This window comes from Pseudochrobactrum sp. Wa41.01b-1 (genome assembly GCF_019464455.1).
In the GTDB taxonomy this organism is placed as follows: Bacteria; Pseudomonadota; Alphaproteobacteria; order Rhizobiales; family Rhizobiaceae; genus Pseudochrobactrum; species Pseudochrobactrum saccharolyticum.
This window is the reverse complement of record NZ_CP080493.1, coordinates 1,518,186-1,575,856: the sequence shown is the minus strand read 5'-3', so window position 1 is coordinate 1,575,856 and position 57,671 is coordinate 1,518,186. Positions and strand designations below refer to the sequence as shown.

Annotated in this window: 56 protein-coding genes (2 of these 56 cut by a window edge); 38 read left to right on the top strand and 18 right to left on the bottom strand. The window is 51.6% G+C overall.

All coding sequences use genetic code 11. The features are described 5' to 3' along the window. A protein-coding gene (locus K1X45_RS07375; RefSeq protein ID WP_220160263.1) for a hypothetical protein crosses the window boundary here: on the bottom strand, positions 1-50 show its 5' portion. 1,066 nt of this gene lie to the left of the window's left edge; the window shows 50 of its 1,116 coding nt (coding positions 1-50); its start codon is at positions 48-50; its stop codon lies off the left edge, out of view. A gap of 327 nt (positions 51-377) precedes the next feature. Here K1X45_RS07375 and K1X45_RS07370 point away from each other — a divergent pair, with 327 nt between their 5' ends. The 4 genes from K1X45_RS07370 to K1X45_RS07355 all read left to right on the top strand — a co-directional run bounded on the left by K1X45_RS07370 (position 378) and on the right by K1X45_RS07355 (position 5,881). Then, entirely contained in the window at positions 378-2,585 is a 2,208-nt protein-coding gene (locus K1X45_RS07370; protein ID WP_220160262.1) for a TonB-dependent receptor domain-containing protein, read from the top strand. 247 nt (positions 2,586-2,832) lie between these two features. Beyond that, positions 2,833-4,461 (top strand): MFS transporter, encoded by a 1,629-nt coding sequence (locus tag K1X45_RS07365; protein WP_213599024.1) that lies wholly within the window; start codon positions 2,833-2,835, stop codon positions 4,459-4,461. Positions 4,462-4,650: 189 nt separating this feature from the next. Then, positions 4,651-5,046 carry a hypothetical protein gene (locus K1X45_RS07360; protein WP_220160261.1) on the top strand — a complete coding sequence of 132 codons (396 nt, stop codon included), beginning with the start codon at positions 4,651-4,653 and terminating at the stop codon, positions 5,044-5,046. A 10-nt stretch (positions 5,047-5,056) separates the two neighbouring features. Further along, positions 5,057-5,881, top strand: a complete 825-nt coding sequence (locus K1X45_RS07355; protein WP_220160260.1) for a helix-turn-helix domain-containing protein — start codon at positions 5,057-5,059, stop codon at positions 5,879-5,881. 103 nt (positions 5,882-5,984) lie between these two features. Here the strand turns inward: K1X45_RS07355 and K1X45_RS07350 are convergent, their stop codons facing one another. From K1X45_RS07350 to K1X45_RS07335, 4 genes are all read right to left on the bottom strand, one after another. Next, positions 5,985-6,917 (bottom strand): phosphatidate cytidylyltransferase, encoded by a 933-nt coding sequence (locus K1X45_RS07350; RefSeq protein WP_220160259.1) that lies wholly within the window; start codon positions 6,915-6,917, stop codon positions 5,985-5,987. Beyond that, positions 6,910-7,572, bottom strand: coding sequence for a 1-acyl-sn-glycerol-3-phosphate acyltransferase (locus K1X45_RS07345; protein ID WP_220160258.1), 663 nt, complete (start codon positions 7,570-7,572; stop codon positions 6,910-6,912). The genes K1X45_RS07350 and K1X45_RS07345 overlap by 8 nt, the downstream gene beginning before the upstream one ends. Before the next feature lie 100 nt (positions 7,573-7,672). Then, positions 7,673-8,965 carry a phosphatase PAP2/dual specificity phosphatase family protein gene (locus tag K1X45_RS07340; protein WP_220160257.1) on the bottom strand — a complete coding sequence of 431 codons (1,293 nt, stop codon included), beginning with the start codon at positions 8,963-8,965 and terminating at the stop codon, positions 7,673-7,675. Next, positions 8,965-10,740 (bottom strand): bifunctional alpha/beta hydrolase/class I SAM-dependent methyltransferase, encoded by a 1,776-nt coding sequence (locus K1X45_RS07335; RefSeq protein WP_255560864.1) that lies wholly within the window; start codon positions 10,738-10,740, stop codon positions 8,965-8,967. Before K1X45_RS07335 ends, K1X45_RS07340 begins: the two co-directional genes overlap by 1 nt. A 112-nt stretch (positions 10,741-10,852) precedes the next feature. Between K1X45_RS07335 and K1X45_RS07330 the strand changes: the two genes are divergently transcribed. After that, on the top strand, positions 10,853-11,458 hold the full coding sequence (locus K1X45_RS07330) for a CDP-alcohol phosphatidyltransferase family protein (protein ID WP_220160255.1): 606 nt from the start codon (positions 10,853-10,855) through the stop codon (positions 11,456-11,458). Between the two features lie 6 nt (positions 11,459-11,464). Here the strand turns inward: K1X45_RS07330 and K1X45_RS07325 are convergent, their stop codons facing one another. Then, positions 11,465-12,625: an aminotransferase gene (locus tag K1X45_RS07325; protein WP_220160254.1), complete on the bottom strand. Its 1,161-nt coding sequence runs from the start codon at positions 12,623-12,625 to the stop codon at positions 11,465-11,467. 68 nt (positions 12,626-12,693) lie between these two features. Continuing rightward, positions 12,694-13,617, bottom strand: a complete 924-nt coding sequence (locus K1X45_RS07320) for a LysR substrate-binding domain-containing protein (RefSeq protein WP_220160253.1) — start codon at positions 13,615-13,617, stop codon at positions 12,694-12,696. Between the two features lie 169 nt (positions 13,618-13,786). Here K1X45_RS07320 and lysA point away from each other — a divergent pair, with 169 nt between their 5' ends. From lysA to K1X45_RS07290, 6 genes are all read left to right on the top strand, one after another. After that, a complete protein-coding gene (gene lysA, locus K1X45_RS07315; protein WP_220160252.1) occupies positions 13,787-15,064 on the top strand; it encodes a diaminopimelate decarboxylase in 1,278 nt (425 codons plus the stop codon). Between the two features lie 80 nt (positions 15,065-15,144). Next, on the top strand, positions 15,145-16,032 hold the full coding sequence (gene dapF / locus K1X45_RS07310; RefSeq protein WP_220160251.1) for a diaminopimelate epimerase: 888 nt from the start codon (positions 15,145-15,147) through the stop codon (positions 16,030-16,032). Between the two features lie 62 nt (positions 16,033-16,094). Further along, a complete protein-coding gene (locus tag K1X45_RS07305; RefSeq protein ID WP_220160250.1) occupies positions 16,095-16,841 on the top strand; it encodes an amino acid ABC transporter ATP-binding protein in 747 nt (248 codons plus the stop codon). A 94-nt stretch (positions 16,842-16,935) separates the two neighbouring features. After that, entirely contained in the window at positions 16,936-17,745 is an 810-nt protein-coding gene (locus K1X45_RS07300; RefSeq protein ID WP_151160177.1) for an ABC transporter substrate-binding protein, read from the top strand. A gap of 107 nt (positions 17,746-17,852) precedes the next feature. Next, positions 17,853-18,551, top strand: a complete 699-nt coding sequence (locus K1X45_RS07295) for an amino acid ABC transporter permease (RefSeq protein WP_022710602.1) — start codon at positions 17,853-17,855, stop codon at positions 18,549-18,551. Positions 18,552-18,555: 4 nt separating this feature from the next. Then, positions 18,556-19,242 (top strand): amino acid ABC transporter permease, encoded by a 687-nt coding sequence (locus K1X45_RS07290; protein ID WP_022710601.1) that lies wholly within the window; start codon positions 18,556-18,558, stop codon positions 19,240-19,242. A 40-nt stretch (positions 19,243-19,282) separates the two neighbouring features. Here K1X45_RS07290 and K1X45_RS07285 read toward each other — a convergent pair whose 3' ends face one another. Then, positions 19,283-19,537 carry a YjhX family toxin gene (locus K1X45_RS07285; protein WP_220160249.1) on the bottom strand — a complete coding sequence of 85 codons (255 nt, stop codon included), beginning with the start codon at positions 19,535-19,537 and terminating at the stop codon, positions 19,283-19,285. 373 nt (positions 19,538-19,910) lie between these two features. Here K1X45_RS07285 and K1X45_RS07280 point away from each other — a divergent pair, with 373 nt between their 5' ends. Beyond that, the gene (locus K1X45_RS07280) at positions 19,911-20,669 is read left to right on the top strand and encodes a gamma-glutamyl-gamma-aminobutyrate hydrolase family protein (protein ID WP_220160248.1); all 759 of its coding nucleotides are present in this window, start codon (positions 19,911-19,913) and stop codon (positions 20,667-20,669) included. Positions 20,670-20,714: 45 nt separating this feature from the next. Here the strand turns inward: K1X45_RS07280 and K1X45_RS07275 are convergent, their stop codons facing one another. Then, positions 20,715-21,440, bottom strand: coding sequence for a FadR/GntR family transcriptional regulator (locus K1X45_RS07275; protein WP_220160247.1), 726 nt, complete (start codon positions 21,438-21,440; stop codon positions 20,715-20,717). Between the two features lie 274 nt (positions 21,441-21,714). Between K1X45_RS07275 and K1X45_RS07270 the strand changes: the two genes are divergently transcribed. The 9 genes from K1X45_RS07270 (at position 21,715) to K1X45_RS07230 (ending at position 30,788) form a co-directional block, all read left to right on the top strand. Continuing rightward, a complete protein-coding gene (locus K1X45_RS07270; RefSeq protein WP_220160246.1) occupies positions 21,715-22,716 on the top strand; it encodes an arabinose ABC transporter substrate-binding protein in 1,002 nt (333 codons plus the stop codon). Positions 22,717-22,810: 94 nt separating this feature from the next. Further along, positions 22,811-24,346, top strand: a complete 1,536-nt coding sequence (gene araG, locus K1X45_RS07265; RefSeq protein WP_213599002.1) for an L-arabinose ABC transporter ATP-binding protein AraG — start codon at positions 22,811-22,813, stop codon at positions 24,344-24,346. A gap of 3 nt (positions 24,347-24,349) precedes the next feature. Further along, positions 24,350-25,300, top strand: a complete 951-nt coding sequence (gene araH / locus K1X45_RS07260) for an L-arabinose ABC transporter permease AraH (RefSeq protein WP_075657115.1) — start codon at positions 24,350-24,352, stop codon at positions 25,298-25,300. 3 nt (positions 25,301-25,303) lie between these two features. Next, a complete protein-coding gene (locus K1X45_RS07255) occupies positions 25,304-26,227 on the top strand; it encodes a 2-dehydro-3-deoxygalactonokinase (RefSeq protein ID WP_370627104.1) in 924 nt (307 codons plus the stop codon). A gap of 16 nt (positions 26,228-26,243) precedes the next feature. After that, on the top strand, positions 26,244-26,885 hold the full coding sequence (locus K1X45_RS07250; protein WP_213598998.1) for a 2-dehydro-3-deoxy-6-phosphogalactonate aldolase: 642 nt from the start codon (positions 26,244-26,246) through the stop codon (positions 26,883-26,885). Further along, the gene (locus K1X45_RS07245) at positions 26,878-27,756 is read left to right on the top strand and encodes an SMP-30/gluconolactonase/LRE family protein (RefSeq protein ID WP_213598996.1); all 879 of its coding nucleotides are present in this window, start codon (positions 26,878-26,880) and stop codon (positions 27,754-27,756) included. The genes K1X45_RS07250 and K1X45_RS07245 overlap by 8 nt, the downstream gene beginning before the upstream one ends. A gap of 12 nt (positions 27,757-27,768) precedes the next feature. Further along, a complete protein-coding gene (locus K1X45_RS07240) occupies positions 27,769-28,680 on the top strand; it encodes an aldose 1-epimerase (protein ID WP_220160244.1) in 912 nt (303 codons plus the stop codon). A 152-nt stretch (positions 28,681-28,832) separates the two neighbouring features. Next, positions 28,833-29,981 (top strand): galactonate dehydratase, encoded by a 1,149-nt coding sequence (gene dgoD / locus K1X45_RS07235; protein ID WP_213598992.1) that lies wholly within the window; start codon positions 28,833-28,835, stop codon positions 29,979-29,981. A gap of 27 nt (positions 29,982-30,008) precedes the next feature. Continuing rightward, the gene (locus K1X45_RS07230) at positions 30,009-30,788 is read left to right on the top strand and encodes an SDR family oxidoreductase (RefSeq protein WP_220160243.1); all 780 of its coding nucleotides are present in this window, start codon (positions 30,009-30,011) and stop codon (positions 30,786-30,788) included. A gap of 20 nt (positions 30,789-30,808) precedes the next feature. Here K1X45_RS07230 and K1X45_RS07225 read toward each other — a convergent pair whose 3' ends face one another. The 6 genes from K1X45_RS07225 to K1X45_RS07200 all read right to left on the bottom strand — a co-directional run bounded on the left by K1X45_RS07225 (position 30,809) and on the right by K1X45_RS07200 (position 37,538). Beyond that, positions 30,809-31,723 (bottom strand): carbohydrate kinase family protein, encoded by a 915-nt coding sequence (locus K1X45_RS07225; protein WP_220160242.1) that lies wholly within the window; start codon positions 31,721-31,723, stop codon positions 30,809-30,811. Next, on the bottom strand, positions 31,720-32,766 hold the full coding sequence (locus K1X45_RS07220; protein WP_220160241.1) for an ABC transporter ATP-binding protein: 1,047 nt from the start codon (positions 32,764-32,766) through the stop codon (positions 31,720-31,722). Before K1X45_RS07220 ends, K1X45_RS07225 begins: the two co-directional genes overlap by 4 nt. Then, positions 32,766-34,280 (bottom strand): argininosuccinate lyase, encoded by a 1,515-nt coding sequence (argH, locus tag K1X45_RS07215; protein WP_220160240.1) that lies wholly within the window; start codon positions 34,278-34,280, stop codon positions 32,766-32,768. Before argH ends, K1X45_RS07220 begins: the two co-directional genes overlap by 1 nt. Before the next feature lie 10 nt (positions 34,281-34,290). Then, positions 34,291-35,142, bottom strand: a complete 852-nt coding sequence (locus K1X45_RS07210; RefSeq protein ID WP_220160239.1) for a carbohydrate ABC transporter permease — start codon at positions 35,140-35,142, stop codon at positions 34,291-34,293. Continuing rightward, positions 35,139-36,062 carry a carbohydrate ABC transporter permease gene (locus K1X45_RS07205; protein ID WP_022710584.1) on the bottom strand — a complete coding sequence of 308 codons (924 nt, stop codon included), beginning with the start codon at positions 36,060-36,062 and terminating at the stop codon, positions 35,139-35,141. Before K1X45_RS07205 ends, K1X45_RS07210 begins: the two co-directional genes overlap by 4 nt. A 228-nt stretch (positions 36,063-36,290) precedes the next feature. Next, positions 36,291-37,538: an extracellular solute-binding protein gene (locus K1X45_RS07200; protein WP_022710583.1), complete on the bottom strand. Its 1,248-nt coding sequence runs from the start codon at positions 37,536-37,538 to the stop codon at positions 36,291-36,293. Between the two features lie 307 nt (positions 37,539-37,845). On the opposite strand from K1X45_RS07200, the gene K1X45_RS07195 reads away from it, so the two are divergent. From K1X45_RS07195 to K1X45_RS07130, 14 genes are all read left to right on the top strand, one after another. Next, entirely contained in the window at positions 37,846-39,075 is a 1,230-nt protein-coding gene (locus tag K1X45_RS07195; protein ID WP_220160238.1) for an ROK family protein, read from the top strand. Positions 39,076-39,099: 24 nt separating this feature from the next. Next, positions 39,100-41,529, top strand: a complete 2,430-nt coding sequence (locus K1X45_RS07190; RefSeq protein ID WP_220160237.1) for a PIG-L family deacetylase — start codon at positions 39,100-39,102, stop codon at positions 41,527-41,529. Positions 41,530-41,643: 114 nt separating this feature from the next. After that, on the top strand, positions 41,644-42,771 hold the full coding sequence (locus K1X45_RS07185) for an LLM class flavin-dependent oxidoreductase (protein WP_220160236.1): 1,128 nt from the start codon (positions 41,644-41,646) through the stop codon (positions 42,769-42,771). A 63-nt stretch (positions 42,772-42,834) separates the two neighbouring features. Continuing rightward, a complete protein-coding gene (locus tag K1X45_RS07180) occupies positions 42,835-43,509 on the top strand; it encodes an FMN reductase (RefSeq protein WP_220160235.1) in 675 nt (224 codons plus the stop codon). 75 nt (positions 43,510-43,584) lie between these two features. Next, the gene (locus K1X45_RS07175; RefSeq protein ID WP_220160234.1) at positions 43,585-44,622 is read left to right on the top strand and encodes an LLM class flavin-dependent oxidoreductase; all 1,038 of its coding nucleotides are present in this window, start codon (positions 43,585-43,587) and stop codon (positions 44,620-44,622) included. A 120-nt stretch (positions 44,623-44,742) separates the two neighbouring features. After that, complete coding sequence (locus K1X45_RS07170; RefSeq protein ID WP_220160233.1) at positions 44,743-45,393, top strand: NADPH-dependent F420 reductase; 651 nt, start codon at positions 44,743-44,745, stop codon at positions 45,391-45,393. Between the two features lie 30 nt (positions 45,394-45,423). Further along, complete coding sequence (locus tag K1X45_RS07165; RefSeq protein WP_213598966.1) at positions 45,424-45,747, top strand: GNAT family N-acetyltransferase; 324 nt, start codon at positions 45,424-45,426, stop codon at positions 45,745-45,747. 503 nt (positions 45,748-46,250) lie between these two features. Next, entirely contained in the window at positions 46,251-49,007 is a 2,757-nt protein-coding gene (locus K1X45_RS07160; protein ID WP_220160232.1) for a xanthine dehydrogenase family protein molybdopterin-binding subunit, read from the top strand. After that, complete coding sequence (locus K1X45_RS07155) at positions 49,004-49,543, top strand: (2Fe-2S)-binding protein (protein WP_151160156.1); 540 nt, start codon at positions 49,004-49,006, stop codon at positions 49,541-49,543. Before K1X45_RS07160 ends, K1X45_RS07155 begins: the two co-directional genes overlap by 4 nt. Beyond that, positions 49,540-50,802, top strand: a complete 1,263-nt coding sequence (locus K1X45_RS07150; RefSeq protein WP_220160231.1) for a cytochrome c — start codon at positions 49,540-49,542, stop codon at positions 50,800-50,802. Before K1X45_RS07155 ends, K1X45_RS07150 begins: the two co-directional genes overlap by 4 nt. A gap of 76 nt (positions 50,803-50,878) precedes the next feature. After that, on the top strand, positions 50,879-51,802 hold the full coding sequence (locus K1X45_RS07145) for an XdhC family protein (RefSeq protein WP_220160230.1): 924 nt from the start codon (positions 50,879-50,881) through the stop codon (positions 51,800-51,802). Continuing rightward, the gene (locus K1X45_RS07140) at positions 51,795-52,385 is read left to right on the top strand and encodes an NTP transferase domain-containing protein (protein WP_220160229.1); all 591 of its coding nucleotides are present in this window, start codon (positions 51,795-51,797) and stop codon (positions 52,383-52,385) included. Before K1X45_RS07145 ends, K1X45_RS07140 begins: the two co-directional genes overlap by 8 nt. A gap of 352 nt (positions 52,386-52,737) precedes the next feature. Further along, the gene (locus K1X45_RS07135) at positions 52,738-53,304 is read left to right on the top strand and encodes a YceI family protein (protein ID WP_022710570.1); all 567 of its coding nucleotides are present in this window, start codon (positions 52,738-52,740) and stop codon (positions 53,302-53,304) included. A gap of 34 nt (positions 53,305-53,338) precedes the next feature. Further along, positions 53,339-54,547 carry a lactate oxidase gene (locus tag K1X45_RS07130; RefSeq protein WP_028233538.1) on the top strand — a complete coding sequence of 403 codons (1,209 nt, stop codon included), beginning with the start codon at positions 53,339-53,341 and terminating at the stop codon, positions 54,545-54,547. A 62-nt stretch (positions 54,548-54,609) separates the two neighbouring features. On the opposite strand, the gene arsC is transcribed toward K1X45_RS07130, so the two are convergent. Beyond that, the gene (gene arsC / locus K1X45_RS07125; protein WP_220160228.1) at positions 54,610-55,023 is read right to left on the bottom strand and encodes an arsenate reductase (glutaredoxin); all 414 of its coding nucleotides are present in this window, start codon (positions 55,021-55,023) and stop codon (positions 54,610-54,612) included. Positions 55,024-55,246: 223 nt separating this feature from the next. Here arsC and K1X45_RS07120 point away from each other — a divergent pair, with 223 nt between their 5' ends. Next, complete coding sequence (locus K1X45_RS07120) at positions 55,247-55,507, top strand: hypothetical protein (RefSeq protein ID WP_220160227.1); 261 nt, start codon at positions 55,247-55,249, stop codon at positions 55,505-55,507. 411 nt (positions 55,508-55,918) lie between these two features. Here K1X45_RS07120 and K1X45_RS07115 read toward each other — a convergent pair whose 3' ends face one another. Next, positions 55,919-56,329, bottom strand: coding sequence for a hypothetical protein (locus K1X45_RS07115; RefSeq protein ID WP_220160226.1), 411 nt, complete (start codon positions 56,327-56,329; stop codon positions 55,919-55,921). After that, a complete protein-coding gene (locus tag K1X45_RS07110) occupies positions 56,329-56,898 on the bottom strand; it encodes a site-specific integrase (protein WP_220160225.1) in 570 nt (189 codons plus the stop codon). Before K1X45_RS07110 ends, K1X45_RS07115 begins: the two co-directional genes overlap by 1 nt. A gap of 187 nt (positions 56,899-57,085) precedes the next feature. Here K1X45_RS07110 and K1X45_RS07105 point away from each other — a divergent pair, with 187 nt between their 5' ends. Next, positions 57,086-57,298 carry a helix-turn-helix transcriptional regulator gene (locus K1X45_RS07105; protein ID WP_370627089.1) on the top strand — a complete coding sequence of 71 codons (213 nt, stop codon included), beginning with the start codon at positions 57,086-57,088 and terminating at the stop codon, positions 57,296-57,298. A 59-nt stretch (positions 57,299-57,357) separates the two neighbouring features. Continuing rightward, on the top strand, positions 57,358-57,671 hold the 5' portion of the coding sequence (locus K1X45_RS07100) for a hypothetical protein (RefSeq protein WP_220160223.1). It continues 280 nt past the right edge of the window; only the first 314 of its 594 coding nucleotides appear in the window; it begins with the start codon at positions 57,358-57,360; its stop codon lies off the right edge, out of view.

The following is a 57,671-nucleotide window of genomic DNA, read 5'->3' as shown; positions in this document are numbered from 1 at the left end:
TTAGCGACTACCGGTATATCCGCTTCTGCTAAGGATCGGATTTCAGTCATGGTCAGTTTATCCCGTCGTTAGAGTCTGACATTCTGCACATTCATCTGCGCATTATACCTGCTCTGCTTCCCGCTTCTGCTGCTGACAGCTGTCGCTTGGCTCTTGGTTGATAATCATACTATGCGGGAGAAACCCTTTAAAATCTTTTACTTAAATGTTGGGACTGACGAGCAGAAAATTGTGATGAAGATAAACTTGATTCTTTTTATCAAGTTTATTATTCCCGAGGCATAAGAGCGAAACTTACTCTTCAATTGCTGCTTTTCAAAACTTGTCATGATTATGCATGGCAGGACAGACGACGTCTGCCTGCCAAAGGGGGTACTATGTCTGTTGTCAGGCACTGTCTGCGCGCATCTTTTGCCGGTACGATTTTGAGCCTTACGGGTTTGAGCATTGCCGGTCTCGGGATTTTTACAGGTATAGCTGCGGCACAGCAGCGGGAAACAACCGCACAGGATGCGGCAAAAGATAAAGCTGCGGAGAGTGCCACACAGCTGCAAACAATTACAGTGACCGGTGGTCTGAATGGGCCTTTTGCTCAGGGTGACGGAATATATCGCACACCCGCACCAGTCAGTTCTGTCAGCAGTGATGCGCTGCAGGAGCGTTTTGGCGGCGATCCGCAAGCGGCATTGCGCTCTACCCCCGGTGTATTCACCCGTCAGCAATCCAGTCAGCCCGGCATTGAAGTGAATATTCGCGGGATGAGCGGTTTCGGCCGTGTGAATGCGATGATTGATGGTGTGCCGCAGACATTTCGCAATGTGGCAGGCCATGCTTCATCCGGCGGTACCTTGCTCTATGTGCAGCCGGAACTGCTCGGCGGCATTGATGTGAGCAAAGGTGCCGTAGGAGGCGCCGCCGGTATGGGGACTCTGAGCGGCGCCGCAAATTTCCGTACGCTTGATTTTGACGATATTGTTTTGCCGGGGCGTGATGTCGGCGTGCTGACACGCTGGAAAGCCGGAACTAACGGGTTCCGCGGCTCCGGTATGCTGGCAGGTGCCGCGCGTGCCAATCTGAACAATGATAAATCCAGCAATGTCAGTATTCTCGGTGCTTTTGCACGCACATCTTACGGTACATTTAAAAATGGTGACGGTGTTTATGTCGATAGCGGGCGCGATGCTACCAACCGTCCGGGTGGCGGGCTGATCAAATTTGAAATTGCACCATCCTCCGAGCATAATCTCAAACTTGGTGCGCGCTGGTATGAGAACCGGTTTACCTATGCCAATTACGAGCAGGATCTGAAGAACGCGTCTTACACTGCCAATTATGCCTATACGCCGGATGATAATGACTGGATCGATCTGAAGGTGAATGCCTATTATAACCGCACCAATATGGATTATGCGGCAACCGGCGGCAGCTATCGCGGACGTAAAACCGATAATCGCGGCTATGGTTTTGACATTTCCAATACCAGCAAAACAATGCTGAGTGATGATGTACAGCTCAAACTGTTCTATGGCGGGTCTTTTGGCAGCGATGAATATGTCATCAACAGATATCGCGGTGCGAACCCTCCGGGTAGCTTAAAGAAATCCAGCGGTTTTACCGACGCAACTTTGTCGTGGAATATTTTCACGCTGACCGGCGGTCTGCGTTACGATCACTGGAATGTTGAAGGTTATCAGCCGGCTTATGCGGCAGGCACAGGGGATTGTCCTGCTGGCGGACCTGTCTGCGGCAACAAGGATATTGAGCGCAGCAGCGGCAAATGGTTGCCGAAAGTCTCTCTGACCGCGCAGCCTTATGACGGGCTGGAGCTATATGCGACCTATGCCCATACTTTCCGCCCGCCGACAGTGCAGGAAATGTTCTTCTCGCTGATCCCGATCGGTGCAGGGCTCGGCAGTGGTATTGCCAATAATCTCAATCTTGAGCCGGAATATAGTAAAGGCTGGGATATCGGGGTGAACTTCACAGAAGACGGTTTACTGCGCAGCGATGACAAGTTCCGCCTGAAAACCGGTTTCTTCCACAATTCCATTGAGAATTTCGTCGTCAATGATTTTGTTAATGTGCCTAATCGCGGCCCGACAGCAATGTGGATCAACCGCCCGGGCATTACCAAAATGTATGGCTGGGAGATTGAAGGCAGTTACGATCTCGGCTTTTTCTATACCAATGTCTCTTATACCAAAGCCAAGACGGATCAGCCGATTGGTGAGGGTGCCGGTGCGGGGAATGGTGATGCCTTCATGATACCGGATCAGTATGGCACGCTTGATGCAGGTTTCCGTCTGTTTGACGAGAAGCTGACTTTGGGTGCGCAGGCACGTTATTTCGGCAAAAGCAGCTATGCCGGATTTGGTACAGATTTTGGCCAGAAATTCGCACTGCCAAGCTATATTCTCTATGATCTCTACGGTTCTTATAAGCTGAAGGAAAATGCGGAATTGTTCTTCTCGGTTGAGAATGTGGCCAATAAGAATTACCGCGTTGCTGTTTCCGGCCCATTGGGTGAGAATGAATATTCAGGAAAAGGCCGCAGCTTTATATTCGGTGCCAGTGCCAAATTCTGATCTTTGCCAGATAGTCTGATTACAAAAACCGCCGGACAAGTTCCGGCGGTTTTTTATTGTTTGAAGAGAAAATTTCACAGTTGCGTCAAAATAGCCAGTACGTCTTTTTTCAATGTTGCCTATGGTACGGGCATAAGGTTCGCTGGCAGCTTGCACATTGATTTTACAGGCTGTTTGAATTTTTCAGTGTGATTATTACACCGAACCATGCATGATGGAGCATCTGCTTCGGATAGGAAATTCTGCGGTGTCGCAAAGTGTATCCCCTTTAGCCCCGTTTAAACATAAAGCTTTTCGCTCTTTATGGACTGCAACGCTTGCTTCCAATCTTGGCGGGCTGATCCAGACAGTCGGTGCAGGCTGGATGATGACGACCATCGCGCAATCCTCCAATATGGTGGCGCTGGTACAGGCCTCCACCACTTTGCCGGTGATGTTTTTCTCGCTGTTTGCCGGTGCTCTGGCTGATAATTTTGACCGCCGCCGTATCATGCTGATTGCCCAGTTTATGATGTTGCTGGTGTCGCTGATGCTGGCGATTTTCGGCTATATGGGCTGGCTCACACCATGGCTTTTGCTGAGTTTTACATTCCTGATCGGCTGCGGCGGCGCTTTGCATAATCCGTCATGGCAGGCCTCGATGGGCGATATCGTGCCACGCTCTGATCTGCCGGGAGCGGTGGCGCTCAACAGCATGAGCTTTAATGCCATGCGTAGTATCGGCCCTGCGATCGGTGGTTTTATTGTGGCCGTTGCCGGTGCCGCTTTTGCGTTTATTATCAATGCTGTCAGCTATATTCCGTTGATTGTTGCGCTGCTGCGCTGGAAGCCGCAGGTGACGCAATCCACGCTGCCGCGTGAGACCTTTGGTCGTGCCGTTTCCGCCGGTCTTCGTTATGTTTCCATGTCACCCAATCTGATCAAGGTGATGTTTCGCGGCTTTCTTTTCGGCTTGTCAGCCATTGTTGTGCTGGCTTTGCTGCCGCTGGTTGCGCGTGATCTGGTACAGGGAACGGCGCTGACCTATGGTATTATGCTCGGCGCATTCGGCCTTGGTGCGATTGCCGGTGCATTCACCTCCGGTGAACTGCGCGAGAAATTCGCCAATGAAACCATTGTGCGCGGTGCGTTTATTGCTTTTGGTATCAGCGTTTATCTGCTGTCTTATAGTCATTCGGTTATTTTAAGCTGCCTGTTATTGCTGCCTGCCGGTGCGTCATGGGTGCTGGCTTTATCGCTGTTCAATGTGACTGTGCAATTGTCCACGCCGCGCTGGGTGGTGGGACGTGCTTTGGCGCTTTATCAGACCGCTACTTTTGGCGGCATGGCCGCTGGTAGCTGGCTCTGGGGTTCAGTGGCTGATGGTTACGGCCCTGAAACGGCTTTAAGCGTTGCAGCCTTCACGCTGGTTGGCGGTGCGCTGGTCGGTCTGGTGTTCAAACTGCCGGAATTCGACAAGCTCAATCTTGATCCGCTCAATTCGTTTTCCGAGCCGCAATTGCGTCTGGATATCCGTCCGCGCAGTGGTCCGATTATGGTGATGGTAGATTATCATATCGAACATCATAATGTTCATGCCTTTCTGGAAGCGATGGCCGCGCGCCGCCGTATCCGCATTCGTGACGGTGCACAGCAATGGGCATTGCTGCGCGATCTGGAAAATCCGGACATCTGGACAGAGACTTATCATGTGCCGACATGGGTGGAATATGTCCGCCATAATCAGCGCCGTACCTATGCGGATGCTGCAGTATCTGAGAAATTACTGTCGCTGCATAAAGGGCCGGAAAAGCCGCGCGTTCATCGTATGATCGAACGCCAGACTGTGCCTTTGCATGATGATATGCCGCTGAAACCGCATATTGAAATCACCTGATTGGGATGCCAGTCGAAAATTTAAAAACGCCGGTCTGGTCACCAGACCGGCGTTTTTTATTCGCATCTCTGTACTGGCCGGAATGAAATATTTTATGGCACCATGACAGAATGACGCCAGCATGATAAAACTATACTAATTATCTCATATTTTAACGTCGATAACAGGCGTATAGTTTATGAGGCAGATATGCAGATTGATATTCAGGATTTTCCGCTGGTACGGATGGATTATTCCGATGCAGGCCAGCAGGGTATTGAAGAAACATTGCAGATTTTTGAACAATGCCTGCAACGAAAACAAGCTTTTGTCTTTCTTGGCTGGGCTGCGGATTTTGACAAGGATCCGAACGAGAATGTGGCAGACCGGCGCGCCGTTTCTCTATGGATGAAACAGCATAAAGCCGAATTACGCGACTATGTGAAGGCGATGTATTATGTCGAACCAAGTGCAGTGAAGCGCTTAGCGGCGAAAGCTTTTTCGATCATTTACGGTAAGTTCTGGGGGCATCCGATGATTGTCACGGAGAGCCGTGATGAGGCTGTAAGACAGGCCTATGAACTTTTAGGATTATCATCAGAGTAACGGTGATTTTATGTTTTTCACGACAGATTTTCCTGATTATGCTTTGCCGGATCAGATCAACCGTCCCGTGGTGGTCATGGGCTTATCGATGGTTGTTGATGGCTGGGAGTTTCCGCGCCATTCCCATCGCAAGGCGCAGCTTTTATTCAGCGCCAGCGGTGTGGTGACAGTTGAAACGGATAGCGGTGTCTGGGTTGTGCCGCCGCAATGCGCAGTATGGATACCGGGCGGGTTATTTCATAAAGCCAGAAGCTCCGGAGAGGCGCGCGGTTTCGGTCTGTTTGTTGCGCCGGACGTTGTTGACGGTTTGCCGGAGACGTGTTGCAGCGTTTCCGTCTCGCCTTTGCTGCAAAGCCTGCTGGAAAAAGCTGCGGGCTTTGACCCCTGCTATAATGAAGACGGTGCAGAGGGCAGGCTCATCACTGTGTTGCTGGATGAATTGGTGGCTGCACCATTGGAGCAATTACATCTGCCGATACCGGCGGATATGCGCCTGCGAAAACTGACCGATATTTTGCTGGATGATCCGGCAAGCCATGCAACACTGGAAGAATGGGCGCATCGTATCGGCATGAGCGAGCGTAGTTTGAGCCGGTTGTTCAGTCATGAAACGGGCATGAGTGTCGGGCGCTGGCGGCGGCAATTACATGTGATAACCGGTGTGCAATTGCTCACACAAGGGCGGTCAATCCAGTCGGTGGCTTTTGATCTGGGCTATGAGAGTGCCGGTGCTTTTGTCACCATGTTCCGCAAAGCGGTCGGCACACCACCGGGGCGCTTTCTGGCCGAGCGGCGCTCGTCATGGAACCTGTTTCGCGGGGCCGTCTTACAGTAACCGTCAGAGCACTTTCAGTTTAGACAAATATTAAAAATGCTCTGACTAGTTATGATTTACGCGCATCTTATCCGAAAACCGCTTCACACTTTTCGGGATGTGCTCAAGTCCAGAAATAGCGGATCAGGTGGAAGAACACCGGTGCGGCGAAAACCAGACTATCGGCGCGATCCATCATGCCGCCATGGCCTTCAATCATATGTCCCCAGTCTTTAACACCGCGGTCACGTTTGATCGCGGATGCGACAAGGCCGCCGAAGAAACCCATAATACAGGCAATGGCTGCAAGCCCGCCTGCCTGTAGCGGGGAGAATGGTGTGAGCCATGAGAGCGCTGCCCCCAGCAAAGATGTGCTTGCGACACCGCCGATCAGGCCCTCCCATGTTTTGGACGGGGAGACTTTCGGCGAGATGCGGTGTTTTCCGAATAATTTGCCGAAGATATATTGCAGCACATCGCAGCCCTGAACCACGGCAATCAGAAAGGCGATCAGCAGCATTTGCCGGCCTTCAAAGCCTTCAATATGCAATGTGGCGAGAGCAGGCACATGGCTGATGCAATAGACAGAGAGCATAATGCCCCATTGCTGCTCGGAAATGCGCTCCAGAAACCGGCTGGTATTACCCCAAAGCGCTGTGAGCACCGACATAGCCAGAAACACATAAACAGGAATGAAGATGGAATAGAGCCCGTACCATTCCACCCAGACCAGATAATATTGCACCGGAATGACAATGAGGAAGGCACCGAGCAGCAGCCAGTGATCGCTGCGATGGGTATGAGTGAGGGTGACATATTCCCGAAGTGCTGCGAAAGAGACCAGTCCGAACAGAATGACAACGCCGGTCTTTCCAAACAGAAAAGCGATGCTGATCGCGGCAATCATAATCCACCACGCACGAATGCGGGCATTGATATTGCTGAGCGTGGAAGGCAATGGTTTGGCACTGCGCCAGCTGATTAATGCGGCAGCAAGGCTTGCCACAGATAACAGCACGACCAGTCCGATCAGCAGAAGATTGGTTTCTTCAGTCACGATGTTCTCCGTCGGAATGGGGGCTGAGTGTCAGCAAGGCATGTTGTGCACGGTGCAGAAAGTTTTTGCGCTCTTCATCCGGTTGCAATTGCAGCGGCGCACCGAAAATCACACGGCATAATAGCGGTACCGGCAGAAATGTGCCTTTTGGTAAAACACGGGACATATTCTCAATCCAGCAGGGCACCAGTTCCACATCCGGCCGCGCTTTGGCCAGATGATAGAGACCGGCGCGAAAACGCAGCAGCGGATCGTCTGTCATATTGCGGGTGCCTTCAGGAAAGAAAATAAGCGACTGGCCGCTGTCAATCGCGCGCAGCATCACCAGTAACGGGTCTTCACTGCGCTCAACCCAGTTACGCTCCACCAAAACTGTGCCGAGCAGCTGCGTGGCAATGAAGCGGCGCAGGCGGTTGCTGTTCCAGTAATCGGCACCGGCAACGGCGCGGGTTCTTGCGCGTTCGCCTAAGGGCAGTGAGGAGGACAACAGAATGAAGTCGCCATGGCTGGTGTGGTTAGCAAAATAAATGCGCTGTTTGCGGGACGGGACTGTGCCGCTCCAGATCGGACGCACGCCGGTAATGGCGCGGGAGAAAAAAGCCAGAACCATGCCGGAGAAAATCTGTAATACTGAATGCGAGTCCGGATCGGCCATGAAGAACAGTCGTTTTTATTTTGCTTCACATTAAATTCAGCAAGTAACAGAATAAAAGCACTTTCCGCAATCATTTCTTATTTGCGTGAATGACGCTGTTTTATTGATGATCCGGATAAAGACGCACCGGCCTGCCGGTTTTGCGGATCAGCTCTTCAGCCTGCTGACTGTCCGCAGCAAGCCCGCTTTCGACCAGCCAGCGGGCAATGAGATTGGCACTGCGCTGATAGCCCAAGGCACAACAGATCAGTGTCGGGCGCGGCGCATTATGCATTGCCATGACTGCGACCTGCATGGTTGCAGGCTCCGGCTTTGCAAGATCCATCAGCGGAAAAGCCTGCCAGCGGGATTTGATATGGCGTGGTGCGATACATTCTGCCGTCATATCAATGATACAGGCATAATTTTGTGTTTCTGAGCGTTTCGGGAAACGTCCGAGATACAGGCCTTCAGTAATTTTAACCGCTGACGGTTCGCGCCATGTCCATGCGATACGGTTGAGCCTGAAAAAAATGCGCAGCGGTAAAAAGAGCCAAAAGGAAGCGAGGCTGACAGAGCCGTCAGAACGCTTTTGAAAGATTTTTGCGCCGCTGCCGCTATAGCCAAAGCTCAGCATCAGCACGGCCAATGCAGGCCAGAGCAGGAGCAGATTTGCCGGATGCCCGCCGGTGAATGTGAGTGCAAGTAGCGCAAGACCGGCAGCGCCATAAATACGCATGAATTTGCGGGATTTGGGATCACGGGTGAAACGGTAATTCTGCCAGGGTGCATCACTTTCACGGGGAAACAGCCACAGTGCAAACAGGCCGAGCAAAGCACCAGCCGGAACATCAATGAAATGATGCTGCCAAGTGGTGAGAACAGACAGGGCGATCAGCAGGCACCAGCCATACCAAATCATGCGCCAAGGTGCGGGTAGTCTGTCACGCAGTTGATCCCAGATGATAATTGCCAGCGCGATATGCAACGAAGGTGCCTGATTGAACGGCTGATCGAAATTGCCGAGCATGGTGAACAGCCAGCCGGAAAGACCGGTTGTGACAGGTTTTTCCCATGTGATGGTCAGCGGAAAAGCGATGAAACAGACAAAGGCAATGCATTGCGCCGTGAGATAGCGGCCGATCAACCGGTTTTGCGATTGATTGCTGGTGCTGACTAAAACCGCGACAGCGTAGAACAGGTTGAGCGACCAATAGGGAATGATCGTCCAGCCCCAGAACGGGATTTGCTGTTCCCAGTCAAAGACAATCTCCGGCACTGCAATACGCTGCGATGCCAGCCAGTTCGCCAAACCGTAAGTGGCATAAAACAGTGGGGCAAGCAGGAGCAAACACAGTACACCCCGCTTTATCAATGCCGGATTTGTTTTATGCCCTTCGGGATCAAGCTGCATTATTGCTCAATACGTTGCGCCAGTGACACGGTGAAAATGCCCCATTGGTCGATACGCTGTTCAATCTTGCGGAAGCCTGCGGCCTCCACCAGCTGATCCATTTCATTCTGCGTGCGGCGGCGCATCACCCATGCCTGTCCACCACGATGGGAGGTGAGCGCACGGGCAATCATTTCCAGCTGCGGATGCCAAGGCTGATTGGTGTAGATCAGATATCCGCCGCTCTGTACCGCCTGTGCCAGTCCTTCCAGTGATTGCGCGATCTGGTCATTATCGGCAAACAGCTCATAAAGGCCGGAAACAATTGCGAGGTTGGGCGCTGTCTCCGTATCTGTGCCAAGGGCAGCGAGCGCTTTGGTGTCGAACGCATCACCTTCATGGAACTCGGCTTTGCCTGAGAGATTGCGTTCCGCAATCAGTTGACGACCGGCCAGCACATTGATCGGTGAGTAATCCTGCAGACGCACCGAGGCAATTTCATCATCTTTGGTGGTGAGTGCATCCAGCACATAGCGTCCGTGACCGGCGGCAATATCGAGAATACGTGCCGGTTTCCCGTCATCCTGCAAACGGGTAACCGCCTGCCGGATCAGTTCTTCCAGATGGGTTTTACGCTGGCGGATACCGCGCCAGCCAATAGCGTTGAGGAAGGTCTTGTCGGTATAGCGGCCACCCCAGCCTAAGCCCTTCACTTCATTGCGATAGACATAATCGAGCGTAGAGCCGGAATCGAAACCGGTGCGGATACCGGTTTTCAGCCCTTCCGAAAACAATCCGCCGATGCGGATAGAAGCACGGGTCATGCCCCAATAAGCCCCGCGTGGACTGGTAATGGACAGAGGAGTAGCCAGACGGTCTGCTTCGTCGCGGGTAAAGCCCTGAATATGCGCATCAAGTAGTGAGCTTTGTTGTGGAGCCTTGGCAAATTGCTGCTCAATGAAAGGCCGGATTTTGGCAAAAGCCAAGGCGCGGTCACGCTCGCCTAATGTATCGTGATAGAAGCCCTTCAGCACATGACGCTCTTTAATAGGGCCTGCGAGATTTTCGTAAAAACGATGTTGCGGCGCATCACGCACTACCCAGTCACGACCGGAAATCAGCACCTGTGTCGGCGTGGTAATCGCACGGGCATCGCGGACGATGCGCTCTGCATTCTCATAGAGTTCCAGCAGAATATTGGAGGCAATCGGGCGAGTAATCAGCGGATCATTTTCAAAGGATGCAATGCGCTCTTTGTCATGGGTGAGAAAGCGGGCTTTGACATAGGACTTGACGAAGAATGTGCCTTTGAGCTTTTGCCAGAGCCAGATACCTTCTTTGGCCAGCGGCACATAGAGTTTAACATCAAAAGCCGGAGCAGCCAGCACCATGGCGCGGATCGGCGGCGCATAATCATGCACCCATGTGGCACCGATAACGGCACCCACACTTTGCGCAATCAGCGCCATATCCTGCAAAGCGAAGCCGTCTGTCTCGGTGATATGACGGGCAAAGCAATCAAGGTCGCGCACCGTGGTTGCAAAGGAAGGTGAATAGCCGCGCTGCCCTTGGGTAAGACCGTGACCACGAGCGTCCCATGCATAGAAGCTGTAATTATCCAGCCCGAGTTCTTCGACAATATGCGCAACACGGCCGCTATGTTCGTGCCCGCGATGCAACAGAATGATCGCGCCTTCCGGTTTTTCGCTCAAGGCAGGCCAGTAGCGGAAAAAGATTTCCTGCCGGTCATGGCTGATAAAATGCCGCTCAGTGCAATCGCGTTTTACCGAAGTCATAGGCCTGTCTTTCATATGGCGATACAAGAATATAGATGTTGTTGTGCTATTTATTGTAAGTCTTTTAGACTAAACGATGTTTAAGAAAAATGATTTTGCAAAGAGTTATACCGTGTCTGTTTATCAGCTTAAGAGCCGTTTTCAGGATTTATTGCGCCCGATGGTCAGCCGATTGGCACAATGGGGTGTGACCGCCAATCAGGTGACTGTTGCGGCGATGCTGATCTCTGTGGCGGTTGGTTTATGGCTGGTGACTGCTGAAAACAAAATATGGTTCTGGCTAATCCCCGTATGGCTGTTTATCCGCATGGCGATGAATGCGATCGACGGAATGCTGGCGCGCGAATTTAACCAGCAAAGTGCTTTGGGAGCTTATCTCAACGAGATGGGTGATCTTGTCTCGGATATTGCGCTGTTTGCGCCGTTTTTGTGGGTTGCACCGTTTCAGCCGCATTGGATGGGGCTGATTATTGTGCTGGTTTTGCTCACCGAATTTGCCGGATTGCTGGGCCTGAGTGTCGGGGCATCGCGGCGCTATGACGGGCCGATGGGCAAGAGTGACCGTGCTCTGTTATTCGGTATTCTCGGTGGCTGGCTGGCCGTTGACGGTTTTCTGCCGCAATGGATGGTCTGGTTGCAGCCGCTGCTGATCGCCTTGTTGCTGTGGACGATTTTCAACCGTATTCGCAAAGGCTTGGCAGAGGCTGCAAAGGGCTGAGATTACTCAGCCCTGTTTCTCGCGCCAGTCGCGCAAGCGATGAATGGCGGTTCCCAGCGTATCAAGTTTTTTGGCAAAGCAAAAACGCACATGGCTGGTGATATTGCGCTCTGAATAGAAAGAAGAAACCGGCACCGGCGTGACACCGGCTTCACGGGTGAGGCGCTGGCTGAAGGCCAGGTCATCACCATCTTTGTCGAGATCACTGATATCGGCAACCGCGAAATAAGTGGCCGGAGCGGGAGCCATGCTAAAACCGGCCTCACGCAAACCGGCATCGAGATAATCACGGCGCTTGGCCAGTTCCTCCCGCAGGCCGGTGAAATAGCTGTCCGGCAGATTGAGACCGACTGCTACCGCTGCTTGCAGGGCAGGTGGTGTGGTGAAAGTCATATATTGATGGACGCGGGAGATCACTTTCAGCAATTGCGCATCAGCGGTGATATAGCCAACCTTCCAGCCGGTGAGTGAAAAGCTTTTGCCTGCGGAGCCGATCCGTACCACACGGTCGCGGATTTCCGGCAGTGAAAACAGCGAGATATGTTTATTGTCATCAAAGGTGAGATGTTCATAAACTTCATCGGCAATGATGAAGAGATTATGCTTTACCGCCAGTTCTGCGATGAAATTCAGTTCCTCGCGGGTAAAAACCTTGCCGATCGGGTTCATCGGATTATTGACAACGATCATGCGCGTGCGCGGGGTAATCGCATCGCTCAGGGCTTGTAATGGTAATTCCCAATGGGGCGGTGCAAGACGCACCGGCACAACCACACCACCGGCGCGGCGGATCACCGGACTATAGGAATCATAGGCCGGTTCCAGCACAATCACTTCATCGCCGGAATTCATCAGCGCGAAGAAACTGTCGGCCAGAGCTTCTGTGGCACCGGAGGTGACGAGAATTTCCGTTTCCCAATCCGCATCAATATTGAAGAACCGGCGGGCATTGTCGGCCACAGCTTTGCGCAGGGCAGGAAGGCCGAGCATCGGCGGATATTGATGGGAACCGTTGTGCAGAGCATCTGTTGCAGCGGCAATCAGCTCCTGCGGCTCCAGCCCTTCCGGAAAACCCTGCCCGAGATTAATGGCACCGGTTTCTGCGGCCAGTCTCGACATGATTTCAAAAACAGATATGCCGGATGCTGCGAAAACCGGATTGACCATGATATCCCCCTGCAAATAATGCCGTATTATAGAGTTATGTTTTTAAACAGGAAAGCAGGCAACACCTTTCAGGCGCACAGATTACGCTGTCGCAGTGTTGCAACGCGTTCTTCAACGGCACTAACGATAGATTGCACAAATTCTGCGCCAAGAGCACCGCGGCGGATATCCTCCGGCTGCCAGACATTCACATAATAAGGGATGGAATGGCGGATCGGACGGATCAGCAGATTTTGCCCTTCAAAGGCCAGTGCGCTCAAAGGATTGATAACGGATATGCCAATACCTGCTGTTACCAGAGAACCGATGGAGGACGCGGTGGTTGCCTCAATCATAAGTTTACGGCTGATACCGGCATTGCTGAACCACTGATCGACCTGACGGCGATAGTAATCCTCATCGGAATAATAAATAAAGTTATGACCGGAGAATTGCTCAATATCGAGACTGTCATAATCCGCAAGCGGATGACCGGCAGGCATGATGCACAGAAGATCACCGGTATAAAGCTCGCGTGTTGCGGAGGCGCTGAGGGTAATATTGCCTTCTACCATGCCGACATCAAAAAATTTGCTCAGCAGGTCGCGGGTGAGGGCGCTTTCTTCCAGCGAGTGAATTTTCACAGATGCTTGCGGATGTTCGTTGAGAAACAGTTTGGTGGCCTGCGGAATAATCGCATGGGCATAGGCGGGCAGGCAGGCGACGGATACACGCTGCAAATTATCGCCGCGAATAGCGCGTGCCGTACGGGCAATTTCTTCAATACTGACAAAGGAGCGCTGCACAATCACGTTGAGCGCAGCAGCTTGTTGTGTGGGTTTTAGCCGGCGGTTATCACGGTGAAATAACGTAAAGCCGAGTGTTGCTTCCAGATCTTTCAGCTCGCGGCTGATGGTTGGCTGCGAGGAGCCGAGATGGTCTGCCGTTTCAGTTACATTGAGGGTGTGCATCAGCGACTGAAAAATTTCCAGCTGGCGGTGTGTCAGACGCATAAAATCTCCCCTTTGGCAGCAAGACCTTTCCAGTATTAAGCATATCGAAAATGAATAATAAAGAGATTATTATGAATTTGACCGCAGATGGATGTCTGATAGCTTGATGGTAGTAATGATGAAGCGGTGTGTCTTGTGCGACCCTCCGCTTCGAGTGTTTGAGGGTAGAATGACCACTGAGTTCTCACGTCCGCATGTTGCGCATTTCGGCTATAAAAACGGGGCTTTAAGCGTTGAAAACGTTGCTGTTTCTGCAATTGCAGAAAAATACGGCACGCCGTTTTATGTCTATTCGGCGGCTGCTGTGCGTGAACGTGTTGCCAGATTGCGTACAGCGCTGAGCGGACTCAATGTGCAGATCTGCTATGCGGTGAAAGCCAATAACAACCTGTCGCTGTTGTCTTTGCTGGTTGGTGAAGGCTGCGGTATGGATATTGTTTCCGGCGGTGAGATGCACCGTGCATTGGCGGCCGGTTCGCCTGCGGATAAAATCGTATTCTCCGGCGTTGGCAAAACCGATGAGGAAATTGCAGCGGCACTCAATGCCGGTGTGCATCAGCTGAATATTGAATCCATCGAAGAGCTGGATGCGATTTCCCGCGTTGCCCGCCAGCTTGGCAAAGTGGCAACCGTTGTGCTGCGCATCAATCCTGATGTGGATGCGCTGACCCATCCGAAAATCACCACCGGCACCAGCAAGAACAAATTCGGTATTGCCTATGCTGATGCGCTGAATACTTATGCAACCGCTTCTGCCCGTGAAGAAATCAATGTGGTTGGTATTGCCGTTCACATTGGTTCGCAGATCACCGATGTCACACCATATCGTCAGACTTTTGAACGCTTGGCACAGCTGACAGCCGCAATCCGTGCCAAAGGTCTGAACATTTCCCGTCTCGATCTCGGCGGCGGCCTCGGCGTTTCCTATGACGGTTCTGCCGGTATTGACGTCGATGCCTATGCCCAGACAATCCGCGATACACTTGGTGATATTGATTGCGAACTGACTATGGAGCCGGGTCGTTTCATTATTGCCGAAGCCGGTGCGCTGGTGACCAAAGTGCTCTATGGCAAAAATCAGGGCAATTCGAAATTCTCCATCGTTGATGCAGCGATGAATGATCTGATGCGTCCTGCACTTTACGATGCCGTGCATCCGGTCTGGCCGGTGCGGGAGCCGGCAGCAGATGCGGAAACCCTGCCGGTCAATCTGGTTGGCCCTGTTTGCGAAAGCTCGGATACATTTGGCGAATTTGATCGGTTGCCCGCGCTGGAGCGTGGTGATCTGGTGATGCTGGGTGTTGCCGGTGCCTATGGTGCAACAATGTCTTCAACCTATAATGCGCGTCCGCTTATTCAGGAAGTGCTGGTTGAGGGCGATACATTCAGACTGGTTCGCCGTCAGTGGACGGTTGAAGATGCACTTATACTGGAACGAGATCTTTAAGATCCGGCCAGCATAAAGGGAACGGTTGGGAGGCCGTTTCCTGAGGCTGCTGTCAAAGCAGCCCGAAGAGAGGGGGAAATATGAGGCCATATTCCGAAGCGGCGCAAACAGGCGCAGCAGGAATTTTCTTCGTCAAGACCCACGGGCTGGGGAATGACTTTGTGCTTGTTGACGGTCGGGAAAAGTCTTTCCGGCCGCAGGCGGCAATGATTGCGCAGATTTGTGATCGTCATCGTGGTGTCGGCGGCGATCAGTTGCTGGTGCTGGAAGCCCCGCAAAATGCCCGCGCTGATGTGCGGATGCGCATTTATAATGTGGATGGCATGGAAGCTCCGGCCTGTTTTAATGCCAGCCGTTGTGCCGCTTTTCTCTGGATGCAGGAAGCAGGCAAAAATTCCGTCATTTTAGAAACGTTTGGTGGCTTGATCGAAGCCTGTATGGCAACGGCTGAAAACGGGCAGCCGCGTATCAGCCTTTATCTGGCGCCTGCTGTTACAGACTGGCAGGCTATACCGCTGGCAGGGCCGCTTGCGAACCATGACGGGCGTCTGAACCACGGCCCGTTGTCCGAACCTTTTGCCGTCAGTATGGGCAATCCGCATCTGGTTTATTTCGTGCCGGATTTTGATGCTGTCGATGTGCTGCTTGAGGCCGCTGTGGTGCAAAACAGTGCCTATCTGCCGGAGCAGGCGAATATTGGTGTGGCTGAACTGCTGTCGTCTGAAGGTGACGAGGCGCTGCTGAAACTGGTGGTTTATGAACGTCCCGGTATTCTCACGGAAGCTTGCGGCAGCGGTGCCTGCGCAGCAGCGGTTGCAGCGGTGCGTAGCGGACGCACAAATCAGAAAAAATTCCGTGTTTTAATGCCGGGCGGGGCTTTACAGGTCGAGTTATGTGCTGATGATACAATTATCCTGACAGGGGATGTTGCTGTCGCATTTTATGGATTTCTGCCTGACGAAGCATAAACAGAATTCAATAAGGATAACGCAAAACTGTCCGTAAGAGACAGCGTTATAGAGGGGAAATAATGACTTTTATATCAGTTGAGCACGTCAGCAAGACCTATCCTGCGACCAGCAACGGCAAGGCGCATCGTGCACTGGCGGATGTCTCTTTCTCCGTAGAGAAGGGGGAGGTTCTGGTAATTATCGGCCCTTCCGGCTCCGGTAAAAGCACTTTGCTGCGTACACTCAATGCACTGGAAGCCATCGACAGCGGCACGATCACCGTCAATAATCTGGCGATTTCCGATCCCAAAACTAATCTCAATCATGCGCGGTCTGAAATCGGCATGGTGTTCCAGCATTTCAATTTGTTTCAGCATAAAACAGCGCTGGAAAATGTGGTTCTGCCGCAGACTGTGGTGCTGAAACGCTCCAAGGCGGAGGCGCTGAAAATCGCACAGGATATGCTGGCGCGTGTGGGCATTGCGGAACGTGCAGGGCATTATCCGAGCCAGCTTTCCGGTGGTCAGCAGCAGCGTGTGGCCATTGCCCGCGCATTAGCGATGAACCCGAAAGTGATGCTGTTTGACGAGGCAACCTCGGCGCTCGATCCTGAAATGGTTGGCGGCATTCTCGATCTGATGAAAGAACTGGCAAAATCCGGCATGACGATGGTGGTTGTAACCCACGAAATGGGTTTTGCCCGTGAGGTGGCTGACCGTGTGATCTTCATGGATGAAGGGCAGATTGTCGAAACCGGAACGCCGGATGTGATGTTTTCCAAGCCGGTTCATCAGCGCACTCAGCATTTTCTCGAACAGGTGCTTTAAAGGGAGGGGGCAGACGTGGGAGACGTCTGTTGAAGGTTACGGAAATGAATGCCCGTAAATAAGGGTAAATCCATATAATAGTGAGGAGAACATTATGAAATTTCTGAAAAAAATCGCTCTGTCGATCGGAATGCTGGCGGGTGTGGCCGCTATGTCTGTCGGTGCTGCAAGCACTGCCAAAGCAGACATTATGGAAGAAATTCTGAAGCGCGGTGAGCTGCGTGTTGCCGTGCAGACGCAGGGCGCGCCGGTCAGCTTCATCAATAAAGATGGCAAACAGACCGGTCTGGCCGTAGAACTTGCCCGTATGATGGGTGAGGATCTCGGAGTTAAAGTCGTGTTTCAGGATTATGACTGGAAAGGTCTTATTCCGGCATTGCTGGCAGGCAAAGTGGATATGATTGCCGCTGACATGACGCCAACCCCGCAGCGTGCGGCGCAGTTGCTGTTCTCCCGTCCGATGTTCTACGAAGAAACCGTTGCGGTGGTGAAGAATGATTCACCGCTGGCCAAATGGGAAGACCTTAATCAGGAAGGTCTGAATATCGGTTCCACACAGGCCAGCTCCTACAGTGAAGCCATTAAAAAGTTCATGCCAAAGGCAACGCTGAAAGAGTTCACCGGCGGTACTGCTGCGGTAGCACAGGCATTGTCTGCCGGTCGTATTGATGCAACTGTTTCCGATCTCGGCAACGTCACCAACTTCGTCAATGAATTCGGTAATCTGAAAATTCTTGACGGCATTATTGTCAAAAACCCGCTGGCCTTTGCCGTGCGCCCTGATGAAGCGCATTTGAAGTTCTGGCTCGACAATTATGTTGAACTGATTACCTCTGACAAACGTCTCGACCAGATGGTCAACTACTGGTGGAACACCACCGAGTGGGAAAAAGACCACAAGTAACAGAAGCCATCTCCTGCCTGCCATTCGGGCGGGCAGGAGCCTTACTGTTTTAAATATTTTGCGCCGCGGCAGACTGTCTGCCTGCGTGAAATATCCGGGACCGGATAATGTCATCATTCATTCTTGATTATTTCAATTACCGCATCGTTGCGCAGTATCTCGACCGCTTTGCAGAAGGTCTGGGCAATACGCTGATTGCAACCGGTGTGAGTTTTGTGCTGTCTTTTGTGCTCGGCACGATCATGGCTGTCATCATGTTTACGCAGTGGAAAGTGCTGCGCAATCTGATACAGGCTTATGTCACATTCATCCGTTCGACCCCGCTGCTGGTGCAGATTTATCTGGTCTATTTCGGTCTGCCTGTTCTGCTGCCGTTTACTGCCAAATGGCCGGAAATGTGGCTTGGCATTGCCGCGCTGGTTATTAACTGTACGCCTTATATGTCCGAAATTATCCGTACCGGTATCGGCTCTGTGCCGCGCGGACAGGTTGAAGCCGCCAAAGCTGTGGGCATGAGTTACGGACAGCGGCTGATCCATATTGTGCTGCCGCAGGCTTTTGCCAATGTGATCCCGCCTGTGCTCGGCCAGACGGCCGTGCTGATTAAAGATACATCGCTGTTGTCGCTGATTACGGTGTTCGAATTCACCAGTGCCGGTCTGTTGCTGAACAGTGAGCGTGTACGTCCGAATGAGAGCTTCCTGACAATCGCTGCCGGATATCTCGCTATCTATTGTGTGATGCTGTTCCTTTCGCATCATGTGAAAAAGAAGCTGGCAGGTCCTGCCTGGGCTGCGAAAGGTTGAGACTATGTTTGAATATTATTGGAAACTTACAGTCTCAGTCATGCCATTTCTCTGGCAGGGGTTCAAAGAGACTTTTACGGTTTCGCTGGTCGCAATTCTTGCGGGATCGATCATAGGTACTGTGATCGGGATTATACGCAGCTATCGCATCCCTGTTTTGACACAGCTCTTCGGCGGCTATGTGCATATTTTGCGCGGCACACCCTTTCTGGTGCAGCTCTATGTTTTCTATTTCGTGCTGCCGAATACAGGGATTGAATGGCTGAGTTGGGATTCCACCACAGCGGCCTTTGTGGCGCTGTCGCTCTATACATCCTGCTATGTGGCTGAAATTGTGTGCAGTGCGATTGATGCCGTACCGCGTGGTCAGTGGGAAGCTGCAACCGCTGTCGGCATGAGCCAACTGCAAAAATTGTGGCATGTGATTTTGCCTCAGGCGTTAAAATTGACAATTGCGCCGATGAGCTCTGTCTATGTGATTATCATTAAGAGTACTGCCATTCTCTCGGTGATCGGGATTGCCGAACTGACCCGTCAGGGCGAAGTGTCGATGCTGCGCTTCCCGCGTGATGTGTTGTTTATCTACGGGCTGATTGCGCTGGTTTATTTCGTCTATTGTTATCCGATCCTCAAATTTTCCAAATGGGCGGAGAACAAGATCAGCGGATCGCAGCGCCTGTCATTAGACTAAAAATTAAAAAGCGCAGCATGTGATGTGCTGCGCTTTTTATCTATGCATTGCGGGCGATTTGCAGACTTTGAATGCCTTGTTTGGAGATGCGGTAAGCACTGCCGTTAAATGAGGCGATCAGCCGTTTGGCGCGCAGTTTTTTGAAGGTTTGTAAATCTGTACCGTCAAGAAACCAGCCCTCGCGGGAGATGAAATCGACATCAATAATTTTGCCATTGTCGGCTTTTTCCGGTTCGATACGGCCGCCTTTGGCCAGCATATCGAGAATACGGCGTTCAAAACGTGAAATATTCATGGCTGTCTCCGTTGTTGGAAACGGACGAACAGCCCACAGAAACCGCCAACACATGGCAGCATGATCTGAGTCATCATGGGAATTGTCCTGATAAGGAGAGAAAGTCGGGCGCAAGCCGTTGTAAGCCTGTGTGTGACAGGCGGCTCTGCATAAGCAGAGGATCAACGATGAAGGATGCTGCGCATAAATCTCCTTAAGACGACTGCACAAAATATAATGCGAAAATGTAATAAAAACAAGTATGGCTATGATGTGCAGGTAAGGCGATTGTTGATCGCAAAAATGCATGAGGCCAGATGATAATAGCGCTTGTTTTCGCTCAACAGGACGTATTCATTCAGGCACAGAAATTTCATTATAAAAGCACGGCACAATGACACAGAAAACAGTATTTCGGCCGATCATCGGCGTGACACTCGACAGCGAAGAAGGCGGCGGCTTTTCGGATTCTCCATGGTATGCAATCCGCCAGAATTATTTGTCCTGCCTTGAAGAGGCGGGTGCTGCACCGGTTGCCTTGCCGCATCTCACAGAACTGGCTGAAACCTATCTGAATATGATTGACGGGCTGGTTGTAACCGGTGGTGCTTTTGATGTGCCGCCTGTAATGTTCGGCGAAGAAGCGCGCACAGACACAATCCGTCTGAAACCTGCGCGGACAGAGTTTGAAGCGGCGGTTCTGCGCGGTGCGCTGGAGCGCGATATGCCGGTGCTGGGGATTTGCGGCGGTCATCAGCTGCTGGCTGTTATCGCCGGCGGTACGCTGGTGCAGCATATTCCGGATGAAGTCGCAGACGCACTGGAACATTCCGTTTCGAAAAACACGGAAAATGCCGGTGGTAAGGAACGTGCAGGGCACAGTATCGCAATTGAAGAAGACAGTCTGCTGGCGAGACTGGTTGGCACAACCGGTCAACATGTCAACAGTTCGCATCATCAGTCGGTGCGCACAGTTAAAGCACCGATGCGTGTGACAGCTACGGCTGAAGACGGTATTATTGAAGCGATTGAACACACGGAAAAGAGCTTTGCCATCGGTGTGCAATGGCATCCGGAATATAAACAGATGGAAGGTGATGTGCATCTGCTGGCAGCATTTTGCGCTGCTGCCGAAGCCTATCATAATCGCTGAGCTGTTTTCGCTTATAACGGCCTGTGCTCAATTGTGCTGGCCGTTTTACTTGTCTTTCATACCAAGATCGCGGGCGGCAAGATCCAGCATTTTATTGGAACTGTTGCGCGCCCGCTCTTTATCGCGCAGCCGTATGGCTTCAATCAGTTCCAGATGTTCGGAAATGGCCTCATCGCGGCTCGCAACTGCATCATTGGATGTGTAAAGCGTATAGCGCAACGCGGCTTCAATAATGCCGCAAAGCTGGCGAAAGACCTGATTATGGCTTGCCCGCAATAGAGCTATGTGGAAGTCGACATCGCCCTGCGTGAAGGCTTCAATATCGCTGCCCGCCTCATTCATTCGGTTCCATGCTATTTCCAGCGCTGCAATATCCATGGCGGATGCGCGTTGTGTTGCCAGTTCGGCAGCGACCGGTTCAATTGCGCGGCGGGCTTCCAGAACGCAGAGCAGTAAATCCAGATCGACGATGCGCGGCCCCAGCCAGTCCAGCACCTGCTGATCCAGCAGATTCCATTCATCCTGCTCACAAATGACTGTGCCGATACGCGGCTTACCGCGCACCAGCCCTTTGGACTCCAGAGTTTTGATCGTTTCGCGGATGACCGTGCGGCTGACACCATATTCTTCACACAAATCATTTTCGCGGGGCAGCATTGAGCCCGGCTTGAAGCGGCCGTTGAGAATGTCAGCGGCGAGCGTCGCAGTGATGCTTTTTTGTACCCTTGGCCGCGTTGTGCGGGAAGGGGCATGCAGGCTCTGCTCAGACATTTCGGTCACGGCTTTTCTTTCGTTTTAATCCGGCCATCCGGTTGTTCAGTTTCCGGCTTTAATGCAGGCTCTGATCATAGTCATAGGGTTTGACAGACGGAAACCGCAAGGCACTCAGTTGTTTAATTATGTATAATGAACAATTTTAAATCATCATACAAGAATTATTGACTGGTATGATGATTTGTTTTAGCGTGACCGGCGATGGAGGACATCAGCGTCATGACAAGGCTGTGGGAGCTTGAGATGACGTGCAATCTTTGGGAGGAAAGATATGCGCTTTTTAAAAACGGCTGCTTTGGCCGGAATGATGGCCGGTGTGGTTTTCACGGCTGTTGCAGGAGTATCTGCAGCCTATGCGGCGGATGTGAAAATCGGCTTTGTTGTGAAGCAGCCGGAAGAACCATGGTTTCAGGATGAGTGGAAATTTGCCGATGTAGCGGCAAAGGAAAAAGGTTTCACTCTTGTCAAAATCGGTGCGGAAGACGGGGAGAAGGTGCAGTCTGCACTGGATAATCTGGCTGCGCAGGGCGCTGCCGGTGTGATCATCTGTACGCCGGATGTGAAGCTCGGGCCGGGTATTGTTGCCAAGGCCGAGGCCAATGGTCTGAAATTGATGACTGTCGATGACCGTCTTGTCGGTGCGGATGGCAAGCCGCTGGAAGATGTGGCGCATATGGGGATTTCCGCCACCAAAATCGGTGAGGAAGTTGGCCGCGCCATCAGCGAAGAAGTCAAAAAACGTGGCTGGGACTGGAAGAATGTCGGTGCAATCCGTGTTTCCTATGACCAGTTGCCGACTGCCGTTGACCGTGTTGAAGGCGCGCTTTCGGTTATGAAAGAAAACGGATTGCCGGAAGCCAATATTTTTGCGGCGCCACAGGCAAAAACCGATACTGAGGCCGCGCTGAATGCATCCACTGTTGTTCTCAACAAGAATGCGGATATCAAATATTGGGTTGCCGTTGGCCTCAATGATGAGTCCGTGCTTGGTGCGGTACGCGCAACGGAAAGCGTTGGCATTCCGTCAGAGAATGTTGTGGCGGTTGGTATCGGCGGTGCGGAATCTGCCATTAATGAATTTAAAAAACCAAGCCCGACCGGCTTCTACGGCACAGTCATCATTTCACCGAAGCGCCATGGGTACGAGACAGCGATGAATATGTATGCATGGCTGGCGGATGGCAAAGAGCCTGAAAAGCTCATTTTGACATCCGGTCAGCTAGCCTTGCGCGATAATTACGCGGAAGTCCGCAAGGAACTCGGCATCGAGTAATCCTGCACGGGGTCGGAGCATTGAGTGTTCCGGCTCCCATTTCTCAGAAATTATTCTTCAAGTGGTGCAACCACTGCTGAGAGACAGGTGCGGCATGGCTGACTTTCTGACGTTTAAAAATATTTCAAAGTTCTATCCCGGTGTTAAGGCGCTGACAGATGTGTCTTTCAGTGTTGCTCAAGGGGCTGTCCACGGGCTGATGGGAGAAAACGGGGCGGGTAAATCCACGCTCATCCGTGTTCTTTCCGGCGATCAACAGGCGAATAGCGGTGAGATCATTATTGACGGTGTGGTGCAGAAATATGCATCCGTGCGCGATGCTTTTCATGCCGGTGTGATCGTTATCCATCAGGAACTGCAATTGGTGCCGGAACTGAGTGTTGCGGAAAATCTGTGGCTCGGCCGCTTTCCTGCTAAAGCCGGCATTATCAGTTTTAAAGCGCTGGTTAGTGCTGTCGGCGAAAAATTGCGGATGATAGGCATTGATATCGACCCTGCCACTAAGGTTGCACAGCTTTCAATCGGTGAACGGCAGATGGTGGAAATTGCCAAGGCTGTGATGCTGGATGCGCGTATTATTGCGCTTGATGAGCCGACGTCATCCCTGTCATCGCGGGAGAGCGAAATCCTGTTCCGCCTGATCGGCCGTCTGAAGGCTGAGGGCAAGATCATTCTTTATATCTCGCATCGTCTGGATGAGATTTTCCAGCTTTGCGATAGTTTGACTGTGCTGCGTGACGGCAAACTGGCCGCCCATCATCCAAGTCTTGAGAATGTCACCCGCGACCAGATTATCTCTGAAATGGTGGGGCGGGAGATCAATAATATCTGGGGCTGGCGCGGTCGCAATATTCGCCAGAATATATTGCTGAAAGTTGAAAATCTCAGCGGCAGTAAATTACCGGAGCCTGTGAATTTTGAGGTGCGTGCCGGTGAAATCTTAGGGTTCTTCGGTCTGATCGGTGCCGGACGTTCTGAGATGAGCCGCCTGATTTATGGTGCCGATCAACGACGCGCCGGTGCGGTGTATGTTGATGGTAAGGTTGTGAAGGCTGATGATCCGCGCAGTTCCATCCGTGCAGGTATCGTCCTTTGTCCTGAAGACCGTAAATTTGACGGTATTGTTCAGGGGCGCTCGATTGAAGAAAATATCGCTATTTCTGCCCGCAGACATTTTTCGCCATTTGGCTTGATCCGCCCGAAAAAAGAGGCGGAACTGGCAGAAACCTATATCGGAAAATTACGGGTGCGTACGCCGTCGCGCAAACAGAATATCGTCAATCTCTCCGGTGGCAACCAGCAGAAGGTTATTCTCGGCCGCTGGCTGGCCGAGCAGAATATCAAGGTGCTGATTATTGACGAACCGACGCGCGGTATTGATGTGGGCGCCAAGGCAGAGATTTATGAAATTCTCTATCAGCTTGCTGAAAGCGGTATGGCGATTGTTGTGATCTCCAGCGAACTGCCCGAAGTCATGGGCATTTCAGACCGGATTATGGTGATGTGCGAAGGGCGGATTGCCGCCGGATTTGATCGTGCTGATTTTAATGACCGCGCCATTCTCACAGCGGCACTACCGGATAAGACCGTTGCTGAAACGGCAGCCGGATCATTACAAAAGGTATCCTGAACGATGGTTTCAATTAAAAAAATTCTGCTTGGTGAACAAGGGCTTGTGGTGATTTTTCTGCTGGCCTTTGCAGTGGTGGCACTGACAGTCCCGAATTTTCTGACTGAACGGAACATGCTCGGGCTTCTGCAATCGGTGGTAACCATCGGCATTGTTGCCTGCACGATGATGTTCTGTCTTGCATCGCGCGATTTTGATCTTTCCGTCGGTTCCACTGTCGCCTTTACCGGCATGATTGCGGTGATGGCGTCCAATGCTACCGGTTCAATTTTTCTCGGATTACTGGCCGCTTTGGCAGGCGGTTTTATCGTCGGGCTGTTCAATGGTGTTGTGATTGCGAAATTTCGTATCAATGCCCTGATTACCACGCTGGCGACGATGCAGATTGTGCGCGGATTGGCGCTGATCTCCAGTGATGGTCGCGCGGTTGGTATAAATGATCCGTCTTTCTATCAGCTGGCACTGTCAAAATTTTTAGGCATTCCGACGCCGATCTGGGTGATGGGACTGCTGTTTGTCATTTTCGGATTTGTGCTCAACCGCACAGTCTTTGGTAAGAACACGCTGGCAATCGGCGGTAATCCCGAAGCGTCGCGTCTTGCCGGTGTGAATGTGGATTCCATGCGTATCTGGATTTTTGCCCTGCAGGGGCTGGTCTGCGGTATTGCCGGTATTTTGCTGGCATCGCGTATCACATCCGGTCAGCCGAATGCGGCAACAGGGCTTGAATTATCTGTCATCTCGGCTTGTGTTCTCGGTGGTGTTTCTCTGGCTGGCGGGCGTGCTGCAATGCTGGGCGTGATTGTTGGCGTGCTGATTATGGGCATTGCCGAGAATGTCATGAACCTGCTGAATATTCAGGCATTTTACCAATATGTCGTGCGCGGTTGTATTCTTCTCATTGCTGTGCTGCTGGATAATCTGCGCTCAAACATGATCGGGTTCAGAGGATAAACACTGATGAATGACGCTGTTTACGCATTGGTCGATTGGGGAACGAGCAGTTTTCGCCTCTGGATGACGGATGCACAGGGGCATGTGCTGGGTGAAAGCCGCAGTGATGAAGGTATGATGCATTGTGCTGCAACGGGTTTTGCACCGGTGCTGGAAAAGCATTTACACAAGCTGGAAGCAGGACCGGATTTGCGGGTTATGATCTGCGGTATGGCCGGTGCACGGCAAGGTTGGGTAGAGGCACCTTATATCAGCCTGCCTGCTACGCTTGATGGTCTGGCAGATTATGCGCTCAAGTTAGAAAATCAGACACAGGATATCCGTATTTTGCCCGGGCTTGCGCAGCGTGATGCATCCGCAGCCAATGTGATGCGCGGTGAGGAAACCCAGCTTGCAGGTATTGCCACATCGGTGCCCGATGGTCTGATCTGTATGCCTGGCACGCATAGTAAGTGGACGAGACTGGAAAACGGTGTTGTGACGCAGTTTGCGACTTTCATGACCGGTGAGCTCTTTGCGGTACTGTCTCAACATTCCATTCTCAGACATGCGGTGGATACAGATGCGGCTTTTGATGAAAATACACCTGCTTTTCTCCGTGCTGTTGAAAAGACATGCGCGGAACCGGCACGGATGGCCGAGGATATTTTTGGTATCCGTGCAGCACAATTGCTTGGTTTTGAAGAGCAGTCTGAGGGCGCAGCGCATCTTTCCGGTCTGCTGATCGGTGCAGAGGCGGGCAGGGCAAAACAGCTTTACGGCACGGGTACAATCGGGCTGGTGGCTTCGGGAAAACTCGGCCGGTTGCATCAGGCCGCGCTGGAAAGAGCCGGTTTCAGCATCACCCTTCTGGATGGCGAGATTGCAGTCCGGCAGGGATTATTTGCTGCAGCGGCCAGAGTGTGGCCGATAACACATCATGTGTGATGGAGAGGGAAGCACAATGTCATCTGTCATCTGGCCGAATTTGAAACGCTCACTGGTGGCGATCATTCGCGGTATCCGCAATGATGAGGTTGAGCCGGTGCTTGAAGCCCTGATTACAGAAGGGTTCGAGATTATTGAGATTCCGCTGAACTCACCGGAGCCGTGGGTTTCGATTGAACGCGCGGTGAGGTTATTCGGTGACAAAGTGCTGATCGGTGCCGGAACCGTGCTGACAACAGAAGATGCACAGCGGCTGGCAGATATTGGCGGGCGGATTATGGTGAGCCCGAATACGGATGCCGATGTTATCCGCCATGCAACTTCCTGCGGGCTGATTACCATGCCCGGTTGTTATACGGCGAGTGAGGCTCTGCTGGCACTGCGTAGCGGCGCTTCAGCATTGAAGTTTTTCCCTGCCGGTTCCCTTGGTCCCTCAGGCATCGCGGCAATTAAAACCATTCTGCCGAAGGATGCTGTTGTCGGGGCTGTCGGTGGTGTTTCCGATCAGAATTTCGGAGATTATGCCCGCGCGGGTGTACGCACATTCGGCATAGGTTCCAGTTTGTATAAACCAGAGGATAGTGCGGAAACCGTGCAGGCAAAAGCCCGACTGACAATCACAGCCTATGATGAGGTGTTTGGTGGTGCGCATGGCTGAGATATTTGTGCCTGCTGCGTTGAATGCACCTTTGTGTAAGCTGGGTGAGGGGCCGGTCTATGACCCTCATACAGATACAGCATGGTGGTTTGATATTCTGCAATCCAAACTCTGCGAATATCAGTTTCAAAACGGTGTGAGCAGGCAACATGATCTGCCTTTTGCCGCCAGTGCCCTTGCGCGGGTGGATGAGTATCGCCAGCTCCTTTTCACAGAGCGCGGCCTGTATCTGCGCGATGTGGCAACGGGCGACCTGTCTCTGCATTGTGAAATCGAAGCGGATAATCGTCTTACCCGCTCCAATGATGCGCGGGTGCACCCATCAGGGGCATTCTGGCTTGGCACAATGGGCTGGCAGGCTGAGCAGGGTGCAGGTGCAATCTACTGGTATTTCAAAGGTGAATTGCGCAAGCTTTACGGCAATATCACGATCAGCAATGCGATCTGTTTTTCACCAGATGGCACGGCCGGATATTTTGCCGATACAGCTTTACGTCAAGTGATGCGTGTGCCGCTTGACCCTGAGAATGGTTTGCCGGTCGGGGAGCCGGAACTGTTTCTCAATGATTTTCCCGCAGGCAATCCCGATGGTGCGGTTGTGGATGCGGACGGTAATTTTTGGGTTGCCCTCTGGGGTGGCTCGCAGATTGCCGGATATGCACCGGATGGCAGTTTTCTGCGTTCAATTGCTCTGCCGGTTTCTCAGCCGAGCTGTCCTGCTTTTATCGGCAAAACTGCCAGCCAGATGCTGGTGACATCCGCATGGGTCGGGTTGGATGACACAGCGCGGCAGCAAAAGCCGGCGGGGGCGATATTCATCATGGATCTGCCGTTTCAGGGCAGGTTTGAAACCGATGTCAAAATCATCTGACCGGAGGCTGCCATGAGTATCATCACGTTGAAAAACCAACAATTTGAAGCGCATATTGCTAGCCATGGCGGCACGGTACATGGCTTGTGGTGGCACAATCAGGGGCGGATTATTCCCCTGCTGCGTGAAGCCAAACATGCCGATGCAGCACCGGTTGAAACAGGTGGTTTTCCGCTTATCCCGTTCGGCAACCGTATTCCGCAAAATCACTTCAGTTTTGAGGGGCGGGATTATCATTTTCAGGCGAATACAGATGATGATCCGCTCTATATTCATGGCGAAAGCTGGCAAGGTCTCTGTCAGATTGCAGAGCAGTCAGAGAACCGGCTTGTGCTGCGCTTTACCCATGACAAAGCCGATGCTGCTTTTATTTATGAAGCGGAACAGAATTTTGCACTGGATGAAACCGGTTTCACTCTCTCCATGCGTGTGACGAATAAAGGGGATAAAGCCATGCCGTTCGGCCTTGGCTGGCATCCTTATTTTCATCTGACTGAACAAACGCAGCTACAGCTCAATGCGCAGAAAATGTGGACGCAAGGTGTGGGTTATTTACCGGAAAACTGCGTCAATATTCCCGATGATCTGAATTTCAGCAGAATGAAAAAAATTCCCGATCATTGGGTGAATAACGGGTTTGAGGGATGGGACGGCACTGCGACACTTGTCTGGCCGGAACAGAATACAGCCCTGACCATGAGTGCCGACCCGTTGTTTGACCGGTTTTTTCTCTATGCGCCGCATGGTGTGCCGGAGCCGCAATCCCGTTCGGATTATTTTTGTCTGGAGCCGATGTCTCATATGGCGGGCGATCATTGCCGTGACGATTATGGTGGTCTGAAAATATTGCAACCGTCTGAAAGCCTGTCGGGAATAATTCGTTTGCAGCCTGAGCAAACTAAAGCATTTCCAGCAAAAGTGTGAAGCGCCTTCGCGGGGAAATCAGTTCACTGGACTGATTTCTATTCCCGCTTCGATGCGTAGGATAATGCGTAAAACAAAGATTTAGAGCGGTTTAGACAATTCAGTTCTAACTGGAACCGCTCGAAAAATCAGGTCTATAAAAGGGTAACAGAATGAAAATCACCAAGCTCACGACCTATATTGTGCCGCCGCGCTGGCTGTTTGTGAAAGTGGAAACCGATGAGGGCATTTCCGGCTGGGGAGAGCCGATTGTTGAAGGCCGTGCGCTGACAGTTGAAGCGGCGGTGCATGAGCTGTCTGATTATCTGATCGGCAAAGATCCGTTTCTGATCGAAGACCATTGGAATGTCATGTATCGCGGTGGGTTTTATCGTGGTGGTGCTGTGCATATGAGTGCCATTGCCGGTATTGATCAGGCACTGTGGGATATTAAAGGCAAGGCACTGAATGTGCCGGTGCATCAGTTGCTGGGCGGACAATGCCGCGACCGGATTAAAGTCTATTCATGGATCGGTGGTGACCGCCCGTCTGACGTGGCACGCAATGCGAAAGAAATGGTGGAGCGCGGTTTTACAGCATTGAAGCTTAACGGAGCGGAAGAGCTGCAGATCGTTGACAGCTATGCCAAGATTGATGCGATTGTCGAGACGATTGGTACCGTGCGTGATGCGGTTGGCCCGCATGTCGGGATTGGGGCGGATTTTCATGGCCGTGTGCATCGCCCGATGGCGAAAGTGCTGGCCAAAGCGCTCGATCCGTTCCGGCTGATGTTTATTGAAGAGCCGGTTTTATCCGAGAATTATGAAGCGCTGAAAGAGATCGCCAATCATACGTCCACGCCGATTGCTCTGGGGGAGCGTCTTTATTCCCGCTGGGATTTCAAGAATATTCTCTCCGGCGGTTATGTGGATATTATTCAGCCTGATCTGTCCCATGCGGGCGGGATCACCGAATGCCGCAAGATTGCTTCAATGGCTGAAGCCTATGATATTGCACTGGCTCCGCATTGCCCGCTGGGGCCGATTGCTCTGGCTGCCTGCCTGCAGATTGATGCGGTGAGTTATAATGCCTTCATTCAGGAGCAGAGCCTGAATATCCATTATAATCAGGATAATGATATTCTGGATTACATCACCAATCGTGAAGTGTTTGATTACAAGGACGGCTTTGTGGCTATTCCGCAGGGGCCGGGTCTGGGTGTCGATGTTGATGAAGCCTATGTGATTGAACGGGCTAAAACCGGCCATCGCTGGCGCAATCCGGTGTGGCGTCACGAAGATGGCAGTTTCGCTGAATGGTAATGCGGGCGTTCAAAAAGGATAAATATCATGGCTGATCGTCTGATCGGAAAACGCATTGTTGTCACCGGCGCAGCACAGGGGATCGGCCTTGCGATTGCGCAATGTTTTGGCCGCGAGGGCGCGGCGCTGTTCCTGATTGATACGGATGGGGCATTGCTGGAAAAAGAGGTACTGGCCTTACGAGAAAGCGGCGTTACGGTGAGCTTTGCTCAGGCTGATATTTCCGATGCCAAAGCGATTGAAAATGCTTTCCTGCAGGCCGATGCGGAAATCGGGCAGATTAATGCGCTGGTCAATAATGCAGGGATCAATGTCTTCAGCAAGCCGCTGGAAATGGATGATGAAGCATGGAACCGTTGCTTCGACGTTAATCTGAAAGGCGCGTGGAATTGTTGTAAGGCTGTGTTGCCGCGTCTGATTGAGCAGGGCGGCGGTGCTATTCTCAATATTGCTTCCACCCATTCTTTCACGATTATCCCGCACACATTTCCTTATCCGCTGGCGAAACATGCCTTGCTGGGCATGACCAAATCTCTGGGGCTGGAATATGCGCCGCAGCAGGTGCGAGTGAATGCTATTGCACCGGGCTATGTGCTGACGCAGAAAAATGTCGATTATTGGAACAGTTTTCCTGATCCGGAGGCAGCAAAAGCTGAAACCATGCGGTTGCATCCGGGCGGGCGCATTGCCAGCACGCAGGAAATTGCGATGGCGGCCGTGTTTATGATTTCAGATGAGTGCCCGTTTATGACCGCAACCTGCCTGACAATCGACGGTGGTTTAAGTGTTTTGCAACACGCGGTCTAATAGTGCGCAAGAGTGGAAGATCAGTCCGCCGGACTGATCTCCTGTTTTTGCAAGAAGGCTGTGCCGCCTGCAGCCTGCACGGCAAGACTGCCGGACTGAATACCGGCATTGAGTGCCGTTTGTGCATCTGCGCCGGAAAGCCATGCATTGATGAAACCGGCATTGAAAGCATCGCCTGCACCGGTCGTATCAACAACCGGTACATTCTCGGCTTTTGCATGAAGATTATGCTCATTTGCGCGCAGCCATGCACCTTCCGCACCGCCTTTTAAGACTGTGACGGGAAAGGTTTCCGCGAGTTTATCGAGAGCATTTTGCGGATCTTCAAAACCGGTAATCGCCAGTGCTTCTTCCTTATTCGGCAGGAATATATCAATACCTGCGCAGGCGTTCAGCAAGGCCGGATCATAGATCAGGGTCTCATCCCAACTTGGATCAAGCGAGACTGTGAGGCCGTGTGCCTTGGCACGGCGCACAAGATCAGGAATCTCATGCAGCGTTGCATATTCCGCAATATGCAAATGACCAGCCTGTGACCAGTTGAGCGCGGCATCCAATGTTGTAGGCAGTGCAGTGCCTGCACGCCGCGACAGGAAAGCACGGTCATTACCGATGACGCTGGCGACAGTCACCTGAGGGCCGGCATCTGCCGAGCGCTCCAGAAATTGCAGATCAATGCCTGCGGCTTCCAGCTCCGGTGCCAGACCGGCGGACAGAGCATCCAGACCGAGCCGCGCCACAAGCGCGGTTGTGCGGCCGGTATGCGCCAGATGCGCGGCGGTGATATAGGCACCGCCACCGGCTGCCATTTTCAGATTGTCGGCAAAGACTTCACGTCCCGGTTCCGGCAAAGCTGCCAGACCGGTAAAAATCAGATCGCAGTAAATCCGCCCGATGCTGAGAACGGCCGGATGCTGATTGTCTTTCAAACTCATAGACGTCCCAGACTTTTCTCTGTCGCCTTGTCAAACAGATAGAGACTGCCACTGGCTGCGCGTGCAGTCAGTGTGCTGCCGGTGGCCGGAATGAATTTGCCCGATGCAGTAGCGATTACTGCTGTACCCTGTACATCAATATGCACCAGTGTTTCAGGCCCCAGCGGTTCAGCCGCAGTGACGGTGCCGGTCAGTTCAATGCCTGCCGGTGTGGAGGCATCATTGCCGGTGACAACCATCAAATCATGCGGACGAATGCCGACCAGAACATCGCCATCTGTTGCAAATTCCACGCTTTTGCCGTTTTTACGGCCCGAGATCAGGTTCATCGACGGGCTGCCGATAAAGCGGGCGGTGAACACATCAACCGGATTTTCATAAAGCTCGGTCGGTGTGCCGGTCTGCAGAATATTTCCGTCCCGCATCACCACAATACGGTCAGCCATGGTCATGGCCTCAACCTGATCGTGGGTCACATAAACGGTTGTGGTCTTGAGGCGCTGGTGCAGGCGTTTGATCTCAATACGCATCTGGGCGCGTAACTGTGCGTCAAGATTGGACAGAGGCTCATCAAACAGGAAGGCAGACGGATTGCGCACCATCGCACGGCCAATGGCAACGCGCTGACGCTGGCCACCGGAGAGCGCAGCAGGGCGACGATCCAGATATGGCTCGAGGCCGAGAATTTTTGCGGTTTCTTCAATACGGGCATTCTTATCCGCATTGGAGATTTTGGAGGTATAGAGACCGAAACCGATATTCTGACGGACAGTCATATGCGGATAGATCGCATAATTCTGGAACACCATCGCAATATTACGCTGTTTCGGGTCACGTTCATTGACGACTTCATCGCCGATTTTCAGCGCGCCGCCGGAAATATCTTCCAGACCGGCAATCATGCGCAGGGTCGTGGATTTGCCGCAGCCGGAAGGCCCGACGAAAACCACAAATTCGCCGTCGGCAATTTGCAGGTCAATGCCGCGCACGGCCTCAACCTTGCCATAGCGTTTAACCAGCTTGTTCAGTTCGATCGTTGCCATCAGCGTTTCTCCACCAAGGCCTGAAATCTATCATTGAGCTCGCGCGCGGCTTTGGCCTCGTCTGCGGCTTGTCTGTCTGCAAGGCTTGCAAAGGCATTGGCCTGATCGCGATATGCTGTCAGTGCCTCAGCCATTGGTTCCGGTGCAGGGCCGCCGAAACGGTCGCGCACGGCGATGAAATGCTCCGGCGAAACCAGCTCTTCAAACTTTGCGCGGTCGAAAGACGGCTCTCTGCCAGCCGCATGTTTGAAGGCTTCCAGAAACGGCTCATAGCCGTCCTGTGCCAGACCGCCACCTTTGGCGACAACGGCTTTAGCCACGGTTGCGGCAATTTCATGCGCCTGACGGAAGGACAGGCCTTCAATGCGCACCAGTGAATCTGCCAGTTCGGTAATGGTAATGCAGGAGCGGCGGATATTATCGGCAACACGCGCCGGATCAATACGGATGGCCTGCACAAAGGCGGCCAGCAGATCAAGCACACGACCGGCAGAAGCAAAGGCCTCATAGCCCATTTGCTGCGTTTCACCTTCACTGTCATTCATATCGGTGAAAGGCGTATTATGGATCACATCCAGCACCGTGCGGGCGCGTCCCATGGTCTGGCTTGCCAGATGACGCATATGCTCAATCGGCACCGGATTGCGTTTCTGCGGCATGATCGAAGAGATTTGCACAAAAGCATTCGGCACATAGATCTGGCCAACCTCGAAGCTCGTCCAGAACTGGAAGTCCTGAATGAGACGGCCGAGATGGATAAACATCAGCTCAATCGCGGAATAGGTTGAGGTGATGTAATCCGAAGCGGCAATGCAGCTGTAAGAATTGCGCAAAGGCGCGGCAAAGCCCAACAGGTCAGCCACGCGTGCGCGGTCGATGGGAAAACCTGAGGTGGTGATGGCTGCCGCGCCCATAGGTGACAGGTTGACGATTTCACGCGCTGTTGCAAAACGCTGCATATCGCGGATCAGCACTTCAATCGCTGCGGACAGATAATGGCCGAAGGTTGAAGGCTGTGCAGGCTGACCATGCGTATAGGCAACGATCAGTGTTGCCTGCTCGCGGTTTGCAGTTTCAATCATCGCATTAAGCAGATGACGGGACTTGGCCAGCAGAACATCAATATGTTCTTTGAGGCCGAGCTTGAACAGCGTGTGGTCGATATCATTGCGCGAACGTGCGGTATGAAGGCGACCGGCAATATCCGCGCCGAGGCGGGACTTCAGTTCCTTTTCAATCAGGAAGAAGAAGTCCTCAACTTCACCGGTATAAGTGAGGGATGCCGGATCAATATCACGGTCGATTTGTTCCAGCGCACCGGCGATTGCCGATGCCTGTTTTTCGTCGAGAATGCCGGTTTCCGTCAGCATGACCAGATGGGCGCGGTCAATACGGCGGAAACTTTCGACATGATGAGTTTTAGCGCCGTCAAAAAGCGGTTTCAGCACGGTCTCCTTGTAGACCGGATCAGGGAAAACGCTTTTATCGGCAAGGCGCGGATCGTTTACAGACATTATAGTATCCTTATCCCTTCAGGCCGGCCAGCATGACGCCGCGCACGATATAGCGCTGCAGTAACAGGAACACGAGCAGGGTTGGCAGGGTGGCGATAGCGGCGCCGGTCATAATCATTTCCCACTGGATCGATTGCTCGACCGCGAAACTCGAAAGCCCGACAGGCAATGTGTAGAGTTCCTTGCTGGTGGTGACGATCAGCGGCCAGAAGAAGGCTGTCCAGTTGCCGAGGAAGGTGAAGATTGCCAGAGCCGACAGTGCCGGTGTGACCAGCGGCATGGCCACTTTCCACCAGATCTGGAATTCGTTCAGACCATCCACACGGGCGGCTTCGAGGAAGTCATTCGGCACGCCTTCAAAGAACTGCTTCATCAGGAAGGTACCAAAAGCCGTCATCATGCCCGGGAACATGATGCCCCAATAGCTGTCGAGCCAGCCGAGTTTGCTGGACATCAGATACCAAGGGATCACCAGCATTTCGGTCGGGATCATCAGGGTTGAGAGAATGGCGAGAAAGATGAAATGACGGCCACGGAACTGGAATTTCGCCAATGTGTAACCGACAAGACTGTCGAAGAACACATTGGAGAGCGTGACAATCACAGCAACCAGCATTGAGTTGAAGAACCAGCGCAGGAAGCGGCCGTCAGCCAGAATGGTCACATAGTTCTGCACAGTCGGGTCAGCCGGTATCAGACGCAGATCATAGACCTGACTGGCGGTTTTGAACGAGGTGGAGAACATATAGGCCAGCGGTGTGACCATGATGATGCCGCCGATGAACAGCAATGTCCATGTAAGGACGCGGTCTGGCCGGATATTTGCAAACGGGAGTGCCGGTGTTTTGGTTTCAGCGGTCATTTCTTTTCCCTCAAGATCCACAGCTGCAACAGTGAGACAACCAGCAGAATGGAGAACAGCACGACTGTCTGCGCAGCGGCATAGCCCATGGCGTAAGACGAGAAGGCGGTTTGATAAATCATCAGCACCAGTGGCTTGGTGGAGCCAAGCGGACCGCCCGGATCATAGGTGGTCATGTTATAGACCTGATCGAAAATGCGCAGGAAGCCGATGGACGAGAAGACGACCAGAAATACGGTTGTCGGTTTCAGCAGCGGAATGGTGATTTTGCGCAGGATTGCCCATTCACCCAGGCCGTCAATGCGGGCAGCTTCGTAATAGGTGTTGGGAATAGCGCGCAGACCTGCCATGAAAATGATGATCTGGAAGCCGAGACCCGCCCAGATGGATGTTGCCATAATGGAATAGAGTGCCTGATCCACCGAGCGCAGGAATGTCTGCTGTGGCAGGCCGATGGTATTGAGCATATTATTGATCACGCCGATCGGAGCAGGCTGATAGAACCAGCGCCAGACCCAGCCCATTGCCGCGGCAGTGGTGAGAAACGGCAGGAAATACAAGCCACGGATCAGCCCGTGCATGAAGCGCACGCGATCAAGATAATAAGCGATCACAAAAGCCAGAAACAGGCTGACCGGCGTGCCGATAAGCAAGTAAGTGAATGTGTTTTTGAACACTTTCCAGAATTGCGGATCAGCGAACAGTTTTTCATAATTCGCAAGGCCGATAAATTTCGGCGGTTTCATCAGATCCCAGTTGGTCAGCGACAGCCAGAAGGCCTCAACCGTGGGATAAAACCGGATGACCGTGTAAAACAGAATAGGCAGGGCGAGAAAGCTCCACACCCAGATGAGCCGCCTTGTGCGCATGGGCAGGCGGTTCCAGAAAGTATCACCGGAGCGGGCAGCCGTCACAGTCATGGTTCAAAATACCTTATGGTACGGAAGCATATCCGGCAAAATGCGATGCGGTTTTGCGGGACTATGCGTCAAACAAATTTGGGGAATATAGCCGGAGGTTCAGCACATACCGGAAATATTCTGGCGGAGAGCCGGAACCCATCCGCAGTTTCATGCAGTCTGAAGATGATGAAACGATATTCCGGTGTGCCGCCGATTGATGACAGCGGCACACCGTCTTTTCAGAGATTACTGTGCATCATCGATGATGGTCTGTTCTGCTTTTGCAGCTTCAGCCAGTGACTCTTTCACAGGCTGTTTTTCCAGAACCACACGGTTCACCATATCCATAGCGGTCTGACGCTGGGCTGCTTCATCCACAAACATGGTGGTGTGCGCATAGTCCAGACCTCTGAGGAACGGGCCGTAGATCGGGTCTGCCAGATTGGCTTCAGTCTGGGCAACCGCACGACGTGCAGGTAGTTCACCAACTTCCTTGAGCCAGATTTCCATCGCTTCCGGCGAGGAGATGTAGTTCAGGAATTTCTTGGCAGCTTCCAGTTTTTCGCCTTTTGCATTGGCGCCGATACCATTTGCAAAATAGCTGGCATAGTTGGAACGTACACCTTCAGCATTGGCTGGCAGTTCGGTAACGCCCCATTCAAAATCCTTGATGGTGCGGAATGCGCCGAGGCGGAAAGTACCGTCAACGGTCATGGCAGCCATGCCTGCACGGAACGCAGCCTGACCTTCATCCATGAATTTCAACTCGCCGACTTTTTTCTCTGTCTGCAGGTCGGTGTAGAATTTCAGAGCCTTTTCACCGGCTTCGGAATCATAGGTGACTTTGCGGTCATTGTCGGTGTAAGGCGCGCCACCATACTGGCGGATCAGCACTTCACGCCACCAATGGTGATCCTGTCCGGCCATATCCAGAGTGATACCGGCGGTGGTCAGATTGCCGTTTGCATCGCGCTTGGCTGTCTTTTCTGCTGCTGCAACCAGTTCATCTAGTGTCTTTGGCGGGTTTTTCGGATCCAGACCGGCTTCTTCAAACAGTTTTTTGTTGTAGAACAGCGCCAGTGAGCGCACGGCAGTCGGCAGACCATAATAGTCTTCGCCGCGCTTCATCGCACTGGTGATCGGGAAGAAATCGCTTTCGATCTTATCATGCGGGAATGTATCGGTTGGCAGCGGCTGCAAAATGCCGCCTGCTACGAATTTATCAAGCCAGCCGTAGAAAAGCTGCATGACATCAGGGCTGTTGCCAGCCATTTTGGCTGCAATTACGCGGGTCTGATAATCATCATACGGGAAGGTGGTGTGCTTGACCTTGATGTCCGGATTGGCTTTTTCGAAATTCTCGATCAGCTTGTCCATCGCTTTAACGCGCGATTCAAAGACATATTGCCAATATTCAATTTCAACAGCCTGCGCTGCATTGAGCGCCATTGTGCTGAAGCCTGCGAGCAATCCCGCAAATAATAGTTTACGCATGTGAACCTCCCCTTATGACCTCCGGCTGTTGCCGGTATCAGGCAAAAATACAGTTTTGTGCATGTTGTTTCCGAAACGGCAGCCCGTTTTGGGGTGACATGCGTCAGCGATCAGTGTTCGGAAATTGCATCTCGTCAAAGACCGGTTGGCAGTTTTGCCCCTTCAGATGCGTTTTCCTCCGCAGAGCTGCCCTCTACGGTCACTATTTTACAGGCTTTTGTCAATAAGATAATTTACTTGAGTTAATCTATTGCGGTTATGAAGGCTCTCGCTTATCATTTTTTTGAGACGGGCAGGACGGAGCAGCATGGGCGCACAGCCGGTAGGTACACAATCGGGCACAGAATCAGGCACACAGCTGATTACTTTGGGTAAAAACCCCGAGCGAATCCGCGATCACAATCGTCGGGTGGTGCTGGATATTGTGCGCCAGCACGGCTCCTTGGGGCGGATGCATATTGCGCGTTTGACCCATCTGACGGCTCAGGCAATTGCTAATATTGTCGATGAACTGGTCTGTGAAAATCTGTTGATGGAGACCGGAAGGCTCAAATCCGGACGCGGCCAGCCGCCTAAACAATTCGCAGTCAATCCTGACGGCGCTGTAACGATGGGTGTTGAAATGGCATCCGATCACATGGTGACGACGGTGCTTGATCTGACAGGACAACCCCGTTCCCGCCATATTACACCGGTGCATGATACCAGCCCTGACGCGCTTTCCGGCTTGTTGCGTATACAGGTTGATACTGTGAAAGCGGAGTTTTCCGCACCGTTGCTGGGTGTCGGTGTGGTGATGCCGGGGCCGTTTGATATTGAGGGTATGACTTCTGTGGGGCCGACCACTTTGCCCGGCTGGTCAGGTGTGGATGCGGCGGCGCTTTTAAGTGAAGCCTGCGGTGAGCCGGTTACCGTTGAAAATGACGCGAATGCGGCAGCGGTGGGAGAGCGCCTGTTTGGTGCGGGACATGCCATTTCCTCTTTTGCTATGATCTATTTCGGTGCCGGTGTCGGTCTTGGCATGATTCAGGACGGTGTGCCGTTTCGCGGCGCTTTCGGCAATGCCGGTGAAATCGGACATATTGTGGTAGCGCCAAAAGGCAGAGCTTGCCCCTGCGGTCAGTCCGGTTGTCTGGAGCGCTATGCATCGCTGTATGTCCTGCGTGAAAAGCTGGCTTTGGCGGGCGTTACAGAAACAGATTTTGACGATCTACAGAAATTGCATGACAGCGCCCATCCGGTGCTGATGGAGTGGATGGATGAGGCCGCACTCTATCTGGCGCCGATGATTGCCATGATCGAAAATATTCTCGATCCGGAAACGGTAGTGCTGGGCGGTATGTTACCCGATGCGATTATCGACGGATTGATTGCACGGATGGGGCAGTTGCCGATTTCCGTTGCGAGCCGTCGCAGTCGTGCTTTGCCGCGTGTGTTGCGCGGTCATACCGGACAATTTACGGCGGCTTTGGGCGCCGCTGCTCTGCCTTTGTTTGAAGCGATGACCCCGAAACTGGATACGCTCGCTGACTTGTAATTCATCTTTGTGAGGAGGCATCCGGTGCTGACTGACCGCCAACGTATCGAACGACAAAAATCGGCACCGGCTCTTATGCGCCTGCATCATGCATTAAGCCGGTTGCGCTCGGTGGTTACAGTGATGAATACCGGCGCACATCCTGATGATGAGCAAAGCGGATTGCTAGCTTATTTCCGCTTTGGTGCGGGTATGCGGGTGATTGTCGGTTGTTCCACACGCGGTGAGGGCGGGCAGAATGCACTGGGGCCGGAGCGCGGCGGTGCGCTGGGGCTGATGCGCTCCCGTGAAATGGAAGAAGCCGCGCGGATACTGGACTGCGATATTGCTTGGCTTGGTCACGGGCCTGATGATGCAGTGCATGACTTTGGCTTTTCCAAAGATGGCGACCGGACTTTCGACCGCTGGGGCGAGGAACGTATTGTCGAGCGCCTCGTGCGGGCTTATCGGCGTGAGCGGCCGGATATTGTTATTCCGACATTTCTTGATGTGCCGGGTCAGCATGGTCATCACCGTGCGATGACCCGCGCAGCGGAACGGGCCATCGCGCTGGCTGCTGACGATCAGGCTTTTCCTGAGCATTTTGCGCAAGGACTGAAGCCTTGGCAGGTCACCAAATATTATCTGCCTGCATGGTCTGGCGGGGGCGATACTTATGATGATGAGGTGCCGCCGCCGGAAACAACATTGACAGTGCGAGCTGAGGGACGTGAACCGGCAACGGGTGCGGATTATGACCGCATCGGGGAATGGTCGCGTTATTATCATGCTTCTCAGGGTATGGGGCATTGGCCGGAAGAGCCAAAAACGCAATGGCCTTTGCATTTGCTGCTGGCAGAAAAGACCGGCGCGGAGGTTTCCGTTCTGGATAATCTGCCAGCTGATCTGGCGGCCTTGGCGGCTCATGCGGAGATGTCTGAAGTTATCCTCCAAGCATTGCAGGATGCGCAAAAAGCGATTGATAGCGCCATTGCCGCATTCCCTGACCGTGATGCAATTATCGCTTCTCTAGTATCGGCTGCGCGCAATATTGATACTATCCGCGCCAATGCATCAGCAGATTTTCTATATGCACAGGATCATCGCCTGTTGCGGAAAAAGACCGAGATTGATGCTGCGCTGATTGAAGCTGCAGCGATTTTTGATAGTGCGGAGCTGAACCCGCCGGTGATGTCACCTGCCGGTGAAGCTTTGCTACAGGTACGCTTTGGTGCTGGTCATGTGCAGTATTTGGCGCAAGCTGAACCAGTTCTGCCAGAATATTGTGCGGCTTATGTGCATGAGACAACCGCGACCACTCAGTCCTTTGATATAAAGGCCGGAGCAGAGGCGGCTTTCAGTCCGCTTTATCGGCCGGTCTGGTCTTCGCTTGGAGGCAATGGTGATTTTTATGTGCGTGTGACGGCACAGTTTTCGGACTATCAGGCCAAAGCGAGTTTCGATCTTGCTGAACAGTTTGCGCTAGTGCCTGCCCAATCTGTGCGGATTGAGCCTGAGGCGGTGATTGTTCAACTTGATCCGGCAGGCAAGACACAATGGCCGGTGAATGTAACTGTCAGTGGTGATCCGCAGCCTGTGCGTTTTATCAGCACCGGTGGCTGGACGGTTGTGCAGAGCGCCGATAGCACGATACTTCACGCGCCGGAAAAACCGAAAGCCGGACTGTTCCGCTTACAAGCACAAATTTCCGGTCGTGATGCGGTGCGGCAGACGCCGATTACCTATCCGCATATCGGGCAGGTGATGTATCGCGAGCCGGAATTATTGAATGTGCTGGCGCTGGATCTGAAACTGCCGCAAGGGGCGCGCATCGGTTATATCGGCGGTGGCGCTGATCGTGTTGGTCTGTGGCTGAGCCGTATGGGGCTTGATGTAACAGAGCTGGAGCCAAAACATCTGGCCGGTGATTTGCAGCAGTTTACGTGTATCGTTGTCGGTATTTTTGCTTTCGGTTTAAGGCAAGATCTGGCTGAGGCAACAACACGCTTACATAGCTATGTTGAAAATGGCGGTCATTTGCTGACGCTTTATCATCGCCCGACCGATGGCTGGAACCCGCAGTTAACACCTGTGCGCCCGTTGAAAATCGGCTCGCCCTCACTGCGCTGGCGGGTGACTGATCCCGCAGCGACTGTCACCGTTCTGGCACCGGAGCACATATTGCTCAACTGGCCGAATTGCATAACAGATAAAGACTGGCAGGGCTGGAACAAAGAGCGCGGGCTGTATTTCGCCTCTCATTGGGATGAGGCCTATCAGCCGTTATTGTCGATGCATGATGCCAATGAACAGCCGTTAACCGGTGCGCTTCTGTCTGCACGGATTGGCAAAGGGCGGCATACGCATACCAGTCTTGTGCTGCATCACCAGATGGACAGGCTGGTTGCGGGGGCATTCCGTCTGATGGCCAATCTGGTGAGTGGCGCTGATGATGAGAGTTTGTCTGATATTTAGGACAGTCTAGTGCAATTCTACTGACTACTGCAAAAATCTGAACTGATTATGTTTCTGTCAACAACGCACTTTGGTGCTTATTCCTGACACAGGAACAAACGGACAGGTGTACTCATGCAGTTTGGAATTTTTACCGTCGGTGACGTAACAACTGATCCGACAACCGGCAAAACCCCGAGCGAACATCAGCGGCTGATGTCGATGATGAAATATGCGCTGAAGGCGGAAGAAGTCGGTCTCGACGTTTTTGCTACCGGCGAACATCATAATCCGCCATTTGTACCGTCTTCACCAACGACCATGCTCGGCTGGATTGCGGCTAAAACCAGCAAAATTCAGCTGACGACCTCGACAACGCTGATTACCACCAATGATCCGGTGAAGATTGCCGAGGATTTTTCGATCCTGCAGCATCTGGCCGGTGGTCGTGTTGATCTGATGATGGGGCGTGGCAATACAGGGCCGGTTTATCCGTGGTTCGGTAAGGATATCCGCGAGGGTATTCCGCTGGCGATTGAGAATTATCATCTGCTGCGCCGTTTGTGGCGTGAGAAAACAGTGGATTGGCAGGGTCAGTTCCGCACGCCTTTACGCGGCTTTACGCTGGCTCCGGCACCGCTGGATGATACGCCGCCATTTGTCTGGCACGGCTCGATCCGCAGCACGGAAATTGCTGAACAGGCTGCGTTCTACGGAGATGGTTTCTTTGCAAACCACATCTTCTGGAACAAGGAACATACCCAGCAGATGATTGATCTGTATCGTTCGCGCTTTGAACATTACGGTCATGGCAGTGCTGATCAGGCGATTGTCGGTCTTGGCGGGCATATTTTCATGCGCAAAAACAGTCAGGATGCCATTCGTGATTTCCGGCCTTATTTCAATAATGCGCCGGTCTATGGTCACGGGCCATCTATGGAAGATTTTATGGAAATGACCCCGCTGACTGTCGGTTCGCCGGAGCAGGTGATCGAGAAAACACTGAGTTTTGCTGATTATGCCGGTCATTATCAGCGTCAGTTGTTCCTTGTCGATCATGCCGGTCTGCCGGAAGAGATGGTGCTTGAACAGATTGAGCTACTGGGCACGGAAGTGGTGCCGGTATTGCGCAAAGAGTTTGAAGCACGGCGCCCTGCGCATATTCCGAGTGATCCGCCAAGTCATGCAAGCCTGCGTGCACAGGGCGAGGACGGCAAACACCGTAAGGTCATTCCGGTTGAAAGCGCAGAACAGCCAGCCTGAGGCAGGTTTGATTAAGGGGCAGGGATATCTCTGCTCCTTCCCTGCCAATGAACGGAGATAATTATGACACGTCGTATTCTTGTATTGAGTGCAGGTCTGTCACAGCCATCATCAACCCGTATGCTGGCAGATCAGATTGCACAGGCAACAGCCGCGCAAATCGGTGCGCGCGGTGAAGAGGCGCAGATTGAGGTCATCGAGCTGCGTGAACTGGCTATGGATTTGGCCACGACTATGGCAACCGGTGGCATTCCGACACCGCATCTCTCTGAAGTTAAAGAGAAAATCTCTGCGGCTGACGGACTGATTGCAGTCACGCCGGTTTTCACCGCCAGTTATAGCGGATTGTTCAAAATGCTGTTTGATGCTCTGGAAACCAATGCACTGAACAATATGCCGGTGATTATTGCGGCAACAGCAGGAACAGCACGCCATTCACTGGTGCTGGATCATGCTTTGCGGCCGTTATTTTCTTACCTGCGGGCGATAGTTGTGCCGACCGGTGTATTCGCTGCGACTGAAGATTTTGGCAGTGGTGAAGCCGGACATGATCTGTCTTCGCGTGTGCAACGTGCGGCCAGCGAATTTGCAGCGTTGGTTGTTGCGGAAAAGAACGGTGTCGGTGGTTTTGTCCCGAATATCGGCGATCAGCGCAAACGGGATTCCGGTGTGCAGCTCAGCCAGACGGTTACGCCATTTGCACAATTGCTCAAAGGGCGCACCGGCACAGCCGGTTGATAAACAGACAGCGACACATATTTAGAAAATTCAAAGTGCGGGCATTGAGATGCCGCACTGAAAGGAGCCAGTATTATGGAACTTGGCGTTTATAGTTTCGGCGACGTACAGAAAAATGCACAGACCGGTGAGCTGGGCTCAACGGCAGATGCAACACGCAACCTGCTGGAAGCCATTCAGCTGGCCGATGAAGTGGGGCTGGATTATTTCGGTATTGGTGAACACCATACACGGGAAATGCCTGCTTCTGCGGCAACGGTTATTCTTGGTGCTGCGGCAGCCACAACCAAAAATATTAAGCTGGGCAGTGCAGTAACCGTGCTGAGCACCGATGATCCGGTACGCGTTTATCAGCAATTTGCGACGCTGGATGCGGTATCGAACGGACGTGCAGAAATCACAGCCGGTCGCGGTTCTTCGACGGAGTCTTTCCCGCTTTTCGGTCATAGCCTGAATGATTATGACGAGCTTTATGCGGAAAAGCTTGATCTGCTGCTGAAGATCAATGAGAGCGAAAGCGTGACATGGCAGAGCAAATTCCGTCCGGCTTTGAACGAGGCGCTGGTTGTGCCGCGTCCTGACAATGGTTCTCTGCCGATCTGGCTGGCAACCGGTGGTAATCCGCATTCATCGGTGCGCGCCGGTATTCTCGGACTGCCGATTTCTTACGCGATTATCGGCGGGCAGGCTGCGCGTTTTGCACCTTTGGCCGAGTTGTACCGCCGTGCAGGTGCGCAGGCTGAGATTGCACCGGAACAGCTGAAAATCTCGGTCGCAGTCCCAGGTTTTGTTGGTGAGAATGCCAAACAAGCCAAGGATTTTTTCTGGACGCACTGGCATGCGGTGATGGAACAGCTGGGCAAAATCCGTGGTTTTGCACCACCCCCACGCTCGCATTATGACAGTGAAGCCAGCGGTGGTGGCGCGATTTTTGCCGGTGAGCCGGAAGAAATTGCAGAACGTATTATCACCTTGCAGAAACAGCTCGGGCATATGCGCCAGTTTTTCCAGATGGATGTGGGGCAGATGCCGCATAAGGATTTTCTGCGTTCGATTGAATTGCTGGGAACCAAAGTGAAGCCTCTGGTTGATGCGGAGCTTGGCGTGGATTGAGTATTTTCGGTTTAAACCGAATTGTTGAAAATACTCCATCCGTTGTTTCTGCGCGTATCTTATCCGAAAACCGGTTCCCACTTTTCGGGATACGCTTTCAAGTAACAGGAGATTGCTGATATGCAAATCACCGAAGTGAAAACAATTGGTATTCTGGGTGCCGGCCGTGTCGGCACCGCTATAGCCCGTCGCGCGATTGCGGCAGGTTATGCGGTGAAGATTGCGACATCCAAATCACCGGCAGAGATTGCGCTGTTGCTCGAAATCATGGTGCCGGGTGCCGTTGCTGCAACCGCGCAGGACGTGATTGCAGAAAGCGATATCGTCATCCTTGCGCTGCCTTTGTCCAAATATCGTCAACTGCAGCCGGAACTGCTGGCGGGCAAAATCGTTATTGATGCAATGAATTACTGGGCACCGACAGACGGAACTCTTGCTGAATTTGAGACAGGAATTTCGAGTAGCGAAGTGATCCAGAAATTCCTGCCGCAGTCGCGGTTGGTGCGCAGTTTCAACCATATGGGCTATCATGAGATTGATGAGGAAGCCCGACCAAGCGGTGACCCGCAACGCCGTGCGCTGGCCATCGCCGGTAATGATGCGGAGGCCCGCAGGCAGGTTGCCGGATTTATCGACCGGATTGGGTTTGATCCGGTCGATGCGGGGCTTCTGATAGAAAGCCGGATGTTTGATACTGGTACACCGGTTTTCGGTGCGCCGTTTACCCGTGCGGATATGCTGGAAGCACTTACACTGAGACAGGCAAGCTGACAGGCCACAAGTTCAAAAGGAGAGGGTTGAATGACTGATATTCGAATGAGCAAGGAAGACACAGACACACGCCACGGCCGCTATGTGGCGCGTGTTGACGGTGTTGAAGGCGAAACCGAGATTACTTTTACCCGCCGTGCGAACGGCGTTATCAGTGCGGATCATACCGGCGGGCCGGATTCCATGCGCGGTACCGGTGCAGCTGCCGCACTCGTAACCTATATGGTTGAAGATGCACGTAAAAACACTTTTCGCATTCTGCCGCTTTGTCCATATGTGCGGGCGCAATATCGCCGCCATCCGGACTGGGCGGATGTTATGACGATTGCACCGGGTGAAGAGCCGTCACTTTAAAATAATACTGGATAGTTTTACTCAAGTATAATTGTTTTAACGTCCAAAATACCTGATTGTTCGTGATTTTTAGATTCGATTGTCAAAAATAGCCTTATATTCGTAGGAATATAAGGCTATTTTTTATGGAAAACTGATTTAAAATCAACGTGTTAAATGTTCTCGTTTTCGTGATCTTGAAACTGTTCTAAAATGTGTTAGCCCTATTATATTAGCTGAATATTGGTCGGGTTTGCGCAGATTTCACTCATTCTCGTCGATGGTAATTTCGTTTGAAGAATGATGATTGAGTAAGGCATAAATACACCAAATCTATATCCGGACGGATAAATATGCAGGCATTGATTTAATCTGTCTGCGCTCTAATTCCGGATATTTAATACTACGTAATGTTGAGTAGTTTCAGTAAAATTCAGATCTGAATTCACCGTTTCTTCGTCGGAGGAGCCGGTTCGGACAAAGATTGTTTTGTAATATTGTAAGTAACGCTGGGAGTAATTCATATGACACCGACACGCAGGGACTTTCTCAAGTTTACAGCGTCCGGAATTGCGGTCACTATTCTTCCGATCCGTGCAGCCCGCGCTGCATTGTTTGAAAAGCAGATTCTGGACTTACCGCTCCCGCAAGGCACAACCCAGCTTAAGCGCCGTGTTGACGGCGTGGCAAAGGTGACAGGTTCCAAGGTTTTTGCCCGTGATATCCGCGCCAAGGATATGACTGGCTGGCCGAAAGAACAGGCGCATGCTTTCGTGGTCTGGTCGACCCGAGCCGATGCACCGTTTCTTGATCTTGATCTGTCTTTGCTGGGTGAAGATCTGCAGCCGGATTATCTGGTAACCGCCGAAGACACGGTTAAAGCCGGTCTGGATTTCTACGATCCTTATACTTACGGCCAGAAAATGCTGTCGCCGAAAGGCGAAGTACCGCTGTTTCTCGGTCACCCGCTGGCAATCCTGATCTATCGTGATTTTGCCCGTTTCTCCGTTGCCAAGCGCATTTATAAAACCAAGCGTGATGAGATCATCCGCTATGGTGAAACAACTGCGCCTGTTGAGCAGGGCCCGTTGGCTAATTTCCGCTTTGTCCGTGTTGAGGGCGAAGGTGGTGCGAAAGCCGAGAAAGACCTGTTTAATCCGGTTGATGACGGCTATGTTTTTGCCACTTATGACAAGAATGATGTCAACTGGCCGAAAGCTGATGCATCCGGCGATGCAATGGGACGCGGCATGGCTTATGCCGAGGGTATCCGTGCAGAGCTGAACACGCCGCCGGAAGACTGGCATGTAATCGAGCGTGAATATTATTCACCGTTCATTGATGCGGCAGCGCTTGAGCCGGACAATTGCAATTGCTGGTATGATGCAAAATCCGGCAAACTTGAAATTGTTATGGCCAGCCAGAGCCCGCATGAGGTGATGACTGGTACCGCTGCCATGCTCAAGAAAAGCACCTTTGATGTGCGCGAGCTGAAAGGCCATCCGGCCTATACAGTTGGTTACGGTACCAAGGAACACAGCCCGTTCCCTTATTACGGTATTGTTGCTGCGCTCTTTGCTGAAGGCCGTCCGGTGCGTTTGGCGCTGGATCGTGAAGAACATTTCCAGACAGCAATCAAGCGTCACCCGCTGCGCATGAAATATCGTCTCGGCATTAACCGCAAGACACTGAAAATGCAGGCCCTTGCGGCGGATCTGGAGCTGGATGGCGGTGGTCGTCAGAACTATACCACGCCGGTGACACAGGTTGCCGCCGGCGCGGCACAGGGGATCTATTATTTCCCTAAGAACGATATTGCGGCGATTGCACATTCGTCCCGTGCGCCGATGTCCGGTTCTGTGCGTGGTTTCGGCTCGCTGGAAGCACAGTTCGGCACGGAAATGCTGGTTGAAGAACTGGCTGAAGAGCTGGGTGTGGACGTGATGGAACTGCGTCTGATCAATGCGTTGCAGGATGGCGAACGCAGTTCTGCCGGTGCATTCCCGCTGAGCCTGTGCCGTATGCGCGAAATGATCGAAGCTGATCGTGCGCATCCGGTCTGGGCAAACCGCACGAAGCGTAAAGCCGAGTTCGAAGCCGAAAATCCTGCGCTGAAATATGGTGTTGGTTATGCGATTGCCAAAAAAGGTTTTGGTAACTCCAACGAAGCGGTGGCAGCCTCGATTGTTCTGACACCGGAAGGCAAAATCCGACTGCATCATATTGCCGTGGAAATCGGCACCGGTGCGGTTAGCACGCAGGCACTGATGTGCTCGCGCTGGTTGGGTAAACCTGCCGATGAGATTGAAAGTGCTGCCCTTGACTGGGCGCCGCTGGAAATGTTTGCCACGCTCAATCCGTTTGTAATGGACAAAGCGCATCAGGATGAGATGTCACCGGATCCGCGCTGGACACCGGCAATGGCTTCGGCATCGAGTGCCACCAATAGTGCATTCTACTTCACCCATGGTACCCATGAAGCTGGCCGTCTCATTTATGAGCGCGGTATTTTGCCTGCGGCAGCGGCATTGTGGAATGTCACGCTGGAAGAGGCAGCCGCTGCCTCGTGGAAAGATGAGAAATTCACGCTTGCCGATGGCCGTGCGCTGACGCTGGCAGAACTTGCCGCCAAAGCGCATGAGCTTAAGGGTATTACCGGCGCGATGGTTCACGCCTTTGACCGCTGGGGCTGGGGTGAAGCTGATTACGACATTCTCGGTGAAACCAGCCGCCGTCCGATTGACGGTCTGGCAATTCAGACCGGTTCCGATCAGTGGCAGCGTATTGAGCGCCGCAATATGCATTACATGGACCCGCAGGTGGATAATGCCAGCTGGTCACGTTTTGCACCGGCATCGGCACTGATTGAAGTCAGTGTTAACCGCGGTACCGGCGAAGTGAAAATTCTGTCGCATCATTCCTCCATGGATTGCGGCCGTGTGTTGGTGCCTGAATTCGTATCCGGTCAGTTGCAGGGTGGTATCGGCATGTCGGTCGGTCATGCGCTTTATGAAGGCATGCCGCTCTATGAAGACGGTCCCGGCAGCGGCGACTGGAACTTCAACCGCTATCGTCTGCCACGTGGCAAGGATGTAGCTGTCTGGAACCAGACGGCAAATATTCTACCGGTTACAGAACAGGAAGATCATCCGAAAGGCATTGCAGAAGTGGTGCAGATTCCAACCATTCCTGCGGTCGCCAATGCGGTTGCGCATGCCGTTGGCAAATATCTGCGCGAACTCCCGCTGACGGAAGAAAAGATTAAAGAGGCATTGTCATGAGTATCCCGACACGCGAAATCAAGCTGAACATCAACGGTCAGCAGGTAGGGCCGATGACGGTTCCTGAAGAATTGTCGATGGTGGATTTCCTGCATGAATATGCAGACCTGACCGGCAGCCGTTTTGGCTGCGGACAGGGACTGTGCCGCGCCTGTACCGTGATTGTGGACGAGCCGGATGGTACCAGCCGCGAAATGCGCACCTGCATTACCGGTGCCCATTATTTCAACGGCCGCTCTATCCGCACAGTTGAAGGTCACGCGACCAAGGGCGAAGACGGTCAGCTGAAACTGTCTGCCATTCAGGAAGCCTTCCTCGACCATTTCTCCTTCCAGTGCTCCTATTGCGCACCGGGCTTTGTGAATGCTGCTACCGTTCTGGTGGAGCGTTTGCAGAAAGAGCCTGTGGCAAAAGAAGAAGTGAAGCAGGTCATCGAAGATTCCCTCAATGATCATATCTGCCGCTGCACCGGCTATGTCCGTTATTACAGTGCGGTGCATGATGTTGTCATGAACACGCCGGGGCTTGTTAAATGAAACCAGTAATCAAATGGATTCTCGGGCTTGGTGTTGTCGGTGGTGTGGTTGCGGCCTCAGTACCGTTCTGGCCGGCAAAGACTGTCTATGATGATAAGGCCGCCGAGCAGCGTCTGGCCGTGTCCGGCGAAGATAAAGCCAAGCTGATCAAGCGCGGTAAATATCTCGCCGCTGTAGCAGACTGCGCGGCCTGTCACCAGTCGCCGGACGGTGCACCTTATGCCGGTGGTCATCCGATTGAAACGCCTTTCGGCGTGATCTACGGCACCAATATTACGCCGGATAAAGAAACCGGTATCGGAAATTATACATCGGCTGATTTCTATCATGCGGTGGTGGATGGTGTACGCGCAGACGGCAAACGGGTTTATCCGGCGATGCCTTATGTGTCCTATCACACAATCCGTCCGGAAGATTCCGATGCGATTTATGCCTATCTGATGGATCAGCAGCCGGTAAAACGTGCCAATCCGGAACTGGGCCTGTCTTTCCCGTTTAATCAGCGCTGGGCACTGTCTTACTGGAATCTGGTCAATCCGAAGCTGCAAATGCCTGCCAATGCCACACCGGAGCAGGCCAATGGTGCTTATCTGACCGATGTTCTCGGTCATTGTCAGGAATGTCATACGCCGCGTAATGCGATCGGCGGTCTGAAACTGGCATCTGCCTATGAGGGCAGTGTGCTGGGCAAAATTACAGGCCCGAGCCTGAAGCCTGAAGCGCTTGCTGCCCGTGGCTGGACGACTGAGGATCTGCGTAAATTCCTCAAGACTGGTATGTCGCCACAGGGCACAATGACACTGGAAATGTATCCGGTATTGCTGCACTCATCCCAATATATGACGGATGAAGATATTGCCGCCATTCAGACCTATCTGACCGGCGACAAGCTTCCGGCAGCACCTGAGCAGACACCGGTTGCGATTGACGCTGCACTGCGTCAGAGCGGTCGTGATGCCTATATGGCTGTTTGTGCCGGTTGTCATGGCGTGGATGGTGAAGGCAAGCCGCATATTGCACCGGCAATGACTACCAATACCAGTGCGATGCTGGCTGATCCGAGCAATCTGATCCATGTGATTGTGGATGGTATTGCCGAGCAGCGCCTTGGCAATGGTGAAGTGATGCAGGCGATGCCGGGCTTTAAAGATGCGCTGACAAAGCAGCAAATTGCTGATCTCGTCAATTATATGCGCGCTGAATGGGGCGGCCAGCCTGCAAATATCACCGTGCAGGACATTGAGAAAGCAAGCCACTAAATCAGCTTGTTTAAACCGGCGGGTGCAAATCCGCCGGTCTGTTTTTGAGACATAATTTTTATAAGGCATCATTGCTATGGACGATGGTATCGTACCCGATAAAGTCGATGTGCATCGCTTATTTCATACAGATCAGACGATTGATCTGCTGCGCTTTGCGCATGAAACTGTGCAGCAGGGTAAGCCTTGTGCGCTGGTTATGCTGACGGAAATTATCGGCGGGTCTTCCCGCGCTGCCGGTGCCATGATGGCTGTAAATGCCGCGGGCGGTTATTGCGGCATGGTATCCGGCGGTTGCGTCGAGGGTGTCGTTGCACGCGAGGCTGTGCAAGCGCTCGCGGAGCAGCAGGACAGAATATTGCGGCTCGGCAAAGGGTCTTCCTATTTTGATGTGGTGTTGCCCTGCGGCGGCGGGATTGTGCTGGCTATCCATGTGTTGCGGGATGCGCAGGCGCTGGAAGCTGTGCTGGGCTATCATGCGCGCCGACAGGCGGTTGCATTGCTTTATCACCCTCAGCACCAGACTTTGACCTGTTCCGAAATATCGCGCAACACCGGCTGGCATGAAGGCCAGTTCGCCGTTGCTCTGCCGCCTGCATTGCGCCTTGTGCTGCTGGGGCAGGGGCTGGAAAGCGAAGTGCTTTACCAGGCTGCAACAGCGCTGAATATTGAAGCTATGCGCGATGCATTGCCTGCGGATACAGATGAAGCGACGGCGGTGGTGTTTCTCCAGCATGATCTTGATAAAGAGCTGCCGTTGCTGAAACAGGCGCTGAACAGCCGTGCTTTTTATATCGGCTGTCTCGGTAGCAAGCGCACCCATGCGGTTCGGCTTGAGCAATTGCTGAAAGACGGTTTTTCGCAAGAGCAGATTGCGCGGTTGTCCGCGCCAATAGGCCTGTTCGGGCCTGTACGGGATGCACGATCTTTGGCTGTATCGGTTCTGGCTGAGATTATGGCGCGTAAGACAGAACAAGCCAAGGATGTGCGTCATGGTTGATGCGTCTTCGGTTGCTGTTCTGGTGCTGGGAGCAGGGGCAGGCTCGCGCTATACGGATGGTGATAAGCTGAATGCCATGCTCGGCAGCAAGCCTGTGGCGCATCACATATTGCAAGTGCTAGACGGCTTTCCATGGGGCAAACGAATTGTAACCTGCCGCAGCTTTGCACCGTGGACGAATGCCTATGCGGATGCAGGCTTTACGCTGGGGCTGACAGAAGATGTTGACGCAGGCATGCTTGGCTCCCTGCATCGCGGTCTGGCGGAAATTCAGGCGCAGTCACGGGTGCTGATTTGTCTTGCGGATATGCCGCTGGTGCCGCACTCTCATATTGAGCATTTATTGCATTTGGCTGCGCACAGCACAGCGCCGGTGATTGCATCTTCATCCGGTGATTATAGCGGCCCTCCGGCTTTGTGCCTGACAGAGCATTTGAGAAATTTGCCGCTTGCAGGTGAGGGCGGAGCGCGCAGTCTTTTACCTCAGGCAGAATTTGCAGAAATGGCTGCACCGGCCTTTGCCGATATTGATACGATGACGGATTTCGAGCAGATCCGGCAGATTTTACAGGCGCCGCTCTGACAGCTCTTTTACCCCTATAGAAAGCGCATTTTGGCGCTTTTTTATCATCCGTACAGGTCGAATTCCTGTCCTGATTAGTCTGCACTGAATAATTGTCCTGTTTTTAGAACAGTGCTTATTAAAATCCGCTCTACACAGCAGCGCGCCAGAGGCTTATTGTTTAACCATACGAGCGGAACTGGTTTTCAGTTCATTCCCTAGCTCTCCACCACAGAAAACAGTGCATGTCGAAATGCAGGTTTGAATCGGATGATAGCAAAGCAGAGTGGCTCATTCTGTTTTGTGTCACATGCCGGTTGAAGAATGCATTTGCTGTACTAATTTTCAAATGCCTAAAACAGGAATAACAAAAATGAAGAAAATTATATTGCCGCTTCTTGCTTCTTTGCTGACCGTTTCTGCTGCGCAGGCGGCTGACTATAAGCTGGATCCCGATCATACAAAGGCAGTATTTTATATCGATCACTTTAATACCTCTACCAATACCGGTGGCTTCTACGGTATTAAAGGAGATATCAGCTATTCACCGGAAACGCAGACCGGTTCTGTGAAAGTGTCTATTCCTGTCGATACTTTGAATACAGGTATCAAGGGTTTCGATGCGCATATGAAAAGCGCTGATCTTCTTGATGCAGCGAAGTATCCGACAATCGACTTTACATCTACCAAGTGGAATGTCGCTGATAACAAGCTGGTTTCGGTTGACGGTAATCTGACCATCAAAGGCCAGACACATCCTGTGCAGCTCAAAGCGACCAAGTTCAACTGCTACCAGAACCCGATGTTGAATGCTGAAGTTTGTGGCGGTGACTTCGAAGTTACAATCGACCGCACCAAATGGGGCGTGGATTTCCTTGTCAAAGAAGGCATGGAGAAAATGGTCACTCTGAAAATTCAGGCAGAAGCTGTCAAACAGTAAACAGTCAATCGGCGCAAAGCCGGGAGTTTGTACGATGAAAACATTTCTTAGCAAAAAATATGCAGTATCGCTGAGCGCAATTGCGCTTGCTCTTTCCCTTGGCGTTGCTCATGCCGCTGACTATAAAGCCAGCACCGCGGAAGGCCCTGTCAAGATCACCAATCTGGGTGAACTTGAAGCTCAGGTTAAGGCCAATATGGATAAAGGCGCTTTCGGCTATATTCGTGGCGGTGCAGAAAACGAGCAGAATCTGCGCTCCAACACCTCGGTGTTTGACAAGAAATATATCATGCCGCGCGTCATGCAGGGCATTGAATTGTCAGACATTGATCTGAAGACTAATTATCTTGGTATTGATCTGAAAACCCCTGTTATTCAGGCACCGATGGCGGCACAGGGGCTGGCACATCAGGATGGTGAAATCGCTACGGCCAAAGGCATGGCAAAAGCGGGTTCGATCTTCTCTCTGAGCACCTATGGCAATAAAACCATTGAAGAAGTGGCTGCGGTATCCGACGGTAATCCGTTCTTCTTCCAGCTCTATATGAGCAAGAATGAAGCGTTTAATGAGTTTACTCTGAAACGTGCCAAGGATAGCGGTGCCAAGGCGATTATTCTGACCGTTGACTCACCGGTCGGCGGTTATCGTGAAGACGATATCAAGAATAACTTCCAGTTCCCGCTGGGCTTTGCCAATCTGGAACTGTTTGCCAAGCAGAATGATGATGGTTCCAAAACCGGTAAAGGTGCAGGCATCAGTGAAATCTATGCACAGGCCAAACAGGCATTCACACCAGCCGATATTAAATATGTAAAAGACATGACCGGTCTGCCGGTGATTGTGAAAGGTATTCAGTCGCCGGAAGATGCTGACGTGGTGATTAAAGCCGGTGCAGACAGTATCTGGGTTTCCAACCACGGTGGCCGTCAGCTCGACAGTGGTCCTGCTTCTTTTGATGTTCTGCCTTCGATTGCCAAGGTCGTGAATAAGCGCGTTCCGATTGTTTTCGACAGTGGTGTGCGTCGCGGTTCACATGTGTTTAAGGCGCTGGCAAGCGGTGCGGATGTGGTCGCTGTTGGCCGTCCGATCCTTTATGGCCTTAATCTCGGCGGGTCGGAAGGTGTCAACTCCGTGATCCAGCAGCTGAATAAAGAGCTGACCATCAATATGATGCTGGGTGGTGTGAAAAACATTGAAGAAGTGAAGAAAACAAAACTCTATAGCGATAAAGATTTCGAATAATTATTATCGATATGCAGTGCGTGAGGCGGCCGGTTTTCCGGCCGCCTTTTTATGTCTGCAGGTCACAATTGAGAAATGACATGAGTAATTTGTTCGCCGTCTTCTTTGGTGAAACTGGTAGCCGGATTTTCCAGAAGATCAAGAACAAGCTCTGACGGACGACAAAGCGCAGCGCCACGTGGTGACACCACAATCGGTCTGTTCATCAGGATGGGATGCTGCACTATGAAGTCGAGCAACTGATCGTCAGACCATTTGGGATTTGCCAGATCCAGCTCCGCAAAAGGCGTCCCTTTTTCCCGCAATAAATCACGCACGGGGATTTTCATGGCTGCAAGAAGTTCAGACAGTTGTTTTTTGGAGGGTGGTGTTTGCAAATATTCAATGATTACAGGCTCTTCACCGCTGGCGTGGATCATAGCGAGTGTATTGCGTGAAGTACCGCATGCGGGGTTATGATAAATTGTAACGGACATCAGAGATTGACCTGCCTTGGTTCGATCATTGCCTTACATATACCAGTTTTTGGGCCGGTTAATCATCTTGATCATGAAAGCATTAGGTGCCCTAATATCGGGATCAACGCACTAGATGATTGATGTGTTTTAGAATCGATCTTTGATTAGCTCTATCCATGAAAGAGTGGTAATTTCGTTGATTGCCTTGGATGATTAAATCTTAGGTATGGGGGACAAGATTATGAGCGGAAATGTAGACTATAGTTCTATAACTTGGTCTGTCGAGATTTATGAGAAAGACGGTGATAAGTTTATAAAAGAGTATGTGATTGATAAAATTTCTGTAAGCGATATCCGTAGGATTTTAAATAAAAATACATATGATTCAATATTTGATACATATTTTTTTGACGAAGAAATGGCGATTTTTTTTCAAAACTATATTGATGAAAAAATAGATCTTTCTAAATATGATTACTTTTTTTGCGGGTTTAGAAAGTAGTAGTGTAACTACGTCGTCAAAATTGAAATAAAAATATGTCTAAGTTGAGTGAATTGTAAAAATGAGGCCTAAGAATAATTTAATCTTGTTTTTTAGGGGGGGCGGGCTGATTGTTTGAATCAACGTTATGTATGTTAATTGATCCTCAATAAGTATGGTCGGCTATATTTCAGAGATTTATTGGTTTTCAAAGGGAGTTGGTGAGTATCTAATCGATACTTGTGAACTATTCAGATGCATTAAATGTTTAAACTTGATAACTGGCGGAGAGAGCGGATGACGAAATCGAGCTGACGCAATTGTAAGTATTTGTTTTTATTTGATAAAATTTATTGATATTATGATTTTGCGTGCCAGTTTGTGTACCAAAACGCTGCTATCTATTTGGTACACAAGAGTTTTTATTGGCTGTTAAAACTTCTCAAGAGAAAATTTCAGTCTGTCTTCAAGTTTCTTCATTTCCTCAATAACTTGATTTTTTTGCTTATGGTACATCAAGATGACTATTAGAATTAAAGGGAAAAAGATTAGCAAAAAGATAATGAATGTTATCCAGAACCAGCCATTGGTTCCGATTTTTCCATCATATATGTACTTGCACTGATTTTCTCTGATGCTCACCTCAAGTTTTCCTTTGAAGGAAGCTATGGGATTGAAAACAGATGGTTTAACTCTACCAGAAATCAGAAGACCTGAAGTTGAGCTTTTTGATTTCACCTTATTGAATGTTGCAGAGAGCTCCTTGAGGAATGCTCTTTCAAATTCATTGGTAGACATACCTTGGTTGGTTTCAATTTTACCAGATACAGAAAAATCACTCATTAAATAGACTCCCACATTCTTGCAGAAATTTGCTTCTGCTCACTGCCAACTGCATTTGTATAAATTGCTGTGATTTCTATTGCTGAATGACCCATCCATTTGGACAGCATGTTCAAGGGGACACCTGAGGATATGGCATTAACTCCATATCCATGTCTGAGCCCTTTGGGGGAGGTGTGTGGACCTTGCTGAATTCTTGCTTCAGCCATAACAACCTTGATATGTCTCCAAGCTGTTACCCTAGACCAACTCCAGAGCTTTCTGTTCAACTTGCCAGGCTTTCTGATGTGGTGAACCAGCTCTAATATGTTCAGGAGGTTGGAAGGGACTGGAACAGACCTAAAAACACCTGTTTTTCTCTTTTTTAAGGTCTCAAAGACCACCACTTCATTTTCAAGGTCAATTCTATCAACAGTGAGATTGAGGGCTTCAGAAATTCTGCAGCCTGTAAAATGAAGAATTTCACAGAATGATCTGATGTCACCAGACATCTTCATAGCTGTTTGCAGAAATGCATGCCTTTCTGAGGCTGTGAGATATAACCTTTTCCCATAGGGGTCATTTAACATTTCAATTTGCCTATAAACTACAATTTAGACCTGCCTAATGAAGTTCAACCTTGGGCTGGAACCATTAAGACGATTCGTAGTTCTATAATACCACGTTTTATCAAACGTCGTATTAAATGAATTGAAATGCTCATTTCTGACAATGGAGATTCAAGAGCTGCTAGCACTCAATCTAAGAAGAATTAGAGTGTCCAAAAACATATCTCAGGAAGAACTAGCTCTGCTTGCAGGGGTTGAGAGAGCTTATGTTGGCCATATTGAAAGGGGGAAAAAAAACCCTACAATTCTCACTATAGAAAAATTAGTAGTTGCATTGGGCTGTGAAGCTTATGAACTCTTTTCTAATGAGTATATTGATAATCTTGATGTCAAACCTCTTAAAGGAGGTAGAAAAAAGTGATATAATAATTAACCATGATAAAGTTAAATGGTTAGTAATACTTGTAGAGTGATATTGACATGGAAGATTTTAATAAAATAAAAAAATTAGATGGCATTCATTTGCAAGCTAAATTAGAAAAGAAAAAATCTAAATGTGATATTTTTATTGCAGGACCATATATTAATATAAAAAAATCATCAAAACATGCAGTCAACAACTCCTGTGTCATGACTACTAATAGGTATAAATTATGGGATTCTTATACTAAAGAAGGATATATTGTTTACTTAGGTGAAGATGATCGATTGAAGGAAATCGGCAATATCAGCTTTGGAAAATATTCCAATGCTGTTGTTTATGAAATTGATCATATTAAAAAACATATAGATGC

Coding starts and splice junctions, on each gene's coding strand:
- K1X45_RS07370 (WP_220160262.1), top strand. CDS start 378: ATGTCTGTTGTCAGGCACTGTCTGCGCGCATCTTTTGCCGGTACGATT.
- K1X45_RS07360 (WP_220160261.1), top strand. CDS start 4,651: ATGCAGATTGATATTCAGGATTTTCCGCTGGTACGGATGGATTATTCC.
- K1X45_RS07355 (WP_220160260.1), top strand. CDS start 5,057: ATGTTTTTCACGACAGATTTTCCTGATTATGCTTTGCCGGATCAGATC.
- K1X45_RS07345 (WP_220160258.1), bottom strand. CDS start 7,572: ATGGCCGATCCGGACTCGCATTCAGTATTACAGATTTTCTCCGGCATG.
- K1X45_RS07340 (WP_220160257.1), bottom strand. CDS start 8,965: ATGCAGCTTGATCCCGAAGGGCATAAAACAAATCCGGCATTGATAAAG.
- K1X45_RS07335 (WP_255560864.1), bottom strand. CDS start 10,740: ATGACTTCGGTAAAACGCGATTGCACTGAGCGGCATTTTATCAGCCAT.
- K1X45_RS07325 (WP_220160254.1), bottom strand. CDS start 12,625: ATGGTCAATCCGGTTTTCGCAGCATCCGGCATATCTGTTTTTGAAATC.
- K1X45_RS07320 (WP_220160253.1), bottom strand. CDS start 13,617: ATGCGTCTGACACACCGCCAGCTGGAAATTTTTCAGTCGCTGATGCAC.
- lysA (WP_220160252.1), top strand. CDS start 13,787: ATGACCACTGAGTTCTCACGTCCGCATGTTGCGCATTTCGGCTATAAA.
- dapF (WP_220160251.1), top strand. CDS start 15,145: ATGAGGCCATATTCCGAAGCGGCGCAAACAGGCGCAGCAGGAATTTTC.
- K1X45_RS07305 (WP_220160250.1), top strand. CDS start 16,095: ATGACTTTTATATCAGTTGAGCACGTCAGCAAGACCTATCCTGCGACC.
- K1X45_RS07300 (WP_151160177.1), top strand. CDS start 16,936: ATGAAATTTCTGAAAAAAATCGCTCTGTCGATCGGAATGCTGGCGGGT.
- K1X45_RS07295 (WP_022710602.1), top strand. CDS start 17,853: ATGTCATCATTCATTCTTGATTATTTCAATTACCGCATCGTTGCGCAG.
- K1X45_RS07290 (WP_022710601.1), top strand. CDS start 18,556: ATGTTTGAATATTATTGGAAACTTACAGTCTCAGTCATGCCATTTCTC.
- K1X45_RS07285 (WP_220160249.1), bottom strand. CDS start 19,537: ATGAATATTTCACGTTTTGAACGCCGTATTCTCGATATGCTGGCCAAA.
- K1X45_RS07280 (WP_220160248.1), top strand. CDS start 19,911: ATGACACAGAAAACAGTATTTCGGCCGATCATCGGCGTGACACTCGAC.
- K1X45_RS07275 (WP_220160247.1), bottom strand. CDS start 21,440: ATGTCTGAGCAGAGCCTGCATGCCCCTTCCCGCACAACGCGGCCAAGG.
- K1X45_RS07270 (WP_220160246.1), top strand. CDS start 21,715: ATGCGCTTTTTAAAAACGGCTGCTTTGGCCGGAATGATGGCCGGTGTG.
- araG (WP_213599002.1), top strand. CDS start 22,811: ATGGCTGACTTTCTGACGTTTAAAAATATTTCAAAGTTCTATCCCGGT.
- araH (WP_075657115.1), top strand. CDS start 24,350: ATGGTTTCAATTAAAAAAATTCTGCTTGGTGAACAAGGGCTTGTGGTG.
- K1X45_RS07250 (WP_213598998.1), top strand. CDS start 26,244: ATGTCATCTGTCATCTGGCCGAATTTGAAACGCTCACTGGTGGCGATC.
- K1X45_RS07245 (WP_213598996.1), top strand. CDS start 26,878: ATGGCTGAGATATTTGTGCCTGCTGCGTTGAATGCACCTTTGTGTAAG.
- K1X45_RS07240 (WP_220160244.1), top strand. CDS start 27,769: ATGAGTATCATCACGTTGAAAAACCAACAATTTGAAGCGCATATTGCT.
- dgoD (WP_213598992.1), top strand. CDS start 28,833: ATGAAAATCACCAAGCTCACGACCTATATTGTGCCGCCGCGCTGGCTG.
- K1X45_RS07230 (WP_220160243.1), top strand. CDS start 30,009: ATGGCTGATCGTCTGATCGGAAAACGCATTGTTGTCACCGGCGCAGCA.
- K1X45_RS07225 (WP_220160242.1), bottom strand. CDS start 31,723: ATGAGTTTGAAAGACAATCAGCATCCGGCCGTTCTCAGCATCGGGCGG.
- K1X45_RS07220 (WP_220160241.1), bottom strand. CDS start 32,766: ATGGCAACGATCGAACTGAACAAGCTGGTTAAACGCTATGGCAAGGTT.
- argH (WP_220160240.1), bottom strand. CDS start 34,280: ATGTCTGTAAACGATCCGCGCCTTGCCGATAAAAGCGTTTTCCCTGAT.
- K1X45_RS07210 (WP_220160239.1), bottom strand. CDS start 35,142: ATGACCGCTGAAACCAAAACACCGGCACTCCCGTTTGCAAATATCCGG.
- K1X45_RS07205 (WP_022710584.1), bottom strand. CDS start 36,062: ATGACTGTGACGGCTGCCCGCTCCGGTGATACTTTCTGGAACCGCCTG.
- K1X45_RS07200 (WP_022710583.1), bottom strand. CDS start 37,538: ATGCGTAAACTATTATTTGCGGGATTGCTCGCAGGCTTCAGCACAATG.
- K1X45_RS07195 (WP_220160238.1), top strand. CDS start 37,846: ATGGGCGCACAGCCGGTAGGTACACAATCGGGCACAGAATCAGGCACA.
- K1X45_RS07185 (WP_220160236.1), top strand. CDS start 41,644: ATGCAGTTTGGAATTTTTACCGTCGGTGACGTAACAACTGATCCGACA.
- K1X45_RS07180 (WP_220160235.1), top strand. CDS start 42,835: ATGACACGTCGTATTCTTGTATTGAGTGCAGGTCTGTCACAGCCATCA.
- K1X45_RS07175 (WP_220160234.1), top strand. CDS start 43,585: ATGGAACTTGGCGTTTATAGTTTCGGCGACGTACAGAAAAATGCACAG.
- K1X45_RS07170 (WP_220160233.1), top strand. CDS start 44,743: ATGCAAATCACCGAAGTGAAAACAATTGGTATTCTGGGTGCCGGCCGT.
- K1X45_RS07165 (WP_213598966.1), top strand. CDS start 45,424: ATGACTGATATTCGAATGAGCAAGGAAGACACAGACACACGCCACGGC.
- K1X45_RS07160 (WP_220160232.1), top strand. CDS start 46,251: ATGACACCGACACGCAGGGACTTTCTCAAGTTTACAGCGTCCGGAATT.
- K1X45_RS07155 (WP_151160156.1), top strand. CDS start 49,004: ATGAGTATCCCGACACGCGAAATCAAGCTGAACATCAACGGTCAGCAG.
- K1X45_RS07150 (WP_220160231.1), top strand. CDS start 49,540: ATGAAACCAGTAATCAAATGGATTCTCGGGCTTGGTGTTGTCGGTGGT.
- K1X45_RS07145 (WP_220160230.1), top strand. CDS start 50,879: ATGGACGATGGTATCGTACCCGATAAAGTCGATGTGCATCGCTTATTT.
- K1X45_RS07140 (WP_220160229.1), top strand. CDS start 51,795: ATGGTTGATGCGTCTTCGGTTGCTGTTCTGGTGCTGGGAGCAGGGGCA.
- K1X45_RS07135 (WP_022710570.1), top strand. CDS start 52,738: ATGAAGAAAATTATATTGCCGCTTCTTGCTTCTTTGCTGACCGTTTCT.
- K1X45_RS07130 (WP_028233538.1), top strand. CDS start 53,339: ATGAAAACATTTCTTAGCAAAAAATATGCAGTATCGCTGAGCGCAATT.
- arsC (WP_220160228.1), bottom strand. CDS start 55,023: ATGTCCGTTACAATTTATCATAACCCCGCATGCGGTACTTCACGCAAT.
- K1X45_RS07120 (WP_220160227.1), top strand. CDS start 55,247: ATGAGCGGAAATGTAGACTATAGTTCTATAACTTGGTCTGTCGAGATT.
- K1X45_RS07115 (WP_220160226.1), bottom strand. CDS start 56,329: ATGAGTGATTTTTCTGTATCTGGTAAAATTGAAACCAACCAAGGTATG.
- K1X45_RS07110 (WP_220160225.1), bottom strand. CDS start 56,898: ATGTTAAATGACCCCTATGGGAAAAGGTTATATCTCACAGCCTCAGAA.